The sequence below is a fragment of the Paraburkholderia sp. J7 genome (genome assembly GCF_905220155.1).
Taxonomy (GTDB): Bacteria; Pseudomonadota; Gammaproteobacteria; order Burkholderiales; family Burkholderiaceae; genus Paraburkholderia.
Map to the genome: position 1 here is coordinate 57,672 of NZ_CAJMYZ010000028.1, position 46,864 is coordinate 104,535.

36 protein-coding genes and 2 pseudogenes (1 of these 38 running past the window's edge) are annotated in these 46,864 nt (G+C 56.9%); 23 read left to right on the top strand and 15 right to left on the bottom strand.

Annotated features, from left to right (window positions below):
- Positions 1–439, bottom strand: partial view of a sugar phosphate isomerase/epimerase family protein gene (locus tag U5A58_RS34325; RefSeq protein WP_321915962.1) — the 5' portion only. Its footprint begins 425 nt before the window's first position; only the first 439 of its 864 coding nucleotides appear in the window; the start codon lies at positions 437–439; its stop codon lies beyond the left edge, outside the window.
- A 36-nt stretch (positions 440–475) separates the two neighbouring features.
- Positions 476–2,413: a 3D-(3,5/4)-trihydroxycyclohexane-1,2-dione acylhydrolase (decyclizing) gene (iolD, locus tag U5A58_RS34330; RefSeq protein ID WP_321938053.1), complete on the bottom strand. Its 1,938-nt coding sequence runs from the start codon at positions 2,411–2,413 to the stop codon at positions 476–478.
- A gap of 231 nt (positions 2,414–2,644) precedes the next feature.
- Here iolD and U5A58_RS34335 point away from each other — a divergent pair, with 231 nt between their 5' ends.
- The 7 genes from U5A58_RS34335 to U5A58_RS34365 all read left to right on the top strand — a co-directional run bounded on the left by U5A58_RS34335 (position 2,645) and on the right by U5A58_RS34365 (position 11,886).
- Positions 2,645–4,096 carry a Gfo/Idh/MocA family oxidoreductase gene (locus U5A58_RS34335; RefSeq protein WP_321915964.1) on the top strand — a complete coding sequence of 484 codons (1,452 nt, stop codon included), beginning with the start codon at positions 2,645–2,647 and terminating at the stop codon, positions 4,094–4,096.
- Positions 4,097–4,145: 49 nt separating this feature from the next.
- On the top strand, positions 4,146–5,087 hold the full coding sequence (locus tag U5A58_RS34340) for a sugar phosphate isomerase/epimerase (RefSeq protein WP_321915965.1): 942 nt from the start codon (positions 4,146–4,148) through the stop codon (positions 5,085–5,087).
- 296 nt (positions 5,088–5,383) lie between these two features.
- Positions 5,384–6,904, top strand: a complete 1,521-nt coding sequence (locus tag U5A58_RS34345; protein ID WP_321915966.1) for a sugar ABC transporter ATP-binding protein — start codon at positions 5,384–5,386, stop codon at positions 6,902–6,904.
- 26 nt (positions 6,905–6,930) lie between these two features.
- Positions 6,931–7,923 carry an ABC transporter permease gene (locus U5A58_RS34350; protein ID WP_321915967.1) on the top strand — a complete coding sequence of 331 codons (993 nt, stop codon included), beginning with the start codon at positions 6,931–6,933 and terminating at the stop codon, positions 7,921–7,923.
- Positions 7,924–7,995: 72 nt separating this feature from the next.
- Positions 7,996–8,916 carry a sugar ABC transporter substrate-binding protein gene (locus tag U5A58_RS34355; protein ID WP_321915968.1) on the top strand — a complete coding sequence of 307 codons (921 nt, stop codon included), beginning with the start codon at positions 7,996–7,998 and terminating at the stop codon, positions 8,914–8,916.
- Positions 8,917–9,037: 121 nt separating this feature from the next.
- Positions 9,038–10,222 carry a porin gene (locus U5A58_RS34360; protein WP_321938058.1) on the top strand — a complete coding sequence of 395 codons (1,185 nt, stop codon included), beginning with the start codon at positions 9,038–9,040 and terminating at the stop codon, positions 10,220–10,222.
- A 101-nt stretch (positions 10,223–10,323) separates the two neighbouring features.
- Entirely contained in the window at positions 10,324–11,886 is a 1,563-nt protein-coding gene (locus U5A58_RS34365; protein WP_321964721.1) for an SIS domain-containing protein, read from the top strand.
- Between the two features lie 140 nt (positions 11,887–12,026).
- On the opposite strand, the gene U5A58_RS34370 is transcribed toward U5A58_RS34365, so the two are convergent.
- Positions 12,027–12,995, bottom strand: coding sequence for a helix-turn-helix domain-containing protein (locus tag U5A58_RS34370; protein WP_321938065.1), 969 nt, complete (start codon positions 12,993–12,995; stop codon positions 12,027–12,029).
- 149 nt (positions 12,996–13,144) lie between these two features.
- Between U5A58_RS34370 and U5A58_RS34375 the strand changes: the two genes are divergently transcribed.
- The 8 genes and pseudogenes from U5A58_RS34375 to U5A58_RS34405 all read left to right on the top strand — a co-directional run bounded on the left by U5A58_RS34375 (position 13,145) and on the right by U5A58_RS34405 (position 25,038).
- Positions 13,145–14,200 (top strand): carbon-nitrogen hydrolase family protein, encoded by a 1,056-nt coding sequence (locus U5A58_RS34375; RefSeq protein ID WP_321949251.1) that lies wholly within the window; start codon positions 13,145–13,147, stop codon positions 14,198–14,200.
- Between the two features lie 53 nt (positions 14,201–14,253).
- A complete protein-coding gene (locus tag U5A58_RS34380; RefSeq protein WP_321938068.1) occupies positions 14,254–15,810 on the top strand; it encodes a tetratricopeptide repeat protein in 1,557 nt (518 codons plus the stop codon).
- A gap of 127 nt (positions 15,811–15,937) precedes the next feature.
- Entirely contained in the window at positions 15,938–17,065 is a 1,128-nt protein-coding gene (locus tag U5A58_RS34385; protein ID WP_321964722.1) for a porin, read from the top strand.
- Between the two features lie 316 nt (positions 17,066–17,381).
- Positions 17,382–17,762, top strand: coding sequence for a BON domain-containing protein (locus U5A58_RS34390; RefSeq protein ID WP_321949252.1), 381 nt, complete (start codon positions 17,382–17,384; stop codon positions 17,760–17,762).
- Positions 17,763–18,014: 252 nt separating this feature from the next.
- Complete coding sequence (locus tag U5A58_RS34395; RefSeq protein ID WP_321938074.1) at positions 18,015–18,581, top strand: DsrE family protein; 567 nt, start codon at positions 18,015–18,017, stop codon at positions 18,579–18,581.
- Positions 18,582–19,913: 1,332 nt separating this feature from the next.
- On the top strand, positions 19,914–22,028 hold the full coding sequence (locus tag U5A58_RS34400; protein WP_321964723.1) for a glycoside hydrolase family 3 C-terminal domain-containing protein: 2,115 nt from the start codon (positions 19,914–19,916) through the stop codon (positions 22,026–22,028).
- Between the two features lie 2,425 nt (positions 22,029–24,453).
- A pseudogene (locus U5A58_RS40905) lies at positions 24,454–24,678 on the top strand (helix-turn-helix domain-containing protein); the annotation flags it as partial.
- Entirely contained in the window at positions 24,679–25,038 is a 360-nt protein-coding gene (locus U5A58_RS34405; protein WP_321915985.1) for a cupin domain-containing protein, read from the top strand.
- A gap of 350 nt (positions 25,039–25,388) precedes the next feature.
- On the opposite strand, the gene U5A58_RS34410 is transcribed toward U5A58_RS34405, so the two are convergent.
- The 5 genes from U5A58_RS34410 to U5A58_RS34430 all read right to left on the bottom strand — a co-directional run bounded on the left by U5A58_RS34410 (position 25,389) and on the right by U5A58_RS34430 (position 32,984).
- Positions 25,389–26,498 (bottom strand): porin, encoded by a 1,110-nt coding sequence (locus U5A58_RS34410; protein ID WP_321938098.1) that lies wholly within the window; start codon positions 26,496–26,498, stop codon positions 25,389–25,391.
- 275 nt (positions 26,499–26,773) lie between these two features.
- Positions 26,774–27,859 carry a MalY/PatB family protein gene (locus U5A58_RS34415; RefSeq protein ID WP_321938080.1) on the bottom strand — a complete coding sequence of 362 codons (1,086 nt, stop codon included), beginning with the start codon at positions 27,857–27,859 and terminating at the stop codon, positions 26,774–26,776.
- 122 nt (positions 27,860–27,981) lie between these two features.
- Complete coding sequence (locus tag U5A58_RS34420) at positions 27,982–29,097, bottom strand: Xaa-Pro peptidase family protein (protein ID WP_321964724.1); 1,116 nt, start codon at positions 29,095–29,097, stop codon at positions 27,982–27,984.
- Positions 29,098–29,147: 50 nt separating this feature from the next.
- Positions 29,148–30,485, bottom strand: coding sequence for an MFS transporter (locus tag U5A58_RS34425; protein WP_321938084.1), 1,338 nt, complete (start codon positions 30,483–30,485; stop codon positions 29,148–29,150).
- Positions 30,486–32,276: 1,791 nt separating this feature from the next.
- Positions 32,277–32,984 carry a response regulator transcription factor gene (locus U5A58_RS34430; protein WP_321938086.1) on the bottom strand — a complete coding sequence of 236 codons (708 nt, stop codon included), beginning with the start codon at positions 32,982–32,984 and terminating at the stop codon, positions 32,277–32,279.
- A 205-nt stretch (positions 32,985–33,189) separates the two neighbouring features.
- On the opposite strand from U5A58_RS34430, the gene tnpA reads away from it, so the two are divergent.
- The 3 genes and pseudogenes from tnpA to tnpC form a co-directional block, all read left to right on the top strand.
- Positions 33,190–33,579, top strand: coding sequence for an IS66-like element accessory protein TnpA (tnpA, locus tag U5A58_RS34435; protein WP_321964725.1), 390 nt, complete (start codon positions 33,190–33,192; stop codon positions 33,577–33,579).
- Complete coding sequence (tnpB, locus tag U5A58_RS34440) at positions 33,576–33,914, top strand: IS66 family insertion sequence element accessory protein TnpB (protein WP_175851490.1); 339 nt, start codon at positions 33,576–33,578, stop codon at positions 33,912–33,914. Before tnpA ends, tnpB begins: the two co-directional genes overlap by 4 nt.
- Before the next feature lie 57 nt (positions 33,915–33,971).
- Positions 33,972–35,498: pseudogene (tnpC, locus tag U5A58_RS34445) on the top strand (IS66 family transposase); the annotation flags it as partial.
- Positions 35,499–36,470: 972 nt separating this feature from the next.
- On the opposite strand, the gene U5A58_RS34450 reads toward tnpC, so the two are convergent.
- The 3 genes from U5A58_RS34450 to U5A58_RS34460 all read right to left on the bottom strand — a co-directional run bounded on the left by U5A58_RS34450 (position 36,471) and on the right by U5A58_RS34460 (position 38,447).
- Positions 36,471–36,815 (bottom strand): hypothetical protein, encoded by a 345-nt coding sequence (locus tag U5A58_RS34450; RefSeq protein WP_321938088.1) that lies wholly within the window; start codon positions 36,813–36,815, stop codon positions 36,471–36,473.
- A 557-nt stretch (positions 36,816–37,372) separates the two neighbouring features.
- Entirely contained in the window at positions 37,373–37,669 is a 297-nt protein-coding gene (locus U5A58_RS34455) for a hypothetical protein (RefSeq protein ID WP_321915991.1), read from the bottom strand.
- 115 nt (positions 37,670–37,784) lie between these two features.
- Positions 37,785–38,447, bottom strand: a complete 663-nt coding sequence (locus U5A58_RS34460; RefSeq protein WP_321964726.1) for a DUF3313 domain-containing protein — start codon at positions 38,445–38,447, stop codon at positions 37,785–37,787.
- Positions 38,448–38,688: 241 nt separating this feature from the next.
- Here U5A58_RS34460 and U5A58_RS34465 point away from each other — a divergent pair, with 241 nt between their 5' ends.
- Positions 38,689–39,345, top strand: coding sequence for a TetR/AcrR family transcriptional regulator (locus U5A58_RS34465; protein WP_321964727.1), 657 nt, complete (start codon positions 38,689–38,691; stop codon positions 39,343–39,345).
- A 72-nt stretch (positions 39,346–39,417) separates the two neighbouring features.
- Positions 39,418–40,002, top strand: a complete 585-nt coding sequence (locus U5A58_RS34470; protein ID WP_321940467.1) for a TetR/AcrR family transcriptional regulator — start codon at positions 39,418–39,420, stop codon at positions 40,000–40,002.
- Positions 40,003–40,074: 72 nt separating this feature from the next.
- Here U5A58_RS34470 and U5A58_RS34475 read toward each other — a convergent pair whose 3' ends face one another.
- From U5A58_RS34475 to U5A58_RS34490, 4 genes are all read right to left on the bottom strand, one after another.
- Entirely contained in the window at positions 40,075–41,430 is a 1,356-nt protein-coding gene (locus tag U5A58_RS34475) for a paraquat-inducible protein A (protein ID WP_321964728.1), read from the bottom strand.
- Positions 41,431–41,795: 365 nt separating this feature from the next.
- Entirely contained in the window at positions 41,796–42,500 is a 705-nt protein-coding gene (locus U5A58_RS34480; RefSeq protein ID WP_321964729.1) for a PqiC family protein, read from the bottom strand.
- Positions 42,497–44,062, bottom strand: coding sequence for an intermembrane transport protein PqiB (locus U5A58_RS34485; protein ID WP_321964730.1), 1,566 nt, complete (start codon positions 44,060–44,062; stop codon positions 42,497–42,499). Before U5A58_RS34485 ends, U5A58_RS34480 begins: the two co-directional genes overlap by 4 nt.
- Positions 44,063–44,231: 169 nt before the next feature.
- Entirely contained in the window at positions 44,232–44,663 is a 432-nt protein-coding gene (locus tag U5A58_RS34490) for a DUF3313 family protein (protein ID WP_321964731.1), read from the bottom strand.
- Positions 44,664–45,570: 907 nt separating this feature from the next.
- On the opposite strand from U5A58_RS34490, the gene U5A58_RS34495 reads away from it, so the two are divergent.
- The 3 genes from U5A58_RS34495 to U5A58_RS34505 all read left to right on the top strand — a co-directional run bounded on the left by U5A58_RS34495 (position 45,571) and on the right by U5A58_RS34505 (position 46,651).
- The gene (locus U5A58_RS34495; protein ID WP_321915999.1) at positions 45,571–45,723 is read left to right on the top strand and encodes a hypothetical protein; all 153 of its coding nucleotides are present in this window, start codon (positions 45,571–45,573) and stop codon (positions 45,721–45,723) included.
- Entirely contained in the window at positions 45,720–46,169 is a 450-nt protein-coding gene (locus U5A58_RS34500) for a hypothetical protein (protein WP_321916000.1), read from the top strand. The genes U5A58_RS34495 and U5A58_RS34500 overlap by 4 nt, the downstream gene beginning before the upstream one ends.
- Before the next feature lie 362 nt (positions 46,170–46,531).
- Positions 46,532–46,651, top strand: coding sequence for an ATP-binding protein (locus tag U5A58_RS34505; RefSeq protein ID WP_321930691.1), 120 nt, complete (start codon positions 46,532–46,534; stop codon positions 46,649–46,651).
- Positions 46,652–46,864: the final 213 nt, after the last annotated feature.

The window sequence follows — 46,864 nt, forward strand, 5'->3', positions numbered from 1 at the left end:
GGTGCGCCTGAATGTCGAGCTTGATGCCCTCACGCTCGAACACCGGCAGCAGTTCCTCCATCGAGCGCATGAACTGCTGTTCACACACCAGCGCATTGTCGGACTGGCCGCTGAATTCCGTATTCATGAGGTCGCATTCCATGTCCACGGCAACCTGAATCGCGCGCTTCCAGTTGCGCACCGCGGCTTCGCGCATCGCTTCGTCGGGGTGCGACCAGTGGTAGAGCGGCAGCAGCGAGGAGAGCTTGACGCCGTTCTCGCGCAATGCGTGCTTGAACTCGCGCACGCGTGCTTTGTCCACGCGCGGATACTTGTAGAACGGCAGGAAATCTTCCCGCGGCGAGAGTTCGATGTATTCGTAGCCGAGTTCGGCCACTTTCTCGACCATCTGCGGAATCGGCAGATGGCGGTACATGTAGGGATCGAGGGCGATGCGCATGTCGGTTCCTGATTGAGGGTCTGTAGAAAAGGGAGATCAATACCGCCGGGCGCGGTTGAGCGCCAGCTTCATGAGCCGGGATGCTTCGTCGACGGCTGCGCTCGTGGAAACTTCCGGCACGCCCACGTGCCACCACGATCCGTACTTGTGCACCATGGTTTTCGGCAGCACCTTGATGTCGATGAGTGTCGAGACGCTCTGCGTGCGCGCGTCGTCGAGCGCTGCGACAAGTTCATCCATCGACTTGACCGTGTACGTTTTGCAGCCGTAGGCGGCCGCGTTGGCTGCGAAGTCGATGGGCACGAAGCCGCCCGTGAGTGCGCCTGCCTCGCTGTCACGAAAGCGGAACTCAGTCCCGAAACTTCCCATGCCGTGCTCCATCTGCAGGTTGTTGATGCAGCCGAACGTCATGTTGTCGAACAGCAGGACATTGATCTTGCGGCGCTCCTGAATGGAGGTGACGAGCTCGGAGTGGAGCATCATGTAAGAGCCGTCGCCGACGAATGCGAACACCTCCTTGTGCGGCTGCGCGAGCTTCACGCCCAGTGCGGCGTTGACTTCGTAACCCATGCACGAATAGCCGTATTCGACGTGATAGCTGTCTTCTCCCTTCGGTCGCCAGATGCGTTGCAGGTCGCCCGGCAGGCTGCCGGCGGCGGCGACAACCACGTCGCGATCGGTCAGCTTCTCGTTCAGCAGCCCCAGCACCTGGGTCTGCGTGAGTGACGAGCCGGTCAATCGGACGAACTCGTCGAGCACGCCGCGATCGAGGTGGTCATCGATTTCCGGTACGAATTGTTCGGGCGTATAGCGCACCTGATGGACACGCTCTTCCTCGGCGCGCATACGCGCAATCGCATTTGCGATATCGCTTCGGCGGCCGGAAGAGAATGCGATGCCTTCGAATGCTTCCGAAAGCGCATTGATACCTGGTTCGGCATCCGAAACAATCGATACTGCATCGAGCTTGCCGGCGTCGAACGCACTGGTGTTCAGATTGACGAACTGAACCTCGGGAGACTGGAACAGCCACTTCGAGGCGGTCGTGAAGTCCGTATAGCGCGTGCCAACGCCGATGACGAGATCGGCCTCACGTGCGATTTCGTTTGCGGCAAGCGAGCCCGTTTCGCCGATTCCGCCCAGATTGAGCGGGTGATCCCACGCCATCGAGCCCTTGCCAGCCTGGGTGTGCGCAACCGGAATGCCGAATCGCTCGGCGAACCGAACCAGTGCCTTTTGGGCATTGGCGTAGCGCACGCCGCCTCCGCAAACGAGCAGCGGCCGACTCTTGCGAGCAGCGACGGCGGCGGCGCGCGCCACGGCGGCGGCCGCTGGTGGCCGGCGCTCGATGTAGTGCACGCGCTTCGCGAAGAAGTAGTCGGGGTAGTCGAACGCTTCGGCCTGAACGTCCTGCGGAAGGGCGAGCGTCACGGCGCCTGTTTCCGCAGGATCGGTCAGCACGCGCATGGCGTTGATGCATGCGCTCATGAGTTGCTCGGGGCGCACGATGCGATCCCAGTACTTGCTGACCGGGCGGAACACGTCATTGGTGCTGATGGAGAGATCGTGCGACTGCTCGATCTGCTGGAGCACAGGGTCGGGTTGGCGTCCGGCGTGGACGTCGCCAGGAAGCAGCAGCAGGGGGATGCGGTTCGCGGTCGCGGTGGCCGCAGCCGTCACCATGTTCGCCGCGCCGGGGCCGACCGACGACGTACAGGCGTAGATCTGGCGGCGTCTGCTTTGCCTCGCGAAGCCGATGGCCGCGTGAGCCATGCCCTGCTCATTTCTTCCCTGATGCACGACGAGGTCGCCCGCGTCCTGCTCGAGCGCCTGGCCGATGCCGAGGACATTGCCGTGTCCGAAGATGGTGAACACGCCCTTGACGAATTTCGTCTGCTCGCCATCGAACTCGACGTACTGGTTATCGAGAAATCGAACGAGCGCCTGTGCCGTCGTTAGCCTGATGTGACCCATGTGTGATCCGTGCGGTGATGAAAGTGTGTTTGCGGTACTCATGCGATGAGTCGCGCAGCCGGACAGGCTGCCGTTGCATCGCGATGCCGGGTGGGGCAGAAGGCAATACGCACGAGAGGCGGAGGTCTTCGCAGCCCTGGAGGGGAAGAAGGGAAGGTCATTGGCTGTCTCCAACATTTTTCTCTGCCGCGAAGACGCTGACCCGCGGCGGGTGTGTCGTTCGAGCTTTCGATGACAAAGTTAGGCGAGCGTCGTGCAGGCGACAACCGAAACATTGACCATTTCTGGTCAGGCCTCGCAGCCCGGAATCACCGGGGAAAACACCGATCGATGCCGCGCAACCCGGCCGTCATGGATGAACCTGGAAATGCTGCAGGGTGTGACCAGATCTGGTCATTTTTCTTGTTGCGGCGGCAGGGCGCCTCTCTAAACTTCGGCTCACAGACACAAACGACACATCGGCCCCGTTGTTCACCTGACACGGAAAAGGCCTGGCAGCCGGAGACGCATACATGCCATTCCCTAGGCTTCTCCCTATGCCGTTGGACAACGTTGACGTGTCGTCAACTTTTGCGTGACTGGCGGCAGGGCGTTCTCACTCCTGGCGAGCGAATGCACACGATCCAGTCAGACGGGATTTTCAAAAACTTAGGATTTCGATATATGAAGAACAAGCTTCGTGTCGCGGTAGTGGGTGCGGGTCTCATGGGCGCGGACCATGTTGAGCGCATCGCGAACCGGATTGTCGGTGCTGAGGTCGTCGCGGTTGTCGATGTCGATGTGGAGCGCGCACAGCAAGCTGCGAGCAAGGCGCCGGGCGCTACAGCGGAAGCGGATATTGCGCCGGTTCTGGCGGAAGAGCGCGTTGACGCCGTAGTGATTGCGACGCCGGGTTTCCTGCATGAAAAGACTTTGCTTCAGGTTCTCGACCACGGGTTGCCGGTCCTATGCGAGAAGCCGCTTACGCCCGACGCGGAATCGGCATGGCGAATCGTCGAAGCGGAGCGCAAGCTCGGTCGCAAGCTCATTCAGGTGGGCTTCATGCGGCGGTTCGACGCCGAGTACCGGCAACTGCGCGAGATTCTCACGTCGAAGGAACTGGGCGATCCGTTGCTGCTGCACTTCTCGCATCGCAACGGCACAACGCCTGCGAATTTCACGAGCCAGATGCTGGTGAACGATTCGGTGGTGCACGAGTTTGACGGCATCCGCTTCATCACGGGAGAGGAGATCGCCTCGGTGCAGGTGCGGCTCGGTCGTCCGACGCGGCACGCCCATCCTGGCCAGCATGATCCCCAACAGGTGCTGATCGAAACGACAAGCGGGGTGCTTGCCGACGTCGAGATCTTCGTCAACGCGCAGTTCGGCTATCAGGTCGCCGCGCAGGCTGTGTTCGAAGACGGCATCGTCAACATCGGAAGCGATGGCGGCCCGTACGTGCGCAGCGCCGGTCGTTGGGGTGGTGCGGTGACGCCAAGCTTCGTCGAACGTTTCCGTCCCGCATTCGATCTCGAACTGCAGACGTGGGTCGACGCAGCACGCCGAGGAACGATCGACGGGCCTTCCGCATGGGATGGCTACGCGACGGCGGCATGCTGCGAAGCAGGCGTTGCCGCGCAGCAGAGTGGAGAAAAGGTACGCGTATCGCTCAAGGAAAAACCGGCGCTTTACCGCGACGCCTGAGCGCTTGCTGCCCAATTACATTCAATAGATTTAAAGCACGGAGAAAACGATGAAGCTTTCGTTCTGCACGGACAGCCTGGGCTATCTGCCCTTTGAACAAATGCTCGACAAGCTGTGTGAGATGGAGGTGTTCGGTGTGGAAATGACGGCCGGCGGCTGGTCGTCGGCCCCACACCTGCGAGCCGACGAGTTGCTCGCCGACGCTGGCAAGCGGCGTGCGTTGCACGCGGCGCTGGAAAGCCGCGGCATGGAAATCGCAGCGCTCAATGTGTCGGGCAATCCGCTGGATCCGGGCGAACTGGGCAAGAAGCACAAGGCGGACATGGAGAAGACGATCCGTCTTGCCGGCGAACTTGGCGTAAAGAAGATCGTGGCGATGAGCGGTCTGCCGCCCGCGAGTCCGGAGGATAGCGTGCCGAACTGGATTACCTACACCACCAGTTGGCCCGCGACGCTCAAGGGGTGTCTCGACTACCAGTGGAACGATGTCGCGATTCCTTACTGGCGCAAGCTTGTCAGCCAGGCCACTGAAGCCGGCGTCGAGAAGTTCGCGCTGGAGAACTTCAGTGCGATGCTGGTCTGGAATCCCGAAACGCTTTTCCGCCTGCGAGAAGGCGTGGGCCCGATGGTTGGCCTGAATCTCGATCCCAGCCATCTGATCTGGATGGGTGCCGATCCGATCGCCGCTGCGCGCGCACTGGGCGACGCCATTCATCACGTACACGGCAAGGACGCGCGCCTCGAGCGCGGGCTAGTCGACGTGAATGGCCTGCTTGAGACGAAGCCGGTCGAGGAAGTGGGGCGCCGCGCATGGAACTACGTCGCGGTTGGCTGCGGCAAGGATCTTCAGTGGTGGAAGGAATTCTTCTCGGTGGTCCGCATGACGGGATACAACGACTGGGTCTCGCTGGAGATGGAAGACCTCACGATGTCGGTTGAAGCAGGCATCACAACTTCCATCGACGCGCTCAAACAGACGATCAGCAGGTAGCAACGCGTGAGTTCCCGAGTGCCAGCGATCGCCTACCCAAGGGACGTACTGGCACTCAGGAGGAAATCAGAATAATTCATAGATGGAGACAGCACATGTTCCGCATTCAGGAAATCACTCAAATCGCCAGGATTTCGTACTGTCCCCTCGCGTTTTCGGACTGACAAACGAGCGGCGGGCGATATCCGCCCGCAAATCCGTACCCCATCCGTACATCTTCGCGCTTGACGTCGCAACGCCACGCACGGCTGACCCGCGTAAGGGGGCGATGTCGCGCGCATGTGAGGAGCAGGACCATGGCTTTAGAGCAGGAAAACTACGTGCTGGAAATGCGGGAGGTCACGAAGGCATTTCCGGGCGTGCTCGCGCTCGACAAGGTGACACTCAAGGTACGTGCAGGCACAACGCATGTGCTGGTCGGTGAGAACGGCGCGGGAAAGTCTACGCTGATGAAGATCCTGAGCGGCGAGCACCGCGTCGATTCCGGCGAAATCTATTTCAAGGGCGCGCCGTTTGCGCCGCGCGGCCCGAAGGCCGCACTCGAGATCGGCGTGGCGATGATCCATCAGGAATTGAGTCCCGTACTCGATATGACCATCGCCGAGAACATCTTCCTTGGGCGCGAGCCCGCCGCGCCGGGGTTTGGCCCGTTCGCGCGCCCCTTCGTAGATTTCGGCCGTATGGTGCGCGAAACACGCGGGCTGCTCGATCGCCTCGGGCTCAAATACGATCCGCGGCAAAAGATGCGCGAGTTGAGCGTGGCGGGCATGCAACTCATCGAAATCAGCAAGGCGATCTCGCGCGGTGCTTCGCTCATCATCATGGACGAACCGACCTCCGCGATCAGCGACACCGAAGTAGACATGCTGTTCGCGCAGATCCGCGATTTGAAGGCGCGTGGTGTGGCGATCATCTACATCAGCCACAAGATGGATGAGATCTTCCAGATCGCCGACGACATCACGATCATTCGTGATGGCAGGTACGTGGATTCCGGTCCCGCGAGCGCCTACGACGAATCGAAGCTGATCTCGCAGATGGTCGGCCGCACCATCTCGAACATCTTCCCGAAGCTGGAAGCGCCCATCGGCGAAACGGTGCTCGAAGTGCGCAACGCAACGCGGCGCGGCGTGTTCCGCAATATCAGCTTTAGCGTGCGCAGCGGCGAAATCGTGGGCCTCGCGGGGCTCATTGGCGCAGGGCGCACCGAGGTCGCGCGGGCGATCTTCGGGCTCGATCCACTGGACGAAGGGCAGATCGTACTCAAGGGCAACGCGTTGAAGCTGAAAGGCAGCGCGAGCGCAATCAAGCATGGTATTGCGATGGTTTCCGAGGACCGCAAGGCCGAAGGACTGGTGTTGTGCCGATCGGTTCAGGAAAACATCTCTCTCGCGAATCTCGGCAAGTTCGTGAAGCGCGGTTTGATCGACGCCGCTCGCGAGCGCACCGCGGCAAGCGAGATGCGCGAAATGCTGAAAATCAAGACAGCCGACCTGCACACGACGACCGGCAATCTGAGTGGCGGCAATCAGCAGAAGATCGTCATCGCCAAATGGCTGCTAGGTGACCTGAATGTGCTCATTCTCGACGAACCGACGCGAGGCATCGATGTCGGGTCGAAGTCGGAGATTCACCGACTCATGTCGCAATTCGCCCAGCGGGGACTCGCAATCATCATGATTTCGTCGGAATTGCCCGAGATTCTGGGCATGAGCGATCGCGTGATCGTCATGCACGAGGGCGCGGTCATGGGTGAGCTGGATCGCAGCGAGGCGTCGCAGGAACGGATCATGAAATTGGCTACTGGAGGTCAATGATGTTGAACAGCATGAATGGAAAAGCCATGTCGCCGCGTGAAAGCGCGATATCGAGAATCAAGGGCGCAAGTCTCGCGGCGATCTACAGGAAGTACGGAACGGTACTGATCTTTATTGGCATCGTCGTTCTCGCGTCCTTCGTGAGCGATGCGTTTCTGACCGTATCGAATCTGACGAACGTTTTGCGGCAGGTGGTGGTCGTGAGCCTCCTGGCCAGCGGGGTCACGTTCATCATCATTCTCGGTCAGATCGACGTTTCGCTTGGCGCGGTGGTCGCGTTGACGGGCACCATCGCCGCAAGCGTGATGTCCGCAACCGGAAGCATTGCGCTCGCCGTGGCGGCAGGCATTGCGATGGGTATCGTCGTTGGCTTCGTCAATGGCTTCGTCGTCACGCAATTTGGCATTCCGTCGTTCATCACGACGCTCGCGATGACCACCGTCGCACGGGGAGGCGTCCTGCTTTACACGGGCGGGGTGCCGGTGAGCGATCTCGGGAACTTCGGTGTGATCGGCCAGGGTTCCGTGGGCCCCATCCCGATCTCGGTGCTGATTCTCATTGCCGTCCTGCTGGTCTCGTGGGTCCTGTTGAACCGCACAAAATTCGGCCGCTATGTCTACGCCACGGGTGGCAATAGCAAGGCCGCGCTCGCTTCAGGCATCAACACGCGAAAGGTCACGATGACCGCGTTCATCTACAGCGGCATTCTCACGGCCGTTGCCGGCATCGTGCTGATGTCGCGCATCAATTCGGGGCAGCCCGCAGGCGGTGTCGGTTACGAGTTCGATGCGATCACCGCGGTCGTGGTGGGCGGCACGAGCCTGATGGGTGGCACGGGAACGATCATGGGCTCGATGATTGGCTCGCTGATCATCGGCGTCATCAACAACATTCTCAATCTTCTGAACGTGAGTTCCTACTGGCAGCAGATTGCCAAGGGGTTGATCATCGCCGTCGCCGTCATTCTCGACGTGAAGACGAAGAACAGCGGCTCGAAAAGAAAGCCGCAAGCAACCTGAGAGACGGTTCAAAGTTTCGCATTCCAGCAGTCACAACGTAGTGAGAAACCGGTCAGACACCAGGAGGAGCACATGAAGGCATGGAAACGAATCGCCGCAGTCGCAGTGGGATTGATGGTCATGGCGGGCGGCGCCGCCGCGGCGGGAAAGAAGTTTGTGGTTGGCTACACCAATCTCGCCGACACCGACGTATTCACGATGACCCGAAAGACCGCGTTCGGTAACGCGGTCAAGGCTGACCCGGACCTGAGCGTCATCTATACCGATGCGAACGGTGACGTCAGTCGGCAACTCGACCAGATCGACAATTTCATTGCGCAGAAGGTCAGCGCGATCGTCATCGTCCCGGTCGACTATCAAGGCATCGTTCCGGGCGTCGAACGGGCGAACAAGGCGGGCATTCCCGTCATTGCGCTTGGCATTCAGTCAGCCGGCGGCAAATATACCTTCGTCGGCTCGAAGAATTTCGATGCTGGGCGCCTGCAGGGTGAATTCATGGACGCCAAACTGCCGAAGAATGCACAGATCCTGTACCTGCAAGGCACGCCCGGACTCTACCACTCGAAGGAGCGTCTCGCCGGGTTCACGCAAACGCTGGCAAAGCGCCCGGATGTGAAAATCCTCTCGAACCTGCCCGCGGATTACGACCGCGCCCAAGGCATGAAAGTAACCGAGGACTGGGTTGAGCGTTACCAGAAATTCGACGCGGTCATCGCTGCGAACGACCAGATGGCGCTTGGCGCACTCGAAGCGTTGAAGACCGCCGGGCGATTGAAAGGCGTCATGATCTCGGGTGTCGATGGCACGGCCGACGCGCTCCACGCCATCCACGCAGGAGACATGTCGCAGACGATTTTCCAGAATGCAAAGGGACAGGCGGTCGCCGCGTATCAGGTGATCGAAACGATCAAGGGTGGCAAGACGCCGCCGCCGGAAGTGATCGTGCCGTTCGAGTCCGTCACCCAGGACAACGTCGCCTCGTACCTGAAGTAGGCGACGTTCATTCGTTGCCGCTTCGTTTTGCGTCGCGGCAACGTTGTGCAGGCGAATATAATTCGTAGTACGAATATAAAAGAAAGCAAACCGTCACCACGATCGATAAATGGAGGAGAGAATGAAACGTCTTGTGACTGTCTCGTTGACGATGGGTTTGGCCGCGGCGGCGAATGCGCAAAGCAGCGTCACCCTGTACGGTATTGTCGACAACGGGCTGCAATATGAAACAGGTTTTGCGCACGGCAACCGCGTATCCGCTGAATCGGGAAACTGGGGCGAATCGCGGTTCGGCCTGAAGGGCAAGGAGGACATCGGCGCGGGTACGTCGGTGAACTTCACGCTGGAGTCTCGGCTCAATACGCAGAACGGCTCGGTTGCCAACGGGTCGCTCTTTGAAGGACAAGCAACGGTCGGTATGAGCAATGATGCGTACGGCTCGTTCCGGCTCGGTAACTTCGGTGCGAGCGCGCTGCTCCAGTATGCGGGCGTGCTCGATCCGCAGCAGACGCAAAAATACTCGTTCGGCACGCTGGTGCGCGGGCGCATGTTTCCGCAAACTGCCAACGGCATCGAGTACAAGACGCCAAGCTTTGGCGGCTTCACAGTTCAGGCGCAGTACAACCTGACCAATTCGACCACGTGGAATGCGGGGAATCCCGGGACCGCGCCGGGACAACTGGGTACCTCCACGGGGCTCGGCAGTTCGCAGGGTCGTTCCGACGGCGTGAAGCTGGAATACAACGCACACCAACTCGACTTGCAGGCCATTTACGACGAAATTCGAGATGGCAACGGTAAGTTCAGCAATGTCTATCTTGCATCACGCTCCATCTTTGCTGCCGGCTCGTACATATGGGGTCCTGTTACCGTGTACGCGGGCTATCAGCACCTCAGCGCGCCGGATGCGTCCGATGCGGGATACTTCGGCACGAGCACGCCAACGGCGCTGCCTGCGGGCGTTGGGCTGCCCACTGCCGTCGATAGTGGGTGGGTGGGCGCACAATGGGCCGTTACGCCGGCGACCTACGTGACGGGCGCGATCTATCACGCCAATGCCAACAAGGGCAACGGCAACGCGACGATGTACACGCTCTCAGGGCAGTACCTGCTTTCAAAGCGCACGCGTCTGTATAGCGAAGTCGGTTATTTGCACAACAGTTCGACTTCGAACCTCGGATTGAACGGTGGTCTGTATGGCGCGAACGTGAACAACGATCCCGTCAACGGAAATCCGTCGAGTACCAATCCCAACTACGGGCACGGACAGTTCGGAGTCTTTGCCGGTATTGCGACGCAGTTCTGATTTTTACGTTGCGTGAAGCGCTGCCGCGGAACGAATAAGTTCCGCGGCGAAGAGCTGGTTCGTAGCGCCGGATTGACCCGTCGGCAGTCACGATAGACCCCATGAGCAGCGTCAACGTAGGAGTTGTGGCTATCGGCGATATCAGCGAGGTTTATTTCGATAATGTGGAAAAGCATCCAATCGTGAACGTACTCCGTTGTACAGGAAGTGACCCTACACGGTCCATTGAGAAGGCACGCCGCAACAGGATTACGCGCTCTCATGCGAACGCCAACGAGCTGCTCGCCGACGCCGATATCGACATTGTGCTGAACCTGATCGTACCGCAGGCGCATGATCCGTTGACCTCGGCTGCACTGCGCGCTGGAAAGCGCGTCTACACCAAAAAGCCGCTGGGAATCACCCCAAGGCGGCGATATTGTAGAGGAGGCGAATCAATGCAAGCGGACGCTACGTGGGATGCGCGCTTGACGCCTTTCCCGGGGGGGGCGCAGCTATACAAAAACATCGTCAGCGAAAGACGGACAGGTCTAGGCGCGACCCGATTTGCGGTCAACCGCGGTCCGGAGCCGCTTCATCTGCATCCCGCTCTCATATGTCAGCGTGCGGGGGGATTGTTGCGAAAATGCTATGCCGCCGCGACGACGAGTACGGCATACCGGGCCGTGGAGAGTGCACCGCGAGCCGGGGCGCGTTTCACGGAAGTGCGCCGGGTCTCCTGCCGAAGGTGTTTCCGGACGCCGCGGTTGGACAGTGTGGCGTGTTGTGGAAACGCACGCTTCCGTGATGGTGTCTATGGCGCATCCCCTATGAAAGTCATCGCAACTCCGCCGAGAACGAGAGAACAGTTCCTGAGACGCATAGCGCAAGAATACGACGGGATAAGTGGTCGTCTAAAATTGATCGCCCAGTCCGTCGACCAAAATCGCGAAGAACTCGGCCATATGGGCATACGGATGTTTGCCCAGCACTGCGGTGTCCATCCCTCCGCGGTCGTGCGCTTTGCACACTATTTTGGCTTTTCCGGCTATTCAGATATGCGGGCGCTGTTCCGAGGCACGCACGTTCAGGATGTTTCAGTAGGATCTCAATCCGGGTCTAGTGACAATGAGCCAGACGCTCTGAGCGGGGAGCATTGGCAGTTCGCGGACGCACATCTTGTTCGCAGTATTATGGGTTTGCAGAATCTACGGCGAACGCTGAATCGGCCCGAATTCGCGCGGGCGGTCAATATGCTTGAGCGCGCCGAAATTGTCTGGATTGCCGGCGCAAATCGCGCCTTCCCGGTCGCGGTACATTTGGAACACGCACTTCGGCAAGCCGGCAAGCGCGTTGGGCATCTGGGGGCTTTCGAGAGCCTCACTGTTGATCAAGCGCGAGCTGTCCGGGCTGGCGATCTAGTCGTAGTGATATCAGTAAGCCCATGCGCGCAGGAAATCGCAGAAATCGTGCGATACAGTCTAAAGCAGGACGCAGCGATTATTGCTATTACGGACAGTCGGTTGAGCCCAGTGGGGCGTGCGGCTACCGTATCGCTAATCGTGAGAGATTCCGTAAATTCTGGCTTCGACTTCATAACTGCGGCCACCTCTCTCGTGCAGTGCTTTTGTGCCGTACTCATCTCGAGCTATGTCGAACATCGTCCTGACGTGCTCGCTTTTTGAGGTGACGTGGTTGCCTAATTAAAGCAGGCCGCGACAGGCATCGAGGTGCTTCAGATCAATCGCGCAGTACCATGACTGGCGGAGACAGGAGAGACATTCGAAAAGAATCCTCGTTGCCAATTGAGCAGGAAGCTTCGCAACTATGCTTCGCGTCGCCCTGCTACCGGATGTGGTCGAAGCTCCCGAGGTGTGCATCCAAATCGAGCGCGGAAAGCTCTACTAAAGTGCGCTGGATCATTGAAGCCCCATGAGAATGCAATCTCACTGATACTGCGCCCGGCCAGGCTCGGATCGCAGATATCTCGGTAGGCTGCATCCAGACGCTGCGTCCAAATCCAATCGCCCAGCGAGCACGACTCACGGCCCCAGGTACGATGCAGGGTGCTGGCCGACATTTTCAATTCTGCAGCAATTGACGAGATTGTGAGGGTCGGGTCTCGAAGTCTATTGCGTACAAGGGATTTTACGCGCTCCAGATGGAATAGTCGGAGTTGCGACATCGGTGCCTGTTTGGCTGCAGGAAGTGTAGACAGACCGGCGATCAGAATTTGCCTAACGCTGTCTGCAATTGCGCTCGCGGACTCAGGGGCTAGTGTGTCGATGTCACTCGCCAGAGTATGGATCAAGTTAAGCATTAAATGTCCCGCGCCACGTTGACCATCAATAGTGCTGGCGGTCAGATTGCTTGCGCTGGGAAATTCTGTTCGCAGCAGCCGTCCGGGCAACATGAGTACGTATTGCTGGAAGTCGGCCTCAAAAAACAGGGTATACGGGCGGGTGCTGTCGTAAAGCGCGAAATCTCCCGGAGTGAGAACAGCTTCCCGGCCATCCTGCACTAAACCGCCTCGTCCGTGGGTTTGAATGCTCACGAGAAAATAGTCTTCGCTCGACTGAGAAATCTTTGCGGGCGTGCGATGCACGCGCTGTGCACTTGCCGACACTTTTGTCAGACAAAGAGTGGCCACTTGTGTGCTGGCGACGCTTCCTTCGATGGGCTTCCCTTCCACAACTTCGCATTCGAGTTGTACGAAGGCATCGCAGACGACATCAGACCAATACGCTAAGCGGAGGCGGGGATCGACTTGTGCGGTGGAATGTACACGGAACATGTTCTCATTTAGCGCAAATTGCTCAGATAAAGCAAGTCGGGCGAACGCTGCCGGCGTTGACGGTTTCAGTCAAGAGAGGTGCGACGCCCAGTCAAGCCGCAAGAATATTGCCTTCCTACCATGAAGGCTCCTGACTTGCGAGACACATCATGAGTTTAGCGCATCCAAAATTTCGCGCCGCAGCTATCCAAGCGGCGCCAGTATTTCTTGACCTAAACGCGTCCATCGACAAGGCCGTCGCGTTGATTGCCGAAGCTGCCTCCAAAGGGGCAGATCTCGTGGCGTTCGGAGAGGCCTGGTTGCCTGGCTACCCGTGGTTTATCTGGTTGGATTCTCCGGCGTGGGGCATGCAGTTCATTCAGCGTTACCACGACAATTCGCTGATCTACGATTCTCCCGAGGCGGAGCGTATCGCGCAAGCTGCGAAAAAGCATTCCATCATGGTGGTGATGGGGCACAGCGAGAAGCAAGGTGGGAGTCTGTATCTTGGGCAGTGGATCATTGGCGCTGACGGTCGAACGATTGCACGTCGACGAAAACTCAAGCCAACACACGTTGAGCGTACCGTATATGGCGAGGGTGATGGTACGGACTTGACGGTTTGGGCCACGCCATTGGGTCGTGTTGGCGCACTGTGTTGCTGGGAGCACCTCCAGCCACTGTCCAAATACGCGATGTATGCCCAAGACGAGCAAGTGCATATTGCGGGGTGGCCGAGCTTCTCGCTCTATCGCGGTGCGGCTAATGCTTTGGGCCCGGAGGTGAACGTCTCTGCCTCTCGAATCTATGCGGTCGAAGGGCAGTGTTTCGTCATTGCCCCGTGTTCGGTCGTCAGTAGCGAAATGATTGACACGCTGTGCGGCGATGATCCGACCAAACGTCAATTGCTTCAACAGGGTGGTGGGTTTACTTCCATTTTCGGCCCAGACGGAACCCTGCTGCATGATCCATTGCCTGAGCGCGAGGAGGGAATCGTCTACGCGGAGATTGACCTTGGGTTAATTTCGTTGGCTAAAGCAGCAGCAGACCCTGCCGGACATTACTCACGTCCTGACGTGACGCGCCTAGTGCTGAATCGGACTCCAGGTAGCCGTGTCATCTTTACACAGGAATCACAGTTTGACGCGACTGCGTCCTCATCACCGGAATCGATCGACCAGAGCAAGGCAAACGATTCGTCCGAGGACATTAAAGTTCAAGTTTAACAATAGCGAAGACAAGAACTATAAGTAACCGCGAGATTGATATGGAGAATCGCATGCTGCTGAAGCGGAAGTGTTTGCAAGCTATGCTCGCCGTCATGGCATTGGGCGCGGCGCAATCGGTATTTGCACAAAATTCTGTCGCAAATGATGGTGGCATCGGGGATGTCCACTTTAGAGTGGAGTGTAATAGTGCTGCGCAAAATGACTTCAATGTAGCAATGGCTTACTACTATTCCTATGATTGGAGCAAAATAAATTCGGCTGTTAATCGCATTCTTCAGGATGACCCTAAATGCGGAATGGCGTACTGGGTGCGCGCAATGGCGGCACTAAACAACCCATTCGGTTGGCCTGCGAGTCTGCCAGCCAGTGCCATGAAAGATGGACCTTCTGCGCTAAACGAGGCCCGAAAGACGGGGCTTAAATCCCAGCGTGAGCGCGATTATGTCGATGCTCTCTCAGTATTCTTCAATAATGGAGACAAAGTCGACCGGCATGTGCGCGCACTGGCCCTTGAGTCGGCCTTTGAAAAACTGGCAAGCAAATATCCAGAGGACTCCGAGGCATCCGTTCTTTACGCGATGATACTGTCCGCAAATTCCGATCCTGCGGATAAGCAATACGTTCGGGAGCTAAAGGCAGCTTCGATTCTCGAGTCCGTTCGAGCTAAGCAGCCATATCATCCGGGAGTGCTTCATTATCTGATCCATAGCTACGACTATCCGTCACTCGCAGAGCGTGGATTGACCGCCGCGAGGCTCTACGCAAAGATCGCGCCTGATGCGCCGCATGCTTTGCATATGCCGTCGCATATCTTTACGCGGTTGGGCCTCTGGGATGAGTCGATTGCGTCGAATCGTGCCGCATATGCGGCCGCAAGAAGTGGGACTTTACAGGCATTCCACTTTTCCGACTTTATGGCGTACGCATATCTTCAATTGGGAAAGGTTGATGCTGCGCGTGAAGTACTTGCACAAATGCGTGCAAGACCAATTGTCGACGATCTAGGTGCGGCTTACCCTTATGCTGCCGTCCCTGCCCGTATCGCAATCGCGACTGATTCGTGGAAGGACGCAGCGAACCTCCCGCTTGATCCGGCTGCCGATGCGTATCCTTGGAAGAAATATCCAGAAGCGGAGGCAGAGAACGCCTTTGCACGTGGTATTGGTGCAGCGATGAGTGGTGATCCAACTAAGGCTCGCGTAGAAGTGGCACGAATGATTTCGCTTCGTGACTCAGCCACCGCAATGAATTTGCCTTACTGGGCAGAGCAGATCGATATTCAAGCCGAAGTCGTACGTGGCCTTGCTATCTTCGCAGATGGAAAGCATAACGAAGGAATAATGGTACTAGAAGATGCGGCGGATCGCCAAGGCGCAACCGACAAAAGCGCGGTAACTGCAGGAGAGATCGTTTCCGCTCGGGAAATGCTAGCTACCTTGCTGATGAATTCTGGAAAACCGGCCGATGCACTAGCGGAGTTTGAGACGGTTCTGGAGCATGAGCCGAATCTTCGTCGTGCGGTTCTTGGGGCGGCTCGGAGTGCTGAGTTAGCCGGTAATACTACGAAGGCAGAAAAGTATTCCGATATGCTGGCGAGCTTAAGATAACCTGAAGATCGGAGACCGTAAAAAAAGAATTACATTTTAATAATTAGATATCCGAATTATCGACCACGTACATATAGATTTAAATGCGGCGGTCGATTATTTATATAAAACGACTTGGAGAACTGGTATGTCAGCGTCAAAAATCTTTGCGGCAAACGTCACTTTAGTTGCGGCCATTGTGGCATGGTCGGGTATTGCAGAGGCGCAGAGCAGCGTGACGCTATCGGGAGTTATTGATACTGGCATAATGTATTCTAACAATAATGGCGGTCACGCGAGTTGGTCAACAATCAACGGTCTTCTTACTCCTACTCGGTGGATTCTGTCGGGCACAGAAGATTTGGGCGGAGGGACGAGGGCAGTTTTTCGTTTGATTAATCCATTCAGCGTACAGAATGGCCGTAACACAGGGCGCGCGTTTAACGTTGCCTATGTCGGATTGAGCAATACCCGCTATGGTACCCTGTCGTTAGGTCGTCAGTATGATACAACTCTCGATTTGCTCTATATATATGCAGTTAGCAACACATGGGCACATGTTGGAGATTCTGATAATACGAACGGATCGTTTAAAGTCAGTAACGCAGTCAAGTATTTGAGTCCGAATTGGGCCGGATTGCAATTGGGAGCTACATATGGATTCAGCAATGAAGCAGGCCAATTCAAAAATAACCGGCAAATGTCCACTGGCGCGACATATGCCTATGGGCCGTTTTCGGCTTCGTTGGGAGTTGAACAGCTCGATCATCCCGATTCCCAACCGGCGGGCGCGGTCGGAACAGCAGGAGGTGGGACGGCTGATGACTATGGCACTCTCATGTTTGCACAGAGCGTCGTTAATCATGCGAGCGTCGCGCGGCAGAGGATTTGGCTGGCCGGTACATCGTATCGCATTGGCCATGTAACTATTGATGGTTTGTATTCAAAAGTGCAATATAAATATCTCGACGGATCGGGGCTTACCCTCGATAACTACTTAGCCTATCTCCAGTGGCAAATTGCCCCTTATTTGAGCACGCAGTTAGCATACATTCATACGAATGGTACTTATTCCGGAGTTCCATCGAACATTCGCAATCCTGGCTGGGACCAAATTAATATTGGCGGCCAATATCTACTCTCGAAGAGAACGTTTATTTATGCCATTGCGGTCGGGCAAAAAGGTCGAAACGCCAATGCTCAGATCTTAAATCTCTCACCTTCAAGTACCCGCAGACAGCTTGCGGTTGTGCTGGGAGTCCAGCACCAGTTCTAATTTTTTATCTTTGTTTGGACACTTCTAGACAAGGAGAACGACGATGACAAGCTGACAAGTCGTCTACCAGTACGCATAAGGCGTGAATCTGTCCGGAAAATTGTCGATAACACTCTGGGAGCGAGACAGCGGCTTTCATAGGTTTGAGTTAATGCTGCTGCTTTGAATGTAAAGTATAGCGACAGAATGCTGATGGGTGGTCGTTGGTTTGATGCAACCAATTTCGAACCATTTTGGATGACGGTGGTTCGGTGTGCGCCGACTTCAATATTGGAACGATAGTTAGCCATTTGCAATTTATTAGGAGCATGGTTAGATGAAACATAGTCTTCGAATTGTGAGTTACGTTATCTTTTCTTTGATTTCGTCTGGCGTATACGCACAGTCACAATCGACCGCTCCAGCCGCAGGCGCGCATAGTTCGACGCTTGTTGCGCCAACATCGCGTGCCTCACGGAAAGCTGAAAAAGCAGCAAACCGGCAGTTTTCAAGAAAAGTGCTTCAGGCGCTCAATAGAGAAAAAGGATTGACCGGTTCAGACATCTCCGTCTTCGGCAATGCTGCAACCGGGGAAGTGACCCTTGCTGGTTTCATTCGTGAACGACACCAAGATGACTTGGCAAAAATGGTTGCAGAAAAGGTGCCGGGAGTGACGTCTGTAACCAGCAAACTTGTGATGCGGGAGAATGTTCATTGAACAGTGCAGCGTGACTAGATCGGAACGGCTAATTCGTTGCGTCGTTCCTACTACATCTGGAAACATATTCTCCTTTATGTAGTTGGTATTCCATAAGGTAAACACGGTGCGTCGTGGGCAGTGCGACGACCGCCGTTCACGCACGCGCAGCGTGATGGCTGTACTCGATAAAATTGCTTGTACACGCGATTTACGTCGCAGGACTATGCTCGTCGATCCGCAGTTGTTCACACTTAACACTATGGAGATGCAATGAAGATCGTCAAGCCAGTCGCGGTCGCCGCGCTGATCTGCGCCGCCGGCGTCTCGCTTGCTGCCCGCGCGCAGCAGAGCGAACGGGAGGGCTTCTGGACCACGCCGGTGATTCAGGGCTATGGCCGGATCCACTTCCTGCCCAATGCGGGGTTCAGGCCACAGGCGGACCATACGTACCAGATCGTCTTCGCGTTGACGAAGGGAGGGATGAAGCCGGCCGAGGTGAATCCCGCGTTGGATCGCGTCGCGCGCACCGTGAACTTGTACGTTGCAGCCGGCGTCCCGCTTTCGCGCTTGAAGTTCGTCGCGATCGTTTACGGCCCCGCGACGCCGCTTGCGCTTGACGATGCGCACTACCGTACGGCATACGGCGTGCCGAACCCCAACCTACCGCTGATCGCCGAACTGAAGAAGGCTGGGGTGACGGTCGCCGTGTGTGCGCAGGCGGTGGCCGAGCAGCACTTCGGCTACGACGCGATCACGCCAGATGTGACGCTCGCGCTGTCCGGCTTGACGACGGTGACGACGCTCGAATCCCAAGGCTACGTGCTGATGCCGCTTTGAACGTCCAATTGGGAGTGTTCATTGGGCATTCATTCGACAACACGGCAGTCGCATGCGGCGTAGGCGCGGTTCGCATTGACCGCGTTGCGTCGATACGGGGGATGCCGAAAGCCGGAACGACAACCATGGGAGGTTGCGTCGTGTCCAGGGGCGTCGCTGATTGCTTTTGACTCGACGTAGTAGTGCGGTCAGTGACATGTCACTCAAGACCTTGCTTGGGGATGAGGGGGCCGGCGTTTCATGGTGCTTCTGATCTTCGACCAGTGACGAACGAGGCCCATAGTGGCTCTTCCATTTCAGGCGCAGAGTGCACCATGAAAATTGGAGATCATGCGTGTCGCACAAATTTTCCGCAGTAAGTAAGTAGGAGTAACACTTCAGGCCATGACGAATTCAGTCAAGAGCGGCGCGACACACAGTCAAGCCGCAAGAAATTCGGCTGTTTACGATGCGATCTCACTCCTTGCAACTGAGGTGCGAAATAAGCGGAATGCATCGAGCATCCCGAGTCACAAACAAGGACGTCGTGCTGATCGCCGCTGTGGTTCCAATAGCGCGAAGCTTGTGGCCTTCGGTAGGGCGCGGCTTCCTGGCTATCTGATATTCGGCTGAGACTTCACAGTGTTGATGTATCTGTTACTACACGAGGTTAATTATGTAATTCCGTATCCATATTACATCTGACGAAAGGAATTGAAGATTTGGTGCTATCGCTGCGTCGTTTTGAACTACGGAGCATTTATGGAATTACCGTAAAGTCGTTAAGATCGCGGCCAACTTGGCCCTAGCTGGAATCGTCGGTGAGTCGTGTACGCCATACAAGTATGGAATCGCGCAGATGGAATAGGTCCGCACGAACGGTTCCTGTTCGCACGCATCCTAAAGGATTCGTAACCGGGGTTGGGATTGGCTCGAAGTATGTCCTACCGAAGCGAGACTCGCTTTACGCGGTCGCAATAGGGCAGTAGGGGCGCAATGCGAATGCTGAAATCGTTGACTTCGGGCAGTCGAGCATATGCAGGCACCTTGCGGGGGGGATATGGGTGCTCAGCATCGATACTGTGCAGGTTTCTTGTTGGGCCGTCCCTCGGGATGTCTGCGAGCGTTGCGAAAGGATCGCGTGACGTACGTAACCGTCTTCGACCGACTTCCAGAGAAAATAGGTTGTTTTGAGAGCGGAGAATTGACTTGAATATAGTGCTGCGGCATACAGCGATAGCGGGGATTTGCCCTTTTGTAGTATTCCTTGCATCGTGCGCATCGGGATCTCATTCCGAGCCAACTTCAACCAACGCCGATGTCGACGCGCGAGTATCTGCACTCGTTTCACAGATGACGCTTGATGAAAAGGTTCAGCTTGTTCACGGCAACGGCGTACCGGCCCAACGCATCGGCGGTCCCTTTCCGTTAGGCGTTAATGGGGAGAGCTATATTCCCGGAATCCCGAGATTGGGCATTCCACCGATTGAGAGTGCTGATGGCCCCGCTGGAGTGACGGTTAAACAGACAAACGCGACCGCACTTCCGGCACCGGTGGCGCTCGCTGCGAGTTGGGATCCAAAGGTCGCTGCCCTTTATGGCGGCCGTATCGCGATCGAACTCCGGACGCTTGGCTTCGCAGAATCTCTCTCTGGTGGCATTAATCTTACGCGCGAACCACGCAATGGCAGAACATTCGAATATATGGGCGAGGATCCTTTGCTATCCGGGAGAATGGTCGCCTCGCTAACGAAGGGTATCCAGTCGCACAAAGTCATCGGCACGATCAAGCACTATGCGTTGAACGACCAAGAAACGAATCGCATAAAAAGCAACTCAGTTGTCGATGAGCGCACGATGCGCGAGACGGAGCTGCTTGCCTTCGAGATCGCAGTGAAGGAGGGTACGCCGGGCAACGTGATGTGCTCGTACAATCTCGTGAATGGTACATACGCGTGCGAAAATCCGTACCTGCTCACCACGGTCTTGAAAAAGGAGTGGGGCTTCGTGGGTGTCGTTCAGTCCGATTGGGGTGCGACGCATAGCACGGTTAATGCTGCCAATGCCGGGCTCGATGAGGAGGAGCCCGGCGAGGTGGGCGGCGAAGCAGAGAAGGAGATTCCCGCTTTTATTCCGCATTTCGGTTCGAAGCTAAAGGAGGCGGTTGCTGCGGGCACCGTGCCGATGTCGCGCCTGAATGACATGGTTCAGCGAAAACTGCACGTGCTGATCAGTACCGGAATTATGGATGATCCACCCAAACGGGGGGGCGTCATCGATCGATCCGCCGGCAACAACGACGCGTTGTCAATCGCACAACAATCGTTCGTTCTTCTGAAGAACGTCGAACCGTCGAGCGGTCAGCAGGCAGTCCTTCCCCTCGTTTCGAATAAGATTTCGTCGGTTGTAGTTATTGGTGGACACGCGGACGCGGGTGTACTTTCCGGTGGTGGCTCGGCCACGGTTCCTGCGGAAAATGGTAACGCGGTTGCAAATTGCCAGTACTACGTGAACACTGCCATGGGTGGGTGCGCAACCTGGTACAAGTCGTCGCCGCTCGCCGCGATCAAGGCGAAGGCGCCTAATGCAGCGATCACGTACTATAGCGGAACGGATGCGAGCGCCGCCGCCACCGCAGCCGCAAACGCTGATGTTGCGATCGTCTTCGCTACGCAATGGGAGGCCGAGGCTCGCGATCTTGGGAGCCTTTCGTTACCGGATACGAGGTCGACTCCTATCAGTGCGGAATACGATCAAAACGCGCTAATCTCGGCCGTCGCGGCGAAAGCTAAACGTGTGATCGTTGTATTGGAGAATGGCAGCCCGGTGCTAATGCCGTGGCTCGACAACGTTCAAGGTGTGCTCGAGGCTTGGTATCCGGGCGTGCAGGGAGGTCAAGCTATTGCTGACGTGCTGTTCGGCGACGTCAACCCGTCTGGAAAATTGCCGATGACGTTCCCGCAGCGCGATGCCGACCTTCCACAGCGTTCGGTTAGCCACACGGACCTGAACGTCAACTATGACGAAGGTCTATTGATGGGGTATCGCTGGTACGACGCCAAAGGAATCAAGCCGTTGTTCCCGTTCGGCTTCGGGCTCTCATATACTACTTTCGCATACTCTGCCATTACAGTCCGATCAGATGGCTCGAGCAATGTCAGCGTGCATTTCACGGTGAAGAACACTGGCACGCTTGCGGGAGCGGAAGTAGCGCAGGTCTATGCGATGTTGCCCACTGGCATCGGGGAGCCGCCGCAGCGCCTGGTTGGATGGGCAAAGGTCGCCCTCGCACCGGGGCAAGCCCGCCAAATCAGCGTGTCTATTCCTGCCGAGCGACTTGCAACGTGGAATACCGGCAAACATGCGTGGCAAATCAATCCAGGCGAGTACGTGCTCAGGGTGGGGGGCTCGTCTCGTGACTCGTCGGCATTGATGCAAGACATTGTGCTGGATTCCGGACGGCTCTAGTCACATACCCTTGCTGAACGTCGGGTGTCATCCGCTCTTCGAGGTATGACACCCCACGATCGCGGTGGAAATTGCATTCTGAGGCCTATGTGGTGCCCAAACCGGCGTACAGCGGGGATCTGATCGGCGACGACACGTGTGGGTGAGAGTGGCGCCGGCGAGTGGACTGTTGGCACGAGTGAAATGACCTCAGCGAAACTGGAGGGCGCGCATCACGCCGTTCAATTTCCCGTGAATGGTTTGGTGACCCGCTGTATCTGCCCGGTGCAGAGATCTTGGCCGGGGTCCGATGGGCGCGTTGGGCAGTTGACGTCACTACTGTCAGGCTGACCGTCGGCAGATGTGTGTTAGCGATGCTGCCATCGATCGTCCGCTGGTCGGCAGGGGCTCACATTCCAATTGCACAAACGTACTGCAGACAGTCTCCGACCAATGCGTTAGGTGGAGAAGTGGGTCGATTTGAGCGGTGGAGTTTGTGCAAAACATAAGCTCGTCAGACATTAGCGCTGCAACCGCGGCGGTTCCTACAGGGAAGACAAGCGTAGTCAGAAATAGTGCGGTGTACAGTCAAGCCGGAGCGAGACCTTCTCCCTGCTATGGGAACTCACTACTCACTACTTGCTATGAGGATAGGAATGAGCGTAACGCATCCAAAATTCCGCGTCGCGGCTATTCAGGCGGAACCCGTGTTCTTGGACCTTGACGCGTCAATCGACACGGCGGTCTCGCTGATCGCCCCGTGCTCAACCAGCTCATACTGCGGTTTGGCAACGTGCGGTGTGAGCTGCTGTGGCGAGGCAAGTGGGTCAAGCATCCGGATTGCGGCCTCCGGGAGACTCGGCGTCGAGGCGCGCGGCGACTCCCGCTGCAGCAAGGGCTCACTGTAAGACATCTCATCGAACCAATGCGTGAACCCGCGACCCCGGCCCGACTATGGGTTGCTTGACGGGACGGTTCAGCGCGGCCACATGAATGGTGTGATCGAAGCACGAAGATGGCTGGTTCGGTCGCACCTGGCGGATGCTTGATCTCTCACACCGGCGCGTCCACTGCCTCAGGCGAAAAATCCATCGGATCAGTTTCGCCGGTACCTACGCTGTCAACCAACTGAAGTTCACGCGGTCGGAGGCGTTGAGCGCACTGTTGTGGGGAGCGGCAGCGATGGCCTTGTCCATTCCGATGTTCGGATTGATTGCGGACAGGGTTGGAGCTCGTCGGCTGTACTACTTCGGCGGCACGCTGCTGGCAGTAATGGCAGTGCCGTTGTTCAAGGCCATAGGTAGTGGCTCGTACTCCGTCTACGTCGCGGCCACCATTCTTGCGTTAGCGCTGAATTACGCGATCGTCTTCGCACCGCAATCGAATCTGTACGCTGCACAGTTTCCCGCAGAGCTGCGCTATTCTGGTATGTCGATGGGTGTCCAGTTCGCGTCGGCACTAGGCGGGGGACTTGCGCCGATTGTCGCCGCAACCCTCGTGGCGAAGTCTGCGAGTATCGTGCAGTCGGGGTGTATGTGGCCGTGCTGGACAGAGCGCCGCTGTGTCTGCCGGTACCCCGTGGGAAGTTCAAAACCCCCGTGGCTCGGCCCGCCCACCAACTCCTTCCAAGTCCCAAGAGTGATGTGCCCGCTTCGAGCGCCAGTCGCCTAGACTGAGCCGCGGTCCTGACCACCGAACCGATAGTGCAGTCAGCGTCTGCAAATTCGGCTTTCCATCACGGCTTGCGGATTGAACCATCGCGCGTTTGCCGTCATCCAGTTGCTAGTCCGCAAAGGGTAGTCAGCAGGTGTCTGATTGGAAAGGGAATTTATACAAGGCGGCAAGGCAGACCTGCGCCAGGCCCAGGTGCGTCTGATCGGGAAAATGCACGAACGTCTATGACACCCCTTTCGGCAGGCTGTAGCACATCCTCACCGCTTATCGTACAAGCACCGCCATTCTTTCGAAAGCTCACCGGATCGCTCTAACGTGGAGCCTCTCTGGGGCAGGCAGTGTTGTACCTTCGCCTCCGCGTAGTAGCATCGCTATCTGGCGCAAGCCGTCTCGCTCAACTTTGCAGAGGTCGCTTACAATCCTACTGGACGCCGTTCCCGGGTTGGCGGCGGTTTCGCCAAGAGACCTCGGAGTTGGCCGCAATCATGCTAAGCGGGTAGGTCTCCCATCGATGGCGGCGGTCAAAGCCAGCGATTGGGTGATTGGCCGAGCAACGGCCAATCTCGGATGTCGAAAATTGAGCGAGCCCGATTGCGCCTGCAAGAGCTGCTGTGGTGCTGACGGACGGTAGAGAACGTGCGGCCATCTTCCGCGGAGTCCGGCATGGAGCATGGCGTTCGCGTTGTGCGTGTACATGGCATACTCGATAGCTCGCGCATATTCGGTCAACGTAGTGGCGAAACTCTGAATGCTTTGAGGAGGCGGGGCGGATTTGACTATCAGATCAACGGCAATCCATCAACAGGATGCGTCATTCACCATTGGCCCCCGACTTAGGGCGGCGCGACTGGCGCAAGGTCTCACGCTTCAACAGGTCGCGGATGCTGCCAACGTAACAAAGGGGTACTTGTCGCGTCTCGAAAGAGACGACATCTCACCAACTGTCGGAACTCTCGTAAATCTGTGTAAGACCCTCGGTGTGGACCCGGGGGCCCTGTTGACCATCGAGCAGGTGGAGGTCGTCTCGTTTGGAAGCGTCATTGTGGGTTCAAACGAGGCACAAGGGATTAGGCATAGTTTGTTGAGCCCGGCTAGCAACAAGCTACTGTCGCTCACCCATACCACAATGGAACCCGGTGCAAGCGCTGGCGAAGAACTGTACCCAATGTTCTGCGAGTCGCAAACGGCGTATGTTCTGAAAGGCAAAATCCGTATCCAGTTTTCGAACAAGGTTGTTGATTTAAATGCTGGAGATGCAATAACCTTTCCTGGACGTGAACCTCACACCTACCACAATTTGGAAAAATCCAAATCTGCTGAATTGATTTGGGTCATGGTGCCGTCGGTTGGACGGTAAAAATTTTTGGCATGTTGCGGCGGGCATTTGCAAGAAGCACGCCTACCGACCTGCACAGCGCGTCTTCTCACCTTGACAGATCAAGTGAATGATGATGTCCATTTAGACGACGGTTAGCCGACAGGACGGTCTGTTCGCGCCGCTTCTTTTGAATATCACGTCAATAAACGGCGTCGAACGCGTCATTTACACACGCATCGACGTTGCGTTGGAGTATAGGCAAGTCCCGGTACTCGTCGAAGCACCGGGACTTAGTCATCGCTTAAATGGCAAAATTCTGTCCGTAATTGCGTAATTCAGCCACTCATGCAAAATGACCACGTGATCAGTGAAGCGTGCAAGCGGCCAGATCAAAACACGTGATTAATGCCAACATGACCGACGACCTGCTTACCATTCGAGGACGGGTTGAAACCGGCAATTTGTGCAACTGCACCGCCACTCGCCTTCTGGACCGCGACGATTGCGTAGAGCGCAGTACGTTTGGAGACCTGGTAGTTGGCGCCAATGTTGAACTGCTGGTATCGCGGCTGCTGGTCTGTGGCGTGATTTCGGCCGTCGGTGAGCGTATAGCCGCCGAAGAGTGCGAGCGCGGATGTTGCGTTCCAGCTTGTCGCGAGTTCGTAATTCTGAAATTTCACATCCTGTCCGTTCCCAGCACCCTGCTGAAAATTGACGTCAGTGAAGTTGCCGAGGATTCTGACTGATCCGAAGGCATATGACGCGCCGACACCGAAGATCTGTTGACTGCGAGCGTTCTGAAGATACGTGCCGTATACGGAGTTCACATAGCCTCCACCGCTCTGATAGCCGAACACGGTTGTCTGCGGATCGTTAACGCGAAGATAGGCAATTGCGGCAGAAAACTGTCCCACAGAATAGTCCACTCCAGCGCTATAGCTCGAGCCGTTTGAAAATTGCCCGGGTTGTCCTCCGAAGGAATACAGAGCTTCGACGCTGGCGCCACCAATTTTTGGACTCGCGTATTTAATCGCGCTCGGAATCGAGAACGTGTAGTCCAGGTTGTCGACGTCGTTCGGATGCGAGAAGTACCATCCACCGTAGTTAACGTTCAGAGAAAACGCCCCTACCATAACGGTCAAAGGGGACCATTGGCGACCCAGAGTAAGAGTTCCGAACCGTTCATCCTTGATGCCGACGTACGCTTGCCGACTGAAGCCCAATCCAGAACTTAGTGCGCCATTTGTCGCGTCGAAACCGCTCTCCACCTTAAAGATTGCTGACTGCCCCTGACCGAGATCCTCGTTGCCAGTCAGACCCCATCGCGTAGGGATCCCGACCGCGCTAGCCATACGGTACTGATGGGCGCCACCAACATTGCTGGCGAAATCAACGCCCAAGTCAATAGACCCGTAGAGGGTCACGGAGCTTTGCGCATGAACCACAGTAGAAGTCATTAACGCTACGCTAACACCTATGATTCGCTTTTGATTAGTAATGCAAAATATTAGCGACGAGTGAAATTTATTATGCACGGCTTTCTCCTCAAAAATGCGCTATTAAATAATAGACGGAATCGTCAGGATGTGTGGTTACGTCAGTTCATAAAAACGCCTACACCGTTTGCGCGAGGAGGATTTTCATCCATAAATGGTAAATAATTGCGAACCTTGGCGCATGTGCAGATATACAAGTTCAAGTATATTTTTGGTTTTTCACAATCATAGAAACGAAAAAATGGCGCACGTCTGTATCTGATGGATTTGACAAGCAGTCACCGCGAAGCCACGCGAAGTGCATGACCCATCGTGCTGAGCGTCTCCTCAAGTACCGGATAGGGGGTACCAAAGTTCAACCTCAAATATCCGGAACCGCATTCCCCAAAATCAACGCCTTCGCTAGTTTCCACCCCTGAATAACGCAACATGAATTCGGCTGGTCGGTCGCCAATCTGAGTCCGACGAAAATCAAGCCACGCGAGATACGAAGCAAATGGTCGATGGTAGACGACTCCCGGGAGATGCTCCGCAACCATATCTGATAGCCGGCAGCGGTTTCCGTCAAGGTAGGCTAGTACTGAGTTTAACCACGCTCCGCCGTTACGATATGCTTCCGTTGTCGCCCAAAGTCCTGCTGTGCTTGCGCCGTGAGCAAGCATTTCGAGTAACCGCTCGCGTATTGGCATTTCCGTATCGTTCGATACGATCAGATGTGCGGCCTTGATACCGCCCAAATTCCAGCCTTTCGTGGCCGATACGCCAGTCAGCGCATGGTTCTTCGCAACCTCGGTGACGGAAGCGTATGGCGTATGGCAGTGAAGCTGACCGTCGTTGTCCCGAAATGGATAGACGAGAGGTGCATGAATCTCGTCCGCGAAAACGCGAGCCCCGTACCTCTCCACGAGCTCGGAAAGTGCGATGAGTTCGTCGCGGGTGTATACAGTTCCTGTTGGGTTATGTGGATTACAAAGTATCAGAAGGCGAGCCCCCAACCCGAGTCCACGCTCGATATCCTCGAGGCTCAAAGTCCAACGGCCGCCTGATTGACGAAGTGGACTCTCGATAACCTTCCTCCCGAGCAATCGTGGCACTATCAAAAGTGGCGGATAGGAAGGGGTCGGTACAATAACCGGGCAGCCGGGCGCGCTGAAATACGCAAGGCAAACCTCAAGGGCTCGAAGAAGATCGCCGAGTGTTATTACCTCGTTAGAGGAGATCCGCCATCCATAGTTGAGAAAGAGATATTCCCGAAGCGCATCCGAGGCAGCATTAAGCGCCTTAGGGTGAGCATATCCAAGGTCGCCGCGCATGGCTGATGCCGCATGTGCAGCGGCTATGTCGGCCGCCGGATCGAAATCCATCTCTGCGATTGCCGCTCCGTATTGCGCGCCTGAACTGGACCATTTTGCGCGCTTTAACTCTCTAAGATCCCGGGTGCTATAGTTCTCAAATAGCGGAGACGAGGTGTTATGTGATCCTGAGATCATTTTAGAATTATTCCTCGGTCGAAGGTGGTTAGACGTTCATGGCCCCGATCTGTGATGACGATACTTTCAGAAATATTGAGGCCACGCGCGGAGATATAAGCGTGAAATGTCATTCCAGCCTCGAAATGGAAGTCGGCGTTGTGAGTGACCTCTAGCTTTTCGTAGGTGTTAGGCCAGAACATCATTCCGATACCGTAGAAGGTCTTGTTCGGATATTGGTCGACCCATCCGGTCTTTACAACGCCTTCACGCACTATCCGGTCCGGGACCGAACAATGCACACCTGCTCTAATCGTAGCTAAAGCCTCATCTTGAATGTCGACAAATCGACGGTAGGTGTCGACCATGCGATCGTCGTGTTGGCCGACAACAATGGTGCGCATGCAACGAGCATGATAGTTTTTCTTGTGTGCGCACATTTCAAGGAAAACCAGATCATCGTGTGAGATGACACGATCTTGAAAGCAAGAATGGATATGGTATGCACGTTCACCCGATGCTAGTGGCCCGGGCTCCGCCTGATCACTACCTCCTCGCAAACCGGCACTAGCTGTCGCGATCATTAGGTCCCTCTCGGTTGCACCAGGAGATACAGCGCGGATTCCAGCCTCATGCATCAGGGACACGGCTTTTCCAGCTTCGCGCATATAGGCAATCTCAGCTTGGGACTTTATAAAACGAAGCGAATCGAGTTGCGTACCAAGATCAATGAAACTTGCGCGAATCGCCCCTCTGACGCGATCCATTATTGTGGTGGTAGCCCGCCACGATGCCCCGTCGAAGCCGACACGCCCTTTTACAGACAGTTCGGCCATCGCACGAATCACGACATCTGGAGCGGATTCGCCGTCGTACCATAGCAGGTATTTGTCGAGCCACGCCGCGGTATCGTTGAAATGAAACTGTTCCGCCTTTCGAAGCACTGTGAGAGGGAGGCCTGAGCTGGGGACGAGAACACATTGAAATGAAGTTCCGTACCCTAATGTGTAGAACCCTGTCAGGTAAGTTACGAGCTCAGGTTCAAACACGAGCAGATAGTCAAGCTCATGTCGAGCCATATATTTCTGCGCGTTTTCGAGTCGGGACTGATATTCAGCAATATCGAACCACATGTTTTCTCTTCTGGTTTGGTGAAGTCTATAGGAAGGAAAAGTGCCGGCAGTTATCGCTCGGCGACCGCGGTCTCGAGCGATTCATTACCCATGACCGCGTCATGATCTGCAGTGAGGGACTTGGTTTCCGGCATCATTGACACGCCGACTAGTGCAAGCACTGCCATGGCCATCTGGTAGTAAGCGATCGTGAAGCTGCTGCCTGTTGCCTGAGTAAGCCAACCCACGATGAACGGCGCGGTTCCTCCAAACAAGGCTGTGGCTACGTTGAACGCCAAGGTGAAAGCCGTAAAGCGAACCGATCGGGGGAAGAGGACGGTAAGGGCAGCGGAGTATTGCGACGCGTTTGGCGCAAGCGCCAAACCGGCTAGTATCGCTGCAGCAAAGACGTACGTTTGGTTTCCTGATTGAAGCATCATGACCATCGGTACGCTGAAAACGAGATAGATGAGCGGAGATGCCGCCAGTAATACTCGGCGCCCAATCCGGTCTCCCAAGCGTCCGAAGATTGGTATAGCGACCAGCATCGTAACCATGACCAACACACTCAACATCAGAGCGGCGTCCCCCGACATCTTGAGGTCGGTTTGTAGGTAGGTCGGCAAATAGGCCAGAATGAGATAGTAGGCGCTGTTTCCGAACGCTACCAAGGCGGCTGTTAGGAACATGGGCCGTGCGGCTCTTCTAAACGAATCCGCCAACGGCGAGGCAACTTGCTCTCCAGACGCTTTCATTTTCTTGAATACGGGAGAATCCTCGAGGTTTCTGCGTAGTGCGACTGCGAGGAGTCCAAGCGGCAAGGCAATCAGAAACGGTAGTCGCCAGCCCCATGCCTTCCATGCGTCAGCGGACAGCACGTGCATCAGACCGATTACGATAGCTGCCCCGGACAGGTAGCCAAACAGCACGCCAGACTCCAGGACACTTCCAAAGAGCCCTCGCCGGCCAGACGGTGCCACTTCGGCCACGAATGTGTTTGCGCCGCCATATTCCCCGCCCGCCGAAAACCCCTGGATCATGCGCGCCACGACAAGGAGCACTGGGGCGGCCACGCCAATCTCGCTATAGGTCGGGAGCAGGCCAATCAGAGCCGTTCCTAGAGTCATCAGCCCGACGGTTAGCATGAGCATGTCCCGACGGCCGCGGCGGTCTCCTAAGGAACCGATGATGATGCCGCCGATTGGACGGATCAGAAAGGAAAGGGCAAACACTGCGAATGACGCTAGCGCGGCCGCAACCGAGGAGCTCGTCGGGAAGAAGTGTGTTCCGACTGTGATTGCGGCGAAGCTGTACACGCCGTAGTCGAACCACTCGATGACATTGCCCAGCGACGCGGCGGCCAACGCCCTGCCGCCTGCTGCTCCGCCTCTAACATTGTTCCTGTTCATATGTTCTCCAAGTGTCCCCTTCATCATTCATGTGGTGTATTTCATGAAACTACTGTTTACTATTGTGTAACTCCTCCGGCGATGTCAAGCAATATCAAAATTCGAGGGTGACGCCCCCGGCACGTCGCCGTGCAGGGCGGGAATTTTCGTTCGTCAGGCGGGTACGCTTGCTTCCGCTGGCGTTACGACGCAAGTAGCTTTCAACGTTGAGCTCGAGGATCGTCGAGCGATCGACCAGGGTCGTCGATGGCGGCCACCGTCATCGACGGATCGGGGAGCGCGGTTCTAGGCGTGCGACGTTCAGTTGGCGGTAGCCATGATCGCAGTACTCCCCTCTGGCTATGACCTAGCTGCATTGGTTCGCAAACATGTGACGAACTTCGAAAGCAACTACTCGAAAGCTTTTCGTATGGTTCGCAATCACTGGAATGGGGTGCCATGCCGGGGCGTAGCGTAGTTCGGAGGGGTGCAATATGTCGCGGACAATCGCCAAAGGTCTTGGATGTGACAGGCGGGCTCACGGTTGAGATAGTGCGTGCGCCGCCGGACAATGCGCTCGCGCGATGTCGCAGAGGCCGCCCTGAAGGCCGGCTCCATCGTGTTGATTGCCGACAAGCGTCGGGCTGTTGCGGCGATCAAAACGGACGACCGAATTGAAAGCGACCATTTTGAGGGACGCCACTCGGTTGGTCGTTGATGCGAGCAAACGGAAATTGATGTGGCTTGAGTCGAATTCGCCGGAGCACGGGCCCGTGTCTATCGCAAGGCCACGCGAGCCGCGACTGGAGCAGCCTGCTACGTGTCGTGATCACGATTCCACGGTAAGCGTGGCACCAGCGTCGTCGTGAGTGGAGATCGTGACCTTCAGACTGCCGTGCCGAGCCGAGGGGCAACGAATCACGGCGCGAGTTCGCTGATGCGATTGCTAGCGACGGAACGTCGTCCTGTAGAAGGAATCCCCGTCGCTTGCGCGCCGGGCGGGAAGGATGTCAAATTCCGCTCCATCGAGGCTCGCGCCTTTCTGCGAATGCACGCACGCCGTCAATTGCGTCTGCCGACTCGAACACTGGTGCAATATGGTTTTTCTGACGTGAGGAACGTCTCTTCGTTCGCCCAACCGCACGATTTGCTCCTGATTCGTTTCCTTGTGGTCGCTGCCAGTGGCCCGTCTTCGAGGATGCGATCACTTGGATCAGAGGGAAGTTATAGTCGAAATTCAGTAGACGCATCGCGCGTCGTCGAGCCATGGCATCCGGCAACTAGATGAGCACTACGCCGCGCAGCCACAAAGTGCATGCAGGTCTGCAAATGCCAACGGGATTTTCACTTGTACGTCAGGTCCGGATTTCGCGATCTATCCATCCTTGCAACGACAATCACTAAGCGAAGCACGTGACGGGATGAGGGGGGATAAATGATGAACAGAGAGAGTAGATCGGGGCGGTAGCGGGCAAGCTCGTTCAGGATGTGATGACAATGAGTCTCACTTGGGATGAGTCATTGCTGTGTTTGGTCGCGCCGCCAAGGCAACCGCACTGACCGAAGCGGGCACGGGGGCCGGCACATCCACACAGTGCATCACGCTGGCGCACCGGTGCGACGCAGACGCTACTCGAATGCCCTTCGACGCTTCGTGATGCATTCGATACCCGCATCCGTGCAACCTGTTCTTACGAGCGGCTTGTGGAGGTTCGACGCGAAAGGAGGCGCCATTGCGCTGGTTTCTTGATCAACTGCGCACCTCGGGATATGAGGCGCGAAACGAGTGGCCATTTAACCTCTTCCGAGCATTTATGACAAGCCCACCGCAGCTGCATCAAGCTTGTCAAGACGATAGCCGTAGCCGTAAATCGGGACGATACAATAGCCGTTCTCTGGCCGAAGTCCAAGTTTGACTCGTACGGTGGAAATGTGTGTATCGAGCGTACGCGTGGGAATGTCAGTCAGCTGCTTCCAGACCGTCGCGCGGATTTGAGCTCGCGATAGCGGGCGCGCAAGATTGCGAAAGAGTAGTAGCGAGAGCTGAAACTCCTTCCGGGTAACCGGTAAGCATGTGCCGTGGCGAAAAAGCTTACCCTCCCGAATATCGAACAGGTACTCGCCAAACTGCTGCGAGGTCGCCGCCGCTTCCTGCTGGAAAGTCCGGCGCAAAAGCGAAGAGACGCGCGCGAGAAGCAGGGAGGCGGCGATCGGTTTGGTGACGTAGTCATCGGCGCCGGCATTCAGCGCATGGACGGCGTCCTGCGCGCCCGTGCGGCTTGCCATGAAAAGCACAGGCAGATTCGAGTCGACGTTATTGCGGATCCAGGCAAGTACAGCATCACCCGGAATGTCAACGACGTTCCAGTCGAGCGTCACGAGGTCAAAGGTTTCCCGTTGCATCCGTTGAATCAGCGCGCCGCCCTCGGCAAACACATGGCAGTCGTGGCCGGCAGCGGTCAGCGCCTCGTAGACGAATCGCGACTGGCCAGGGTCATAATCGAGAACCGCGATACGCATAGTGATCAAATCCAGGATCGTAGTCCTTAGGCCGCAATTTCACTGGGCAGCCGATTCGTACTGACTGATCGAACCGGCGAATTCTCACTGGACCGTTGACCGATGTATGTGTTATCGATTTTTTCGGTAAGCGGCCAGGCAACCCATCTTGAGGTTCGGTAAAGCTCTTGGGAGTATCGTGTCCACTTAACGAATAAGCGGACACGTGAACACTATCGTCGAAGAAGGCACGCCCTCCGAACGTCGACGCCGGCGACGCTACAGCGAGGAGTTCAAGGCCACGGTAATAGCTGCCTGCCACGGAACCGGAGTATCGGTCGCAGCAGTCGCGCTGGCGCACAGGCTCAACGCGAACCTGCTGCGGCGGTGGATCGATCAGGCAGAAGGCAGACTTCCGAAGGGCCTGCCTGGCGGTCCGGCAGATTTGCAACCGGTAGCCGTTCCGGCATTTGTGCCGATTCCACTGGAAACCCGGAACACGCATTCAGCAGAGATTCGCATCGAAGTGCGTCGGGGAGATCAGACGGTCACGGTAAGCTGGCCGATATCGGAGGCAGCCCAGTGTGCGGCCTGGCTGCGCGAGTGGTTGCGGTGATCCGCGTCGACGAGATCTGGCTGGCCGTCGATCCACTGGACATGCGTGCCGGCTTCGATACTGCACTGGCACGCGTGGTCAAGGTGTTTGGCGCCGCGCACCCGCACCACGCCTATCTGTTTGCCAACCGCCGGGCCAATCGGATGAAGGTGCTCGTCCATGACGGGATCGGCATCTGGCTGGCAGCACGACGCCTGAATCAAGGACAGTTCGTCTGGCCGCACGCTGGCAGCGAGCCGAAGCAACACGCGCTGACGCACGAGCAGTTGGCTGGCTTGGTGCTCGGCCTGCCGTGGCAGCGCATTGGCCAGGACGGCGTGATCCGCATCGTATGACGGCGACGTAAACTGTTTCGCTTCACCGGTGCATGGGCTTCTGGCAGACTGGTCTGCATGAACCTGCCCACCGATCTTGACTCCCTCAGTCCGGACCAACTGCGTGCCCTCGCAGTGCAGTTGATCGCCGAGGTGCAGGTGAAGGACCGGGAGGTCAGTGAGCGGGATCGGGAGCTACATTACCGGCAGACCCGCATCGACCAACTGTCGCACGAGATCGCGATCCTCAAGCGCCAGCAGTTCGGCCAGCGTAGCGAGCGGCTCAACAGCGAGCAGATGAGCCTCCTTGAAGAGGCCGTCGATGGCGACGTGGCAGCCATCGAGATGGAGCTCGAACAGCTCAAGTCACCATCAACTGAGCGGCAACGTGAGCAGCCCAAACGCGCGCCGTTGCCGCCGCAGCTGCCTCGCACCGACATCCATCACGAGCCTGACAGCACGGTTTGCCACTGCGGCTGCGAACGCGTGCGAATCGGCGAGGACATCAGCGAGAAGCTGGACTACGCACCGGGTCTATTTACGGTAGAGAGGCATATCCGGGGTAAATGGGTGTGCCGCAACTGTGAGACGCTGATCCAGGCACCGGTGCCCGCACACGTCATCGACAAGGGCATCCCGACCACCGGACTGCTTGCTTCGGTGCTGGTCAGCAAATATGCGGATCACCTTCCCCTGTACCGCCAGGAGCAGATCTTTAGCCGCGCGGGCCTCGCGATACCGAGATCCACATTGGGCGCGTGGGTGGGCATGTGCGGTGTGCAGCTTCAGCCGCTGGTCGACGCGCTGCGCGAGGAGATTCTGCGGCAGGGCGTACTGCACGCTGATGAAACGCCAGTGCAGATGCTCAGCCCTGGCAAGGGCAAGACGCATCGTGCGTACCTGTGGGCATATACGTCCACCCAGTTCAGTGACTTGCGCGCGGTAGTCTACAACTTCACCGGCAGCCGCGCCGGTGAACATGCCCGCGCATTCCTCAATGGCTGGCACGGCAAGCTGGTGTGCGACGACTATAGCGGATACAAGGCGTCATTCCAGCAGGGCATCATCGAAATCGGATGCGCCGCACATGCGCGGCGAAAGTTCTTCGAGTTGCATGCCAACCACAGCAGCCAGGTTGCCGGGCGGGCCCTGCCGTTCTTCTCCGTGCTCTACGACATCGAGCGCGACGCAGCAGCACTGAACACAGATGAGCGATACCGCCTTCGCCAGTCACGGGCCAAACCAGCCTGCGACGCGCTTTACGAATGGCTGATGACGCAGCGCAAGCTCGTATCCGAAGGCTCCGCCGTCGCGAAAGCCCTGGACTATAGCCTCAAGCGTTGGGAGGCACTCACGCGCTATCTCGACGACGGGTGCGTGCCCATCGATAACAACTGGGTTGAAAACCAGATACGTCCGTGGGCGATCGGCCGGGCCAACTGGATGTTCGCAGGTTCGCTGCGGGCGGGGCAGCGCGCCGCCGCGATAATGAGTCTGCTGCGCTCCGCGCAACTCAATGGGCACGACCCGCACGCGTATCTCAAGGACATCCTTACGCGGTTGCCCACCCACAGGGCCAGCGACATCGCCGCATTGTTGCCGCATTGTTGCCGCATCGGTGGCAGCCGAAACAGGCCAATACCTAACCTCACCCGTCAAGACGGGATCGCTGGCCGCTTACTTTTTTCGGTGCTTGCAGCTGCAAGGACATCCGCGATTGAGGCGGCGTTCATCGGCGGGCGGCCATACATTCGTTGCGATTGAAGGTTCGCTTCTGGTCCTGCGGAACGAAGCGTCGATCCACAATGCAGCATCGTGGCCGCGGGTTGCGGCTTTTGCTTTTGGTCGATGTGCACACGAGCCGCCATTTGCCTGAAACACGGTACAACGTTGAGAATGCGACGCGGGAGCGAAGGCTTGAACTTTTCATTATGGCGGGAATGTCACAAGGATAAAGAAGGATGAGCTGAAAGGAGGGTAGGGAAATCCTGAAAAGAAATGGCGCCGGTACGCTTGCACCTGAAAGCGCTCACATGCGCATGGAAGCGGAGATGAGTCAACGTCAACGTGGATGTCCGCGGGTGACCAGCAGCTTTGTGTTCCGTAGCTCGTACAGGCGATCATTGATATGAAACGGTATCCGATTTCTTGAGAATCCCGTCCGGTCCGAAAATAAAGCTGACGGTGGTTCTGCGGACATTTGTCGTTGCGTACGGTCCGAAATTTGAGATCACTCTGTCCCAAAATGGCGGCTTACCCGTGAAGGTGTAAACCAGAAACGTCGATCCATCCGGTAGGGTGGTTGTTGAAGACGGGGTTCCCAGCCTCCAGATTACGTATTGCTGAGTTGTCGCGCCGATTGTGAATTCCGAAATACTCTCTGGTTTGACTTCACTTTCTGTCGTAGTCGCAGCACACCCTGCCAGCATGCACGTGAACGCGATTGACAGAGTCAGACTGGCTCTCAGGCGTCTCATTACCTACCTCCAAATAACTTCCAGCGGCTTTTTACTTGTGCAAACGGGATTCTGGACAAGTATTCTGCGGTTGAAATTCGATCAGAAAAACAAATGGCGTTTAGTGTATTGTCTTGCATCGACCATGTTGACCTTCACCAGACAAGGCTATCGGACTCGTGTGTACAGCGACGCGAGGCGTCGGCGAACCTGTCGAGCACATTGCACGGGCATCGCTTTCGGGGAGCGTTCCAAGCGCAAGGGAAAAATAGGAAAGGCCTGCAATCAGTCCTGCGGTTGCGCCTAAGAAAACCTCAAAGGATTCTGCCCGTCGCATGAGGAAAATAGAGGCCGCGATGAGCGATAGAAATGTTGTCGCCAGCCCCACTATCCAGAACATCGAATACGCACTCGACCAAAACAGATCGAGAATCGCGCCCACGTCCTGGCCGATGATGTATGCCATCTCTCTGCGCTTGTCTTGACGGTCGGAATCGGGCCACACGGGAGTGGATAGCACACTCAGCTGCTTTGCGATACAAACCCGAACATCACATATCGACGGAAATATTTTCAAAACCGACAGAATTCACGGTTGATATTCAGATTGGCTCAAGGAAATCTGATTCTTGTGTATGTCAATATTGCTGGTGGATGGGAATCCTTCGGTGAGTCCTGGCACATCGCCAGAAAATACCATTGCAGTAACGAGCACACAAAAGAGGGCCGTGAGTACCGGGATCGTGCAAACCAGTAGCCTGCGGGATGTCCGCGCGGCGCCGGGCTGGAGTTGGGAGGAAGAATTCATCGTGAAAAATGGCCTGTATGGATAGCGTCATCGGACGGGTTATGACTGCCTGATCCCACATCAACTGTCCTTCAAAACGAGGAGCCCAGCAGTCGCAGGTTTGTCACCAGTACGGTTGAATCAAAGTTGGCCAACTACTACGCGATACACGCAGAGTAAGATCCGCCATAGTGCGTCTGCCACACGCCTGAGCCAGCGACATATAACTGGCCAACTCAATTTCTGGCTTCGCGATGCAGCTGTCGCGCTTCCCCTGATACGGAGAGTCCTTGTTGCGCAACGGCCGGTTGACGTGTGGTTACATCGTGCGCTTCAGGATAGAAGTCAATGAAGACCACCATGTAAATCAGTGCGGCGAACAGTCCGGTCCACGTTGCCCATAGGTCACGCGCTTCGGCACCGGCAAGGAAATGAAGCGGAATGCCAACCAGCAGATAAGCGGCAACGAACACCAGCGCCACCATAACGGGCGAAGGGAGGGGCAGTGCGAAGAGGGACGCGATTCCAGGCATTGGACGCTCCGTCAGCCGATTTGGTTACCTACGAGACCGGATGCACGGCAAGGGCTTTACGCGCACAGTGGCTCCACGCTACTGATCCACCGTGTCGCGCGATGTGTGTTCTTGCTTACCGGAGCTCAGCGACCAACGCGTCGGCGCCCTTGTCGATCCCTGCTTTCGCCGCACCGAGTGAGCCAAAACTCGCGACCAGGTTCATGGCGTTTGGATACTGCCTTGTTACGTAGGCATTCAAAAGCTTGTTGTTCGACGCGTCGTAAATCTCGACTGCGTACGAAACGGAGCCGCCAAACATCGCCTTACCGCCGCGAACGGCCTGCACACCGTTATAGACGTTTCCGCCGATATCGAAATGTGTGAACTGACCAATCACGGGTTTCGTGGTCTCGGCACCCGTGAGGATCAGCTTGACGCGAAGCGTGCCCGGACCGGGCTGCGTAGTCGAGACAAATCTCGTCCCGAGTCTCTGTGTGAAAGACTTCTGGAGGTAAATGGCCAGCGTTGCCCTGTCGGCGTCGCTCATGTCGCCGAACTGGCTGTCAGCACCGTTATAGACGGTGGCCGTGTCGACGATCACCCTGGAGTAGGCTTGCCAGTTCACCGTCGTCGAGTAGTTATACGGGATGCGCCCGGTATCGTCGTGGGCATTCGCCTTCAGGTACGAAGACGACGGAATGCCGGAATAGGCGACGGGTTGAACACCGGCACAACCTGCCAGCGAGAGAAACGACAGCGCGAAAAGCAGGTGGCGAACATTCCTGGTGATTGTCATTTTGGGTCCCATGAGAGATACACGGCGGCAACGGCATGAACAAAGGCGTCTGGGCGGTTTGATCTACGACGTCAGCAGGTAATCTCCGCTGTCTTCGCGGAATAATAAAGCCGTCCAGACGGTTCGTATTTTATGCAAGGTGAAGAACTGGAGCGAAGTCTAGCACGAGATACAGAGAAAGCAAAACGTCTGGACGGTTTTTTTAGTGAGCCGTATACTCCCGGTCCAGGATGCAGATATTGTGCAAGTGGGCTACCGGAAGCAAGGCACGTTCGATCGCGCCATTTCAGCCCTCCATAACTTTGGGGACAAACTTTTGGCCAGGCAGGAGCGTTCAGAACAGACCCGCAATGCGATCATCGAGGCGGCGTTGACCGTCCTCGCCCGCGATGGGACTGCGAGGCTGACATTCGAGGCTGTCGCCCGGGAATCAGGCCTGAGCAAGGGGGCCGTCACGCATCACTTTCGCTCCAAGGCTGATCTGTTCAAGGGTGTACTCGCATATCGCAACGTCAGTTTCGAACAGTTCCGGCGCAACTATCAGCAATCGCGTCCGAAGGATGCCCCACAGCAAGCGCTCTCACTCGAGATTGCGGCATTGCGCCAGATGGTAGACGAGAACCGCTCACCTGCGCGTGCAGTCCTTTCGATCCTTGTGGATGATCCGAGCCCCATGGCGTTTATCCGGGAACGGTTCGCCGGGCAGGTCCGGCAGATCAGGGAAGAGGCCGCCGATCCTGAAATCGCGCTGTTGCGCTGGGAGGCGGCATGGGGCCTCGCACTGTATGCGCTGTTCGGCCTTTCCCCCTTGTCGGACAAGGAGCGCGCTCATCTGTTTGACCGACTGCTTGACGATGACGCATGGACGCAGTTTGTCAAGATACCGGATGGCAGCTGATACCTCGATAGTCGATGAGGTCGCGACCGGGAAGTTGCAACTGACACCAGACATTCCAGTGAGCCGCCAATAATGGATAACGCGACCCGATCAGAACGGTCCCGTAACACGGCCCTCAAGGCCGCTCTGACCATCCTTTCGAGGGATGGCCTCAACGCACTTACCTTCGACGCACTCGCCCGCGAGAGCGGCATCAGCAAGGGGGGGCTTCTCCATCAGTTCGGCACAAAGGACGGAATCCTGCTGGCATTGCTGGAGTTCCAGAGGCGGTACCTTGAAGAGTTCGCAGTCGGATACCTGAGTTCCTGCGATGTTTCGGTAAAGGAGCCGGTCCTGCTCGCGCAGATTGCCGTGATGCGTGAAACTGCCAGCCAGCCACATTCTGCCAATCGTGCCGTACTGGCTGCATTGGTCCAGGCACCGGAACTCCTGGAAACCATTCGGGGCGCTCACGCTGCTGATCTTGCCGAGGTCCGAAAGGAGTCACCCGATGGCGATATCGCGGTGCTGCGTTGGGCGGCGGCGGTTGGCTTGGCGTTTACCGGGTTGATCGGGCTGTCACCACTGTCGTCGGAAGAGCGCGAACGGCTTTTCGAGCGGCTGCTCGATGAGCCGTCATGGACGAGCCGAAGTGCACCCGGGGCGCCGTCAGCCTAGGGCAGTGCGCTATAGGGGTTCCGGCGATTGTCGCCATTGGCATCGTACTGGCAGGGCCAAAACGTGGGGCGGTCACGGGCCGGTTGGGCTATTTGAGCCGTTCTTGTCACGCTCATGCGAGCCGGCATGAGCGTCCCAGATCAACCGTGGATCGAACTGCATCGTGGCCGTCATCGTCAGCAGGACCACGGCTGCAAAGGCGACTGCGCCCCAGCCCGACGTCGCAGAAGCGACAGACCTGAAATTGACGAGCGCGATCGTAAGCGCAATGACAAAAATATCGAGCATTGACCAGCGGCCGAGGCGCTCAACGACCCGGAATAGCTTCGTACCCACCAACGGGTGGCAGCGGGAAGCACAACCCGCTGTCCAGGCGAGGAACGCGAGCGCGACGACCTTAAGTAGCGGGAAAGCGACGCTCGCGATGAAGACAACCGTAGCAATTACCCAGTCCCCACTGCGCCAGAAATGAACAATGCCGCTCATGATGCTGTCGTCCTTCGAGCCAAGCATTGTCACGGTATGAAGAACAGGCAGCAGGTTTGCAGGTAGATACATGATTGCGGCGGCGACCAGCAAAGCCTGGGTGCGCATGAGACTGTCCGGTTTCCTGGAATGCATCCTTGCTCCGCAACGGGAGCATTGCTGGGCAGCCGCGCGCGCTTGCGGGGCGGACGGCGCGCCACGACTGGACTCATCGGACTCCCGACGGGCAACACCGTTGCAGGTCCTGCACGCAACAAGCCCCAGGTCCATCGCGGACACGGAGGGCAAGGCGGGAAAAGTCGTGGGTGGCACTGGCAAGTTATCGCATTCGCGCGCATACAGTGTCTCGCGGATGTGCCAGAGGGCACGTGGCTCGAATGCCATGACGACCGCGAGCATGAACGGCAGCGTGCAAAGCGCGAAGAGGGCCGTCTCCGGGGTGACGTATGCACGGTCGGCAAGCTTCGTTGCAGTAACAACGACCCCGAGGAACAGGACTTCGATCATGACCCACGGCCGCACGAACTGCAGCACACGCAGCACCGCTGAAAATGCGGGAGGAACCACGCCAAGGCGCACAGGTCCGGTAACGTAGAGAACCGCTGCAAGATCGAGAAACGGAAACACGATGGTCAGGCAGGCGACCAGGACAGCGAGTGGCCACATGCCTTGAACCCAGAGGGCGCAAACGGTCCCTGTCAGGGTAGTGGCCGATGTGATTCCACCCATCTCGAGCTCGACGACTGGATACGCCTGTGCGATGAAGAAAGTAATCATTGCTGCGAGCGCCAGCGCCAGGACGCGATCGAGTCGCGCCATGTCTGTGCTGGCGATGCTCGCCCCGCAGCGGGGGCAGTGCATTCCCCGAGTCTTCCCGGTCCGAAGTGGGCGCGACAGCAGCAGATCACAATCGGGACAGGCGATGAGGTTGCGGATTTCCATGGTTTTTAGATCGCTCGCCCCGTCAAGCTTCAGACGCGTCCGTCGCATTGCTCAATCCCATGCGCATGGATGCGAGTTCTGCCTCGAGTGCAGCAATCTCGTTCCACTGCTTGAGCACCGTCCCTCGCAGGACTCTGAGTTCGTGATGGACGGCCGCAAGCGCGAAGCGCGCACAAGGTTGCGGACACGATTTGCACCCGGCGTCGGACGGGCTGTCTCGACAGATCCTGTTGCGTGATGGTTCGCCAGTGAGTCGGGTTGTCGCAAGGAACACGTTGACCTCTCCTGCTTGATTGCCACTTCAAGGTAAATACAGCATGACGCGCTGTCGAGTCAGCGTGGGGGCGCTACCACGGACTGGCGCGCTACTTCGCCTGTACGCCAGCATCCGCCGTCTGCATCCTTCCACGAATGCATTTCAACGGGGCCGGTGAATCCTGCTGTGCTGCGAGGATCGTTGCTATCTCATTCGACAATTCGGACACTGCCAGCTGATGCCCCTTCACAAGCTCGCCAAAGCCGTCGCTGACGGGCACCGAGTACGTCGAATGGCAGGTCAGCATGGTCGTTCCTGTTCGTGGTTTCACCGTCCACACGGTGTCCAGCAGTGCGTGCGATGCGTACCATGACTCGAATCGCTGCACCACAACGCTAATTCGATAGACTGGTTGATCTGCTGGATAGGGAACGCTCGCGACGTCGAACGTGCCAAGCGCCGCGGAAAGGTTCGCCGACAAACGTTGGCGAAGCTCATCGGCCGGGGCGGTGCTCCAGCGCTCCTGTTCCATGACCTGAACGCGTACGGGATCCTTCTGCAAGACGAGTTGCCGTCGCGCGACCTGTGCTGGAACGACGACAGGCGCCACGTCGATCAGAAATGCTGGGTGTGAATTTTCGTCGTTGACGACTTTATTTCGTAACGTCTGCGGCGGGGATTCCGTGCCCAAGGTGTAGGTATGCACTTCCGGCACAGCGGTGCACGCCGCAGCAAGCGCGGCGATGCTGCACAAAGCAAAAAGCAGCTTAAGGCATCCGGGCTGGTGACTTCGCCTCGTAGTTTTTTGACTCATTGCTTTTCATCCCTTGGCTTGCCGCGCAGGAGTGACTCCGGATGCTCCTGAAGGTAGATAGCCAGCTCGTTCAGCGATTGCAGCGTGCGATTGAGTTGCGAAACAGCTTGCCGCATATCCGACTGGAGCGGCGAATCCTGCTGTAACGCTGCCTGCGCTGTACGGAACGTTTCCTGGGCGGTCGCGAGGGTATCGCGGGCCTGAGGCGCAAGTTCGGTGTTCATTTGCGTGAATGCACGATTGGCACTCTGGAGCGTTTGATCGAGGTTGGTGCCGATCCGGTCGAACGGCACACGATCCAGCTTTTTGGCAATATCGGCGATGACCACCTGAAGCTCCTCCAGCGAATTGGGCACAGTCGGTAGTTCCAGCGGTACCCTCGTCATGTCTATGGTGGCCTGCGGGGCGTTCGGAAAGATGTCCAGCGCAATGTAGCGCTGGTTAGTGATAAGACTTCCGGTCCGCAACTGGGCGCGCAAACCCTGAGCCACCAGTTTTTGCAGGAGTGCCTTTCCGCCGTCGTTGTTGCCTTCACCCAGCGACTCCCGGAACTTTCTTCCGAGGCGATTGGGAAACAGGTTCACCGTCACTGGCATCGTGAATTCCGATCGTTTCGGGTCGTATTCCACGTCGACTGCTGTGACGCGTCCAAGCTCGATTCCGCGGAAATCGACCGTCGCGCCGACAGACAGGCCGCGCAGCGACTGATTGAACTTCATGACAACGCTTGCAGCAGCACCGTCCGGTGCGCGCATCGCCTCTGCCTGACTGTCGGAAAGCGGGAAAGCGGTGCCGTTGGGCGCTTCGCCTGCCGCCTCGTGATCGGGGCGGGACTGGAACGCGAGACCACCCATGACGACCGTCGCGAGTGACTGGGTATTCAGTCTCATACCGCCCGAATCCAGCCGCAGGTCGACACCACTTGCATGCCACCAGTATGAATCTGCCTTAACAAGTTTGTCGTAGGGCTCATCAATGAAGACCTGGATGGTGACGCCCTTGCCGTCATCGTTAAGGGAGCGTGCGACAACACGTCCGACCTGGAAACGGCGGTAGTAGACTGGCGAGCCGATATCAACGGAGCCGAGGGAATCGCCATCAAGAACATAACGACGCCCCTTCTGGTCGCTGGTCACGATGGGAGGCGTCTCGAGTCCGATGAACTTTTCACGGGGCTGGTCGGAGCGACCAGGATCCATGCCGATATACGCGCCGGAGAGGACGGTACCAAGACCCGAAATACCACCCATTCCGATCCTTGGGCGCACCACCCAGAAGCGGGCGTCTTCAACCGCGAGATTGGTTGAGGTTTTGGCTATCTGTACATCTACAAGGACACGGGAATGGTCGTTAGAGAGGCGGATGGTCTTGACCTCGCCGATCTCCACGTTACGGTATCGCACCTTTGTTCGCCCGGCCTCCAGTCCTTCGGCGGTGAGAAAGCTGATAGTGACAGTCGGCCCTTGTGTCGCGACTGATCGCACAAGCAACGCGATGCCGATCAACGCTGCACCGATCGGTACGAGCCAGATGGTGAGCGGGAGAAATCGTCTGAGGGACATTGAAAGCTGCTGCAAAAGTGAATTACCTGAATTGGGCGAGCAGTTCGGCTGCGCCCCGTTCAATGCCGGTTTTGGGGGCGTCTGGCGAGCTCAACCTGGCAGACAGCCCGCCATCTGGATATCTTTCGATATAAGCTTCAATCAGCTTGTTTGAAGAGGAATCCGAAATTTATACCGCATAGATGACATATCCTGGCAGCGCCGTGCCTGCACCGGTAAGCGTGAGCCGAACACGAAGCGTGTCGGCTCCGGATTCATTCACCAGATCGAAGCGGGTGGCCAGCGCTTCTGCGAACGTAGCCTGCATGAAATCAGCGAGCTTCGAGCGCTCCGCGTTGCTGACGTGGCGAAACTCTGCATCCGGCCCGCCGTAAAGCCAGACCGGTTCGAGGATGAGTTTTCTGTACCGTGACCAGTCCTGCGGTAACGCATACCGATAGGGCATATGGGTTCCATCCCGGTCGTCGGGATTGACGCGCAGGTACGGCCATGAAGCGAGGCTGGAATACTTGACGGGCTTGACTGCCGAGCACGCCGAGAGTGCGAGGCAAGCGAACAGTGCAAGACCGAGCGCTGCGCAAATCAGGGCTTTGGGGGCCATCGTCAACAGCCATTCGAACGCGGGGGTTGTTAGTTTCCGTATACTCATACGAACCGTCTGGCCGGTTTGCAAATAAGGCGCTTCATAACGACGCTAAATCTGGGAAGCGTCCTGGCTGTCGTAGCGACCTGTACGCGGACGGACGATAGACCGAGGTGGCTCGCGGGTCATACTAACGCAGGTCAGTCGTCATGTAAACCGTCTAGCCGGTTTGTCTTTTATCCCATGTGCGTCGCGGGCATTGGCGGATCCCTCGGCCGGCCGCGTCGCTGCCTTCGGGGTGACGTGGATTTTTGTGCATTTTCCGGCTAGGGGGACATAAGCCTAGCGCGGTCCCACCTTGTGGCCCTGTATAAATTGTCTTTCCAATCAAGCAACTGCTAACTCCCCCTTGAACGACTCACATTTGTGTGTGATGCCCATCGCAGCCCGAGGGTTCCACTGTTCAGGACTCGTAGTTCAGGCTCGGCGACTGGTAGTCGCCACTCATTCGAGATGGTATGCGGGTATTTCTCTTCGTGCTTGTTGGACCCGGTGCCTCCCTGCGGGAGACGCTACGCACTCACTCGGACGTGCGGAGGTTCGTCATGGAAATCGGCATTCTCGGCGTCGATCTTGCGAAGCAGATCTTCCAGCTCCACGGCGCGGATTGTCGAGACCGTGTCGTGCATCGATCGAAGGTCTTGAGGAGCTTCTTCTCTGAAACCGCGCGCACATTGAACCCAAAAATGGTTGTCATGGAGGCATACAGGACTGTCCATCACTGGGCGAGGTGTTTGCAGTCGATCGGACCGAAGTTCGGCGAATCAGTCCGCAATATACTGTACCGTTCGTCAAGACAAGTAAGAACGATCGCAACGATGCGGAGGCGGTAGTCGAAGCTGCCAGCCGACCCACGATGCGCAGCATGTCGATCAAATCGGTCGAGCAACAGGCCATCGAGGCGGTATACCGCATGCACGCTATCCTACCGCGCCACCGAACCGCGCTGATCAACCCGATACGTGGCCTGCTCGGCGAGCGCCCCGTTCGAACTATCCGCTTAGAGGATCAAAAATGACCCAAGCGCTGGCTGAGGTTCTGCTACTAGCTTCCATGGTCGTGAACGCGACGCTCTTGATTTTCATTGCTGGCGTGCTTCGGCACGTCATGAACGACATGGACGCAGCGACCTTCAAAGACTTCGTAGGATCCCTGGTACGACACTCAACCAAATCGCCGTTCATGATCATTGCCCTAAACGTCCCGCTGATCGGCGCTATTCCCTATTACTACTTTTATGGATTTGGAAATCGCTGGATCAGCGCAGGACTCGCGCTATGGCTGGCCGGTGGACTCATATCAAAACTCGTCAAGCTCCCGATTTACAAAAGCATAAAGGCAGCCGAACGTGACGATGAAGTTCACCTAGGAGAGCAACGCCGAAGATTGAATGCCGGAAACCTGCTGCAGGCCGCATTGAATTCACTAGCTGTAGCTATGATGATCGTTGCATGGTTCAAATGAGCGACGGGCTTCTGTAATTTGAAAAACTGGAGGTGGTGTTTCCGTCTCCTGGATCAAATTCGGGATCCTGTACGCCGGGCGTTGCTGAGCATCCCATCGCGAATGACGCGATTCGAAGCGACGATATGGTAGGCAATTGGCGCGGTGTCCCAGTCGATGTCATTTAAGAGGTCGAAATACTGGATGACTGTACACGTCGGCCATTTTGCGAAATCACCGAGAGAGTCCGTAGGGGATCGAAGGCGGCGAGATAAGGAACCAACGATATTGCCGCTAGAACCCGTCGCGCGCACTACCCACGCTCTTCGATCCGCTCACGTGCGCGGTACCCGTTGCTGGAATTAAGGCGTGCCTCCCCAGGCATGGGCTTGGGTCTTTATATCTGCCGTTGCATTGCGCAAGCTCACAACGGAACGATTGAAGTTGAATCTGACGAGAACCATACCGTCTTCACCGTAACAATCTCACGAGGCGCAGCATAGCGACGCGGTCAGAGATCAGGGGAGAGCCTAGCTGTGAACGAGAGCGCGTCGCACGATATGTCTTGCTGACCAGCTTCCTCTTCAATGAACCAGTGACGGGACCAGGCTTGTCCCTGCGGCCGCTTCGAATGTTTGTCCTGAATGCATGTCGATGTGCAGTGCTTCGGTGAAACACCGTGTGATTTGACATAAAAACAATTATCGCATTTTTAA

Excerpts from the sequence above, each read along its gene's own strand:
- U5A58_RS34470 (WP_321940467.1), top strand. The coding sequence starts at position 39,418 with ATGGATAACGCGACCCGATCAGAACGGTCCCGTAACACGGCCCTCAAG.
- U5A58_RS34425 (WP_321938084.1), bottom strand. The coding sequence starts at position 30,485 with ATGAACAGGAACAATGTTAGAGGCGGAGCAGCAGGCGGCAGGGCGTTG.
- U5A58_RS34360 (WP_321938058.1), top strand. The coding sequence starts at position 9,038 with ATGAAACGTCTTGTGACTGTCTCGTTGACGATGGGTTTGGCCGCGGCG.
- U5A58_RS34505 (WP_321930691.1), top strand. The coding sequence starts at position 46,532 with ATGGGCTTGGGTCTTTATATCTGCCGTTGCATTGCGCAAGCTCACAAC.
- U5A58_RS34500 (WP_321916000.1), top strand. The coding sequence starts at position 45,720 with ATGACCCAAGCGCTGGCTGAGGTTCTGCTACTAGCTTCCATGGTCGTG.
- U5A58_RS34375 (WP_321949251.1), top strand. The coding sequence starts at position 13,145 with ATGAGTTTAGCGCATCCAAAATTTCGCGCCGCAGCTATCCAAGCGGCG.
- U5A58_RS34475 (WP_321964728.1), bottom strand. The coding sequence starts at position 41,430 with ATGGAAATCCGCAACCTCATCGCCTGTCCCGATTGTGATCTGCTGCTG.
- U5A58_RS34495 (WP_321915999.1), top strand. The coding sequence starts at position 45,571 with ATGTCGATCAAATCGGTCGAGCAACAGGCCATCGAGGCGGTATACCGC.
- U5A58_RS34430 (WP_321938086.1), bottom strand. The coding sequence starts at position 32,984 with ATGCGTATCGCGGTTCTCGATTATGACCCTGGCCAGTCGCGATTCGTC.
- U5A58_RS34380 (WP_321938068.1), top strand. The coding sequence starts at position 14,254 with ATGCTGCTGAAGCGGAAGTGTTTGCAAGCTATGCTCGCCGTCATGGCA.
- U5A58_RS34385 (WP_321964722.1), top strand. The coding sequence starts at position 15,938 with ATGTCAGCGTCAAAAATCTTTGCGGCAAACGTCACTTTAGTTGCGGCC.
- U5A58_RS34355 (WP_321915968.1), top strand. The coding sequence starts at position 7,996 with ATGAAGGCATGGAAACGAATCGCCGCAGTCGCAGTGGGATTGATGGTC.
- U5A58_RS34350 (WP_321915967.1), top strand. The coding sequence starts at position 6,931 with ATGTCGCCGCGTGAAAGCGCGATATCGAGAATCAAGGGCGCAAGTCTC.
- U5A58_RS34345 (WP_321915966.1), top strand. The coding sequence starts at position 5,384 with ATGGCTTTAGAGCAGGAAAACTACGTGCTGGAAATGCGGGAGGTCACG.
- iolD (WP_321938053.1), bottom strand. The coding sequence starts at position 2,413 with ATGGGTCACATCAGGCTAACGACGGCACAGGCGCTCGTTCGATTTCTC.
- U5A58_RS34415 (WP_321938080.1), bottom strand. The coding sequence starts at position 27,859 with ATGGATTTCGATCCGGCGGCCGACATAGCCGCTGCACATGCGGCATCA.
- U5A58_RS34460 (WP_321964726.1), bottom strand. The coding sequence starts at position 38,447 with ATGACAATCACCAGGAATGTTCGCCACCTGCTTTTCGCGCTGTCGTTT.
- U5A58_RS34400 (WP_321964723.1), top strand. The coding sequence starts at position 19,914 with ATGACGCTTGATGAAAAGGTTCAGCTTGTTCACGGCAACGGCGTACCG.
- U5A58_RS34420 (WP_321964724.1), bottom strand. The coding sequence starts at position 29,097 with ATGTGGTTCGATATTGCTGAATATCAGTCCCGACTCGAAAACGCGCAG.
- U5A58_RS34450 (WP_321938088.1), bottom strand. The coding sequence starts at position 36,815 with ATGGCATACATCATCGGCCAGGACGTGGGCGCGATTCTCGATCTGTTT.
- U5A58_RS34340 (WP_321915965.1), top strand. The coding sequence starts at position 4,146 with ATGAAGCTTTCGTTCTGCACGGACAGCCTGGGCTATCTGCCCTTTGAA.
- U5A58_RS34485 (WP_321964730.1), bottom strand. The coding sequence starts at position 44,062 with ATGTCCCTCAGACGATTTCTCCCGCTCACCATCTGGCTCGTACCGATC.
- U5A58_RS34395 (WP_321938074.1), top strand. The coding sequence starts at position 18,015 with ATGAAGATCGTCAAGCCAGTCGCGGTCGCCGCGCTGATCTGCGCCGCC.
- U5A58_RS34490 (WP_321964731.1), bottom strand. The coding sequence starts at position 44,663 with ATGGCCCCCAAAGCCCTGATTTGCGCAGCGCTCGGTCTTGCACTGTTC.
- U5A58_RS34480 (WP_321964729.1), bottom strand. The coding sequence starts at position 42,500 with ATGAGTCAAAAAACTACGAGGCGAAGTCACCAGCCCGGATGCCTTAAG.
- U5A58_RS34390 (WP_321949252.1), top strand. The coding sequence starts at position 17,382 with ATGAAACATAGTCTTCGAATTGTGAGTTACGTTATCTTTTCTTTGATT.
- U5A58_RS34455 (WP_321915991.1), bottom strand. The coding sequence starts at position 37,669 with ATGCCTGGAATCGCGTCCCTCTTCGCACTGCCCCTCCCTTCGCCCGTT.
- U5A58_RS34370 (WP_321938065.1), bottom strand. The coding sequence starts at position 12,995 with ATGTTCCGTGTACATTCCACCGCACAAGTCGATCCCCGCCTCCGCTTA.
- U5A58_RS34365 (WP_321964721.1), top strand. The coding sequence starts at position 10,324 with ATGAGCAGCGTCAACGTAGGAGTTGTGGCTATCGGCGATATCAGCGAG.
- U5A58_RS34335 (WP_321915964.1), top strand. The coding sequence starts at position 2,645 with ATGACAAAGTTAGGCGAGCGTCGTGCAGGCGACAACCGAAACATTGAC.